Origin of the sequence: Halomonas halmophila, from assembly GCF_006540005.1 — a bacterium.
Classification (GTDB): Bacteria; Pseudomonadota; Gammaproteobacteria; order Pseudomonadales; family Halomonadaceae; genus Halomonas; species Halomonas halmophila.
This window is the reverse complement of the sequence record NZ_BJOC01000016.1, coordinates 1-57,671: the sequence shown is the minus strand read 5'-3', so window position 1 is coordinate 57,671 and position 57,671 is coordinate 1. Positions and strand designations below refer to the sequence as shown.

Here is a 57,671-nt window from a genome sequence, read left to right as displayed (position 1 = left end):
CCAGCGCCCGCCGGCTGTTCAAGCTGATCCGCGAGACAGCAGGGCTCTAGCGGCTACGCCGCTGCAAGAGGGAAGAGCGCGGCTAAGCCGCTTGAAGTGCGGCGCTACGCGCCTTGAAGAAGGAAGAAATTCGCGGCCGGCGCCAACCCCATACCAGACCTGTGCCGCGGACCAGACCTCTATTTTTCTCTTCCCTCTTCCCTCTTCCCTCTTCTGCTAGGACTCCGTCCCGCCGACGGTCAGTTCGTCGAGCTTGAGGGTCGGCTGTCCCACCCCGACCGGGACGCCCTGCCCCTCCTTGCCGCAGACGCCGACGCCGCTGTCGAGTTCCATGTCATGGCCGATCATCGAGACACGGCCCATGGCTTCGGGGCCGTTGCCGATCAGGGTAGCGCCCTTGACCGGGGCCGTGATGCGGCCGTTCTCGATCAGGTAGGCCTCATTGGCCGAGAACACGAACTTGCCCGAGGTGATATCCACCTGCCCGCCCCCGAAGCTGACGGCATAGATACCGCGATCGACACTGCGGATGATGTCTTCCGGGTCATCCTCGCCGGCCTGCATGTAGGTATTGGTCATGCGCGGCATGGGCAGGTGGGCGAAGGACTCGCGGCGGGCATTGCCGGTCGGCGCCATGCCCATCAGGCGGGCATTGAGCTTGTCCTGCATATAGCCGGTCAGGATGCCGTCCTCGATCAGGGGCGTGTACTGTCCCGGGGTACCCTCGTCATCGACACTCATCGAGCCGCGCCGATCGGCCAGGGTCGCATCATCGACCACGGTGACACCGGGCGCCGCCACGCGCTCGCCCATGCGGCCGGCAAAGGCCGAGCTGCCCTTGCGGTTGAAGTCGCCCTCCAGACCATGGCCCACGGCTTCGTGCAACAGAATGCCGGGCCAGCCGGCCCCGAGCACGACGGGCAGCTGGCCGGCCGGCGCATCCACCGCCTCGAGATTGACCAGCGCCTGACGCACGGCTTCCCTGGCGAAGCGCTCGGCGACATTGTCATCGCGCAGACGCGACATCGTATAGCGGCCGCCGCCTCCGGCACTGCCGCGCTCACGACGACCGTTGCGCACCACGATGACACTGACGTTGAAGCGCACCAGGGGGCGAATGTCCACCGCCTGGGTGCCATCACTGGCACGCACGAGCACCACTTCATGCACGCCGGACAGCGAGGCGCTCACCTGCTCGACCGCCGGATCGGCAGCACGCGCCACGCGATCGGCGAGCTTGAGCATGGCGATCTTGTCGTCGGCGGACAGCCCCGTCAGCGGGTCGATACCCGCATAGAACGGCGCGGCGCTCACCTGAATGCCCGCCCCGGTGTGCTGGCGCTGGCCACTGCGCACGATACGTGAGGCCGTCTGCCCCGTTTCGGCCAGCGCATCGGCGGTGATCTGATTGGAGTAGGCGAAGCCGGTCTTCTCGCCGGCCATGGCGCGCACGCCGACACCGCCATCGATGTTGTAGCTGGCCTCCTTGACCTCGCCGTCCTCGAGCGACCAGCCCTCATGCCAGCTGCGCTGGAAATACAGGTCGGCATAATCGATGCCGGGCCCCATGGCATGCCCCACCCCGGCATCGAGCGAGCCGAGATCGAGACCACCGGGCGCAAGCAATACCTCACGCGCCTGATCGAGCATGGAAGACGTCTGTGCTGTCATTCGGTACTTTCCAGAGAAAGACGCGGCGACGTCCAGGGACCTCGCACGCGGTAATGAATTTGTGTCACACGGTCGATGGCATCGCCGAACAGCTTGTCGGCAACAAACAGCGCTCCCCCCACGATCGGGGCACCGACGACCACCGCCGCCAGAGGCAGATTATTGCTGACAGGCAGGGTGACGCCCAGTCTAAGAGCGAGTTCACGACGCATCAGATCGACACTGCCGTCCAGGGTAAAGTTCGTGGCAGCGCCGTCGATGCTTACCGGCCCCCGTGTTTCCAGGACCCCACCATACAGGGTTGCGTCACCGCTGACACTGTCGAAGGCCGTACCGCTTGCGGTCACGTCCGAGAAATCGAGACGCAGCCGCCGCAGCAGGTTATCGACATTGAGCAGCCCGACCACTTTGGCCGACGGTGACTCCAGATTGGCGAAGACGCCATCGCGAAGCTCGACACTCAGGTCGCCGCGCGAACGGGCCAGGGCGAACTGCCAGGGCGCGCCGGGCCAGGCCAGCTGACTGTCGACGCGCGTTTCGCTGCTGGTCACCGCCACGGGCTGGCCGAGGACTTCGAGGGCAGATCCCAGATCCCCGCCGCTCAGGGTCAGTCGCGAGCGAGTCAGACTGGCCTCCGGCCCCGAGGCTTCCCAGGTCAGGTTACCCCGGGCCTCGATCTCGCCCAGTGTCAGTTCGACCGGATCGAGGGTCAATTGGTTCGGGGTGCTACGCCAGCTGGCCTGCAAGGGCCCGAAGGTCCGCGACTGCCAGTGCAGGGATGCCACCTTCAACTGCCCCGCCGGCCACTGCCCGACGCCTTCCAGCATGGGGGCCGGTGGTGCCGGTACAGCGATCTCCTGGAGCAACTGGCCACTCCCCTGCCCGGAGGCCACCGCCGCCTGATTATCCGGCACCACCTCATCGAGACGCAGGCGCTGCAGGTCGATCTTCAGCGGCTGATGCTGCCGGGGGCGATAAGCGAGCCGTCCGGCCATCAGGCTGCCATCCAGGGCGAAGCGCCAGCCCTGGCCATCGGGCCCTCCGTCAAGGCTCATATCACCCAGACAGCGCTCTTCGATGCGCAGGCAATCGGTTTGCACCCTGACTTGTGACACCGTGCTGGCACCGCTCGTAGCCGAATCGGAGCCGGCACTCACCAGCGGCGACAGGGCCTTGCCCCAGGTCGCCGGGGCGAAGTGTGGCAGCTCGGCCGTCACCGACCAGCCCGGTTCGGATGGCCAGCCGGCGGGGGGATTGCGGCCGACCCAAAGTTGGCCGCGTGGTGTCTCGCCGCCCTGCCAGCGCAACCCGAGACGCTCTCCCAGGTTTCCGCTCAGTTGCATGGGCTCGCCAAGCCGCATGTTCAGACGCAACGGCCGCGCTTCACCGGGCGCCTTGCCGAGGGGCGCCGGCAGGTCGATCCCCAACCCCTGCAGGTCACTGCTCAGAGACAGGCTCGGTATCGCTTCCCCGAGCGCGATCTGCCCCTGCCAGGCGGCATCCCCCTGCATCAAGGACGCCGCTGCGGAGGGCGCCCCCAGGGCGAGGAGGGCCTCGGCCGAGGCCCTGCCCGACAGGCCGATACCCGAGGAACCGGTATCCATCGTGGCCTTGAAGGGGCCGCCCAGCAGCCGCCCGTTCAACTCGCCGCTCAGGGTCCCGTCCTCTCCTTGCTGGTGCCAGGCAAGCGGGCCCTGCAGTGACTCGAAGGTCAGCCCAGTCGGCACATGGCTCAGGCGGGGCACCGAGACCCGACCTTCGAAGGCCGCCGACAGGGATTGCGGGCGCGACAGCGGCAGACTGACATCCAACTGCCCCGTGATCTCGCCTTCCCCTTCCCAGTCGGCAACGACTTCCTTGCCTGCTGCCGGCAGGGCAGCCAGATAGCGCGACAGCGCGGCCACCGAGGCATCCAGGGGAGCTGAGACCTTCAGCACCTCGTCTTCACCCAGGCTGACGCTGGCATCGCGGGTCTCGATCCCCAGGCTCTCTGCACGTGCCAGGTGGGCACTCAGGCTTCCGCCCTCCACGCTCAGTTGCCCCTGGACGTTGTCCAGAGCCGGCCAGGCCGGGTCGAAGGGCAGGTGCCCCTGCTCGACCGTCAGCTCCAGCTGCAGCGGGGACGCGTCGGGCGCATCATCGGGCTGGCCATCGAAGGGTACATGCAGGCTCAGGGCACCCTGCGGCACGCGGCCGGCCACTCCGCCGGCAAGCCATTCGGCCAGCTCGGCGTCGACCTCATTGCGCAATAGCGGCATCGGCAGCCAGTCGGTCAGTGGCCGGTTCAGAGCGTCGACATTCTCGAAGGCCAGCTGCAGCCCGAAGCCGCCCCGCTCCTGCTCGTCCATCGCCAGGCCGAAGCCGCCCTCGACACGGGCGCCATTCCACACGGCCTGCAGGTTCCGGCCGCTGACCGAGCGGCGAGGACCGACAAAGGACCAGACCACCTCGCCGCTGGCACTGGTGAGCTGCATGGGCGCGGCGAAGATGCCGGGAAAGGACAGCCGGGCATTGCCGCTATCGACAAAGCGCACGCGTCCCTTGCTGCCATCGGCCTCGAGCCAGAGATCCACCGGGCCGCCGCCGGGGGCGTCCTCCCAGGGTGAAACGGCTACATCCGTAGCACTCACCCGCGCCCGCCACTGGCCATCCCGGTGACCGAACGCCAGTCCCGCCACCTGGCCACTGGGCGACAGCGCCTCGACGCTGCGCGTCAAGCTCTCGGGCAGGGGAAAGCGATCATGCCAGGCCGTCAAGGCGTCCAGCTCGAAGTGGCTCCCCCTGACCCACCAGTCCTGACCCTCGCCGCTGGCATGCCAGTAACGCGGCAGCGGAGGGCCGCTCTGCGGCGGCGCCCCCACGCTGCGGGCATGACTGGCGAACCAGGCTTCCCAGCCCTGCCCGCTGTCGTCACGCAACCACTTGCCCTGAAGCGATACATCTTCCAGCGCGATCCCGGTACTGTCACCATCCGGCGCCGGGGCACCGTCACGACTCAAGCGCAGGCGCGGCGCGTCGAGATCGACACGCACGTCGGCCAGGCGCCCCGCCTGCCAGCGCCCCCAGAGCCGTGCCTGGCCCTCGGCATCATCGAGGCGCAGGATGTCATCGATGCCCATCACCTCGGCCACCCCGATGAGGCTGTCGAGCTCCATGTCGGCCTGCAGCGAAGCATCGAACCCGCCGCCTGCGCCTTGCCAGTTGACATCCATCACTGCCTTGAAGGCCGTGCCGGGACGATCACGCAGACGCACTTCAACTTCCAGGTGCGTCTGCCCACTGTCGCCGGTCACCAGCAGCCGGGGCGCCTCCAGCACCATCCGGCGCTGGCGGCCATGCAGGACGACACGTAGGTCATCCGCCCAGGCGCGCTGGCGTAACAGCACGCCGACCCAGAAATCCAGGCGCGATAGATCGAAGGAACCACTGGGCATCAGTTCCGGCGGTACATCGGCGGGTGCCGGCCATTGCCAGCCCAGGTCTTCATTCTGATACAGATGCAGGGTGATACCGGCCAGGTGCGACTGGGCGAGGACCGGCATGCCCTGCCCGAGGCTGGCCGCCGTGTCCAGCCGCAGCCGGGCTTTCTCGACCTCCAGCAGGGGCACATTGCCGAGTCCCTGACGCGAGCGGAAATCCAGATCGCTGACGGCCAGCCAGGGGTCGAGCCCGGCCACCCCGCCCTGCGCCCGGGCCAGCGACACCTCGCTGGAAAACCGCGACGCGAGCTGCGACTCGATCTCCGGTGCCCAGTGATCAACCTGCCCCAGCAGCAGACGCAGCACCAGCAGCAGCACGGCCACCAGCGACAACGCCAGGGCCAGCAGCGTCAAGGACCAACGGAGGACAAGGCGACTCGGCGACATGGTTCACATCAGTACGATGTCGTACTGCTCCTGGGAATAATGCGACTCCACCTGAAAGCGGATGGTCTTGCCGATGAACTCCTCGAGATCCGCCACCGCGGCCGACTCTTCGTCGAGCAGGCGGTCAACCACCGACTGTGCCGCCAGCACGGTATAGGTCTCGGCGCTGTAGGCGCGCTCCTCGCGCAGAATCTCGCGGAATATCTCGTAGCACACCGACTCCGGTGTCTTGAGGGTACCGCGCCCCTCACAGACCGGACACGGCTCGCACAGGGTCTGCTCCAGGCTCTCGCGGGTGCGCTTGCGGGTCAGCTGCACCAGGCCCAGCTCGGTCACGCCGGTGCACTTGGTCTTGGCGTGATCGCGCTCCAGCGCCTTTTCCAGCACGCGCAGCACCTGGCGCTGATGCTCGGTATCATCCATGTCGATGAAGTCGATGATGATGATGCCACCGAGATTGCGCAGGCGTAGCTGCCGGGCGATGGTCGTCGCCGCCTCGAGATTGGTCTTGAAGATGGTTTCTTCGAGGTTGCGATGGCCCACGAAACCGCCGGTGTTGACGTCGATGGTGGTCATCGCCTCGGTCGGGTCGATGACCAGGTAGCCCCCCGACTTGAGCTGGACCTTGCGCGCCAGCGCCTTCTGGATCTCGTCCTCGACGCTGAACAGGTCGAAGATGGGGCGTTCCCCGGCATAGTGCTCGATGCGATTCAGTGCGTCCGGCATGAACTCTTCGGCGAACTCGAGCAGCTTGACATGATTCTCGCGGGAGTCGATGCGCACCTTCTCGATGTCATCGCGCATCACATCACGCAGGGTCCGCATGAACAGCGGCAGGTCATCATAGATGACACTGGGCGCCGGCGCGCTGACGCGCCGCTCGCTGACCTTGCGCCACAGCCGCAGCAGGAAGTGCATGTCGCCGGCGAGTTCCTCGTCGGTCACGCCTTCCGCGGCAGTGCGCACGATGAAGCCGCCCTGGACCTCCAGGATCTGCTCGCCGAGCGCCGCCTCCACCTGGGAACGCAGTCGCTCGCGTTCGCCTTCGTCCTCGATGCGCTGCGAGACGCCGTTGTGGGGTGAGTCCGGCATGTAGACCAGGTAGCGCGACGGCACCGAGAGGTGTGTGGTCAGGCGTGCTCCCTTGGAGCCGATGGGATCCTTGGTGACCTGCACCACCAGCGACTGCCCCTCCTGGAGCAGCTGGGAAATCGAGACCTGCTCGTCGGCCGGCGTGCCCGCCGGCATGACCTCATGTGCATGGATGAAGGCGGCCCGATCAAGCCCGATATCGATGAAGGCTGCCTGCATGCCGGGCAGTACCCGGACCACACGCCCCTGGTAGATGTTGCCGACAATACCCCGTCGTCGCGCCCGCTCGATGAAGGCTTCCTGGAGCACGCCGTTTTCCACCACGGCCACGCGGGTTTCCATCGGCGTCAGATTGATGAGTACTTCACCGCTCATGCGAAGTCCTTATCTTGAGAAGAGTCCTGAAGACGCATCCGTGCCACGGCCACCCTCGAAGCGCGTCCCGTTCCGCGGCTCTTGCCCGCGGGACACAGCATCTGGCAAACCGGCCGGCCAGCGGCCCCGAAGTTGTTCAAGTCATTATGACACAGGAAGATTCCACAGCGGCACGCCCTGGCGACGCAGGATTTCCGCGGTTTCGCACAGAGGCAGTCCCACCACCGCCGAGTAGCTCCCTTCGAGGTGCGTAACGAAGACGCTACCGAGCCCCTGAATGGCATAGCCCCCGGCCTTGTCGTGCGGCTCGCCGGTACGCCAGTAGTCCGCCATCTCCGCCGCCGGAATATCCCGCAGCGTCACTCGACTCACCACACAGCGGGTGAGCAGACCGGCGGGGCCCTGCACCGCCACGCCGGTCATCACCTCATGGCTGCGCCCAGCCAGGTCCTGCAGCATGGATCGGGCGTGCCCGGCATCGCGTGGCTTGCCGAGAACCCGGCCCTCCACGACCACCACGGTATCGGCGCCCAGGGTCACCGGCCCGCCTGCCGCATGGCCGGCAAGGGCCTTGTCGCGGGCCAGGCGCAGGACATGGTCGCGCGGCGCTTCTCCCGGTAGCGGCGTTTCATCCAGGTCGACCGGGCTGACCTCGACACTCACGCCAATACTGGCGAGCAATTCCCGGCGGCGCGGCGATGCCGACGCCAGTCGCAGATAAGGCCGGGGGTCCAGGGTCATGTCACGCTCCCGTCATGAATGGGTGAAGCGGCGACGCATCGCCCGGAACAGAGTCGTCAGCCAAGGCCACAGCACGGCTCCGATCAAGGAGGGCAGCAGGAAGGACAGGTGGATGGAGAAGGGCCCCAACAGGGTTCGCAGCCATTGCTCCACAAGCTGCACCGAGCCCAGCAACACCAGGATCAGCACGGCCTGCTGCAACAGCGAATAGGCCCGGAAACGCGGATAGACCAGTGCACACAGAAAGGCCAGCAAGGAAAGCAGCAACGCATTCTGGCCCAGCGGCACGCCCTCGATGAGGTCCAGCAGAATGCCCAGCACGAAGCCATGCACGACCCCGACCCGTTGCGGCGTCTTCATGCACCAGTAGATGAGCATCAGCCCCAGCCAGTCCGGCCGCCAGATCTGCCATCCGTCGGCCAGGGGCATCACCTGCAGGCACAACGCCAGCAGCATCGATAGCCATACCCAGATCATGGGCGTCGGAGTCGCGCGGGCCATCAGGGTGCTTCCTCCGGCTCGACATCACCGGCCACCTGACGTGCCATCTCGACGGCGACCGGGTCCAGCGTTGCCTCCCAGCCACCGCGCCCATCGGCGTTGCGCGGCTCGGGCGGGAACAGCAGCAGGAAGTGGCGTGAGCGCTGCAGCTTGGCCAGAGGGTTGGCCTTGACCCTGGCAAAGGGCTCCCCCGGGTCATGCACCACCTGTTCGACACGGGCCACCGGGAATCCCGGCGGGAAGCGGCCAGCCAGACCGGAGGTGACCAGCAGATCATTCTCGCGGATATCGGCCGTGTCCGGCACATGCCTCACATTGAGGCGCTGGTCGCGCCCGGCGCCCTGCGCCACGAAACGCAGGCCATTGCGATTCACCTGGACCGGCAGCGCATGGCTGGCATCAGTGACCAGCAGCACGCGACTCGAGTAGGCCGATACCGCTGTCACCTGACCGACCAGGCCCGAGGCATCCATGACCGGCTGGCCGACGAAGACGCCATTGCGCCGGCCACGATCGAGCACCATACGATGCGTGAAGGGATCGGGGTCCAGGGAGAGCAGCTCACCGGTAATGAAGGGAATATCGTGTTGCTGGCTGGCCGACAGGAGTTCGCGCAGGCGCACATTCTCCGCCGTCAGGCTGGCCATGCGCTGTACCCGGTGCGACAGGCTGAGCACCTGCTCGCGCAGGCGGCGATTTTCCGCCACCAGCTCGCGTTGATCGGAGAGCACCAGCGCGCCCCAGTTGAGAACATCGCTGGGCAGACTGACCGCCCACTGTACCGGCGCTACCAGGGTGGAGAGTTGTGCACGCACCGAATCCATGCGCGAGAAGCGCAGGTCGGCGAACATCAGGGCGATGGCGAGGATCGCACACACCAGCATGCGACCCCAGGGCACCGCTCCGTGCGAGAACAGCGGCTTGATAGGGAACCTCCCCGGTCAGTCGCTGGAGAGCAGCTCGAACGTACGCTGGTCGATCATCTCCAGGGCCTTGCCGCCGCCACGCGCCACGCAGGTCAGCGGGTCTTCCGCCACGACCACCGGCAGGCCGGTTTCCTCGGCAATCAGCTTGTCCAGGTCGCGCAGCAGCGCACCGCCACCGGTAAGCACCAGGCCGCGCTCGGCAATGTCGGAGGCGAGTTCGGGGGGCGACTGTTCCAGGGCCGACTTCACGGCCGCCACGATGGCCCCCAGGGTTTCCTGCAGGGCATCGAGGATCTCGTGGGAATTGAGCGTGAAGCTGCGCGGAATGCCCTCGGCCAGATTGCGTCCGCGAACGTCGATCTCGCGCAGCTCGCCGCCGGGATAGGCACACCCGATCTCTTCCTTGATGCGCTCGGCCGTGGACTCGCCGATCAGGCTGCCGTAATGGCGGCGCACATAGGCGGTGATGGCTTCGTCGAAGCGATCGCCCCCCATGCGGATGGATTCCGAGTAGACCACGCCATTGAGCGAAATGATGGCGATCTCGCTGGTGCCGCCGCCGACATCAACCACCATGGAGCCCTGCGCTTCCTCGACGGGCAGCCCGGCGCCAATGGCCGCGGCCATGGGTTCCTCGATCAGGAAGACCTCGCGGGCGCCCGCTCCCTCGGCGGACTCCTTGATGGCACGGCGTTCCACCTGGGTCGACATGCAGGGCACGCAGACCAGCACCCGCGGACTGGGTGTCAGGAAGGTGCTCTGGTGAACCTTGCGGATGAAATACTGAAGCATCTGCTCGGTGACGGTGAAATCCGCGATGACGCCGTCCTTGAGCGGCCGGATGGCCGTGATATTGCCCGGGGTGCGCCCCAGCATCCGTTTGGCGTCGGCGCCAACCGCGGCGACACTGCGCATGCTGCCGGACTGGCGAATTGCCACGACCGAGGGCTCGTCAAGGACGATGCCGCGACCGCGAACATAAATCAGTGTGTTGGCCGTACCCAGGTCGATCGACAGATCGCTGGAAAACAGCCCCCTCAAACGTTTGAACATGAACTCGTTACCTAGTGCAGTCCGGAAGCCCTGTGCGGGAGCAAACGGTATCACTGCACCCCGCAAGCGGCAAGCGCTTCGCGCGTCAACGCCTCGCCGGGCCCCTGCCAGCATCAGCCTGGATGTGGTAACTTGACGCTCTTTCTCCGACACATTGTTCCACCCTCGCGAGGACACCCGATCATGGCGATCGAACACGCAGACGTTCTCAGGGCCGCTCATCTGGCCCGTCTCGGCCTGGACGAAGGTGATGCCACGCACTACCTGGACGACCTGGGGCGCATCCTGGAAATGGTCGACCAGCTGCAGTCACTGGACACCGAGGGCGTCACCCCCATGGCGCACCCCCTGGATGCCACTCAGCGCCTGCGCGCCGACGAGGTGACCGAAAGCGACCAGCGCGATCACTTCCAGCAATGCGCGCCGGCCGTGGAAAACGGCCTCTACCTGGTGCCCAGGGTCGTCGAATGATCCCCGGCCGCCGTCAACGCCATGTCATCACGGAGCCCAGGCCCCATGCACGATAAGACATTGACCGAACTCGCCGCCGGGTTGCGTGCCGGCGAGTTTTCCAGCCGCGAGCTGACCCAGGATCTGCTCGGGCGCATCGACCGCCTCGATGGTCGACTCAACAGCTTCATCAGCGTCACCGCGGAGCAGGCCCTGAGCGCCGCGGACCGGGCCGACACCGCGCGCGCCGGCGGCGAAGCCGGCCCGCTCAACGGCCTGCCACTGGCCCTCAAGGACATCTTCTGCACGCGTGGTGTCAAGACCAGTTGCGGCTCGCGCATGCTCGACAACTTCGTCGCCCCCTATGACGCCAGCATCGTCGAGAAGCTCACCGAGGCCGGCACGGTCAGCCTCGGCAAGACCAACATGGACGAGTTCGCCATGGGCTCGTCCAACGAGAACAGCTACTACGGCCCGGTGAAGAACCCCTGGGACCCGAGCGCCGTGCCCGGCGGTTCCTCGGGCGGCAGCGCCGCGGCCGTGGCGGCCGGCCTGGTACCGGCCGCCATGGGCACCGACACCGGTGGCTCGATTCGCCAGCCGGCGGCCTTCTGCGGCATCACCGGCCTCAAACCGACCTACGGCCGCGTCTCGCGCTACGGCATGATCGCCTATGCCTCGAGCCTCGACCAGGCCGGCCCGATGGCCCGCTCGGCGTCCGACTGCGCCCTGCTGCTGGGTGCCATGGCCGGCCACGACGGTCGCGACTCGACCAGCGTGGCCCGCGGCGTGCCCGACTACCAAAGCGAGCTTGACGCGCCCTTGAGCGGGCTGAAGATCGGCCTGCCGGTGGAATACTTCGGCGACGGCCTCGACCCGGCCGTGGAAACCGCCGTGCGCGAGGCCATCCGGGTCTATGAATCCCTGGGCGCCACGGTGCGCGAGGTCAGCCTGCCGCATACGCATTACGCCATTCCGGCCTATTACGTCATCGCGCCGGCCGAAGCCTCGTCCAACCTGTCACGCTTCGACGGCGTGCGCTTCGGCCACCGCTGCGAGGCGCCAACGGACCTGGTCGACCTCTACAAGCGCAGCCGTGCCGAGGGCTTCGGCGACGAAGTCAAGCGCCGCATCCTGATCGGCACCCACACCCTGTCCGAAGGCTTCTTCGATGCCTACTACAAGAAGGCACAGCAGGTACGCCGCCTGATCCGCCAGGACTTCCTGGATGCCTTCGACGAAGTCGACGTGCTGATGGGGCCGGCCTCCCCCACCCCGGCCTTCGATCTGGGCGCCAACAAGGACCCGGTGTCGATGTACCTGCAGGATATCTACACCATCGCCGTGAACCTGGCCGGCATTCCCGGCATCAGCGTACCGGCCGGCTTCGCCGGGAACCGCCCCGTGGGGCTGCAGGTTCTCGGCACGCACTTCGCCGAGGCCCAGCTGCTCAACGTCGCCCATCAATTCCAGCAAGCCACCGACTGGCACCTGCGCCGTCCCGCCTTCGCCGAGGAGTCCGCCTGATGCAATGGGAAACCGTGATCGGTCTGGAGGTCCACGTCCAGCTCGCCACCCGTTCCAAGATCTTTTCCGGCGCCTCCACCGCCTTCGGCGCCGAGCCCAACAGCCAGGCCTGCGCGGTGGACCTGGGCCTGCCCGGCGTGCTGCCGGTGCTCAACGAGTCCGCGGTGGCCATGGCGGTCCAGTTCGGCCTCGGCGTCAACGCCGAGATCCCCGAAGTCTCGGTCTTCGACCGCAAGAACTACTTCTATGCCGACCTGCCCAAGGGCTACCAGACCAGCCAGATGTACCACCCCATCGTCGGGCCCGGGGAAGTCGAGATCAGTCTGGAGGACGGCACGACCAAACGGGTTCGCGTGCACCACGCGCACCTCGAAGAGGACGCCGGCAAGTCGCTGCACGAAGACCTCCACGGCATGACCGGCATCGACCTCAACCGCGCCGGCACGCCGCTTTTGGAGATCGTCTCGGAACCCGACATGCGCTCGGCGAAGGAAGCCGCGGCCTACCTCAAGGCCATCCATTCCATCGTCACCTACCTGGGCATCTCGGATGGCAACATGGCCGAGGGCTCGATGCGCTGTGACGTCAACGTCTCGGTCAGGCCCAAGGGCCAGGACGCCTTCGGCACCCGGGCCGAGATCAAGAATGTCAACTCCTTCCGCTTCGTCGAGCGCGCCATCGAGTTCGAGGTCGAGCGCCAGATCGAGCTCATCGAGGACGGCGGCAAGGTGGTACAGGAAACCCGTCTCTTCGACCCCGAGGCCGATGAAACCCGCAGCATGCGCACCAAGGAGGAAGCCAACGACTATCGCTACTTCCCCTGCCCGGACCTGCTGCCGGTGGTGCTCGATCAGGCCTATGTCGACCACCTGCGCGCGAACCTGCCGGAGCTGCCGGCGGACAAGCGCTCACGCTTCGAGCATGAGCTGGGGCTGTCCGCCTATGATGCCGGGGTGCTGTCCGCCAGCCGCGCCATGGCCGAGTACTTCGAGCGCGTCAAGGAAGTCTGCGGCGACGCCAAGCAGGCCGCCAACTGGGTGCAGGGCGAGCTATCCGGGGCGCTCAACCGCGAAAGCCTGGCTATCGCTGACAGCCCGGTGTCCGCCGAACAGCTCGGCCTGCTGATCAACCGGGTGCTCGACGACACCATCAACGGCAAGGCCGCCAAGGAAGTCTTCCAGGCCATGTGGCAGGGGGAAGGCGGCAACGCCGACAACAGCGCCGATACCATCATCGAGGCCAAGGGGCTCAAGCAGGTCACCGACACCGGCGCCATCGAGGCCATGATCGACCAGGTCATCGCCGACAGCCCGGCACAGGTGGCGCAGTACCGCGATGCCGAGCCGGAAAAACGCGGCAAGATGATCGGCTATTTCGTCGGCCAGGTCATGAAGGCCTCGCGCGGCACGGCCAATCCACAGCAGGTCAACGGCCTGCTCAAGGAGAAACTCGACGCCCTCTGCTGAGGGCTGCCCGAGTTACCAGGGCGAGCATGGAGGAAGGTCTCATGGCAGGCGAGCTGCCCTCGGCAATGATTGAAATGCTGCAGACCATGGGCACGACGCTGGCCATGTACCTGCTTATCCTGGTGCTGGCCAAGCTGTGCGGCGTGCGCAGCTTTGCCCAGCTGTCGTCCTTCGATATCGCCGCCACCATCGCCATCGGCTCGATCATGGCCTCGACGGTGGTGACGGGCCCCGGCGCCCTCCCATCCGGCCTGGTGGGATTGATCACCCTCTACGCCCTTCAACTCCTGGTCTCCGGGTGGCGCCGCCGCCGGGATGCCGTGCGGCGCACCATCGATTCGCCGCCCATCCTGCTGATGCAGGCGGGCGGCGAGATCCTGTGGGACAACATGGACTGCGCCCGGGTCACCGAGGACGACCTGCGCACCGCCATGCGCGCGGCCAACGTCATCGACCCGCAGAGCGTGCAGGCGATCATCATGGAAGGCACCGGCGGGCTGCGCGTGCTCCACGGCCACGGCACCCCGATCCCGCGCGATGCCTGGATATTACAGGGTGTGCGCCACTGACACCCGCCACTCATCCCACTCAAGCGACTCATTGCCAACGACATGACCGAGACGACCACCGAGGAAGACACCATGGCCGACGATGTCGGTGCGCGCCTGCGGGCCCTGCGCAACCTGCGCAACATATCCCAGCGGGAACTCGCCAAGCGCTGTGGCGTGACCCACTCCAGCCTGTCGTTGATCGAGCAAGGCAAGGTCAGCCCATCGGTGAGCTCACTGAAGAAGATCCTCGACGCCATTCCCATGAGCGTCGGCGATTTCTTCACCATGAACCTGGAAAGCCGTGACCAGGTGTTCTACTCGGCGGAAGAACTTGCCGACGTGGGCAGTGGCGATGTGATTTACAAGCTGGTGGGCGCCAATCGCACAAACCGGGCGCTCGGCTTCATGGTCGAGACCTACCCGCCCGGCGCCGATACCGGCCGTGAAATGATCGCCCACCAGGGCGAGGAGGCCGGCATCGTGCTGGAAGGCGAAATCGAGATTACCATTGGCGGCAGCACGCGTGTGCTGGGCACCGGCGAAGCCTACTACTTCAACACCAATGTCCCCCACCGCTTCCGCAACATCGGCGAAGTTGCCTGCCGCCTGGTCAGTTGCGCCACTCCGGCGCGCAGCTTCTGACGCCGACGCCGGCCCAGGGCGCAACACACAAAGCAACCGGCCCTCAGAGGGAGGAGGTGGGGGTCAACGTCATCCAAACCGTCTTCAGGTCGGAATACTCTTCCAGCGAATGGTGGGACTTGTCGCGGCCATTGCCGGACTGCTTGACACCCCCGAAGGGCACCGTCTGATCCATGTCGGCCCAGTTGTTGACGAAGACCTGGCCGGATTGCAGGCGCCGGGAAACCCGCATGATGCGATCGATATCCTGACTCCAGACGCCTGCGGCGAGGCCATAGTCGCTGTCGTTGGCCAGCCGCAGCGCCTCTTCCTCGGTATCGAAGCCGAACACCGCCAGCACAGGCCCGAAAATTTCCTCGCGACCCACGGCCATGCCACCGGTGACGCCATCGAAGACCGTCGGCCGGATGAAGAGCCCTTGACCGTTGAGCCCGTCGCCGGCCTCGACCTGGCCACCGGCACGCAGCGCGGCGCCCTCTTCCACGCCCCGGTGAATATAGTCGAGCACACGCTGATACTGTGCCCGGTCGACCATGGCGCCCATGAAGCTGGCCGGATCCAGCGGATCACCGGGCTGCATGCGTTCGGCCGCCGCCAGCACCTTGTCGACGAAGGCCTCGCGAATGCTGTTCTCGACCAGCAGTCGCGAACCGGCGATGCACACCTCGCCCTGGTTGTGAAAGATGGCGGCGGCGGCATGCTCGGCTACCCGCTCCAGATCCTTGCAGTCGGCAAACACCAGATTGGGGCTCTTGCCGCCACACTCCAGGTAGACCTTCTTGAGGTTGGATTGCCCGGCATACTGCATGAGTTGCTTGCCCACGCCGGTGGAGCCGGTGAAGGACAGGCAGTCGACTTCCATCGACAAGGCCAGCGCCTTGCCCACCGTATGGCCGAAGCCTGGCAGCACCTGGAAGACGCCATGCGGCAACCCGGCTTCACGGGTCAGCTGGGCCAGGCGCAACGCCGACAGCGGCGACTTTTCCGAGGGCTTGAGGATGACGCTATTGCCGGCGGCCAACGCCGGGCCGATCTTCCAGGCGGTCATCATCATCGGGAAGTTCCAGGGTACGATGGAGGCCACCACTCCCAGCGGCTCGCGCAGCACCAGGCCGAGACTGTCCTCGCCGGTCGGGGCCACTTCGCCATACAGCTTGTCGATGGACTCGGCATGATGACGAATGCACCCGATGGCACCGGCCATGTCACCCAGGGCACTGGAAACCGGCTTGCCCATGTCCAGACTGTCGAGCAGGGCCAGCTCGTGGCGATGCGTCTCGAGCAGGTCGGCCAGGCGCAGCAGCACGGCCTTGCGTTCGCCCGGTGCCAGGCGTGACCAGGCGCCGCCGTCGAAGGCGCGACGCGCCACCGTCACCGCCGCCTCGGCATCCGCCACGTCACAACTGGCGACCTCGGCCAGCGGCTCGCCGGTCGCCGGATTGATGGTCGTGAGCGTCTCCCCGCTGACGGCAGCGACGAAGTCATTGTCCAGATAGGCCCGCGTCTCGAAGCCCCTTTCGGTTTGCAGCCGCTCGGCCAGCGCCTGCCAGTCGGCATGGGTCTCGGGCACCGATGCGGCGAGCGGCGAAGATTGAACGTTCATGCGGATGGCTCCTCTTGTGTTTGCGCGGTGCGCGTCAGCCGGCGGGCGGTCTCGTCCAGAGCGTGGCGCGCCAGCTCCACCAGTTCATCGATTTCTTCCCGACGGATGACCAGCGGTGGCGCAATGATCATGGTATCGCCCACCGAACGCATCACCAGGCCGCTGGTGAAGCACAGGTCACGGCACAGATTACCGGCCGCCAGCGATTTGTCGAAGCGCTGCCCGGTTGCCTTGTCGGCCACCAGTTCCAGGGCGCCCATCAGCCCCAGGGAACGGGCCTCGCCGACGATGGGGTGATCGGCCAGGCTGGCCCAGCGTTCGGCCAGATAAGGGCCGAGGTCGTCACGCACCCGGTCGACGATCCCCTCGGCTTCGAGCAGTTCCAGGTTCCTGAGTGCCACGGCGGCACAGGCCGGGTGTCCCGAGTAGGTAAAACCATGGAAGAACTCACCCCCCTCTTCAATCAATGTCTCGGCGACGCGCTCTCCCACCAGCACACCGCCGATCGGCAGGTAACCGGAAGACAGCCCCTTGGCGATGGGCATCAGGTCGGGTTCCAGGCCATAGTGCTGGCTGCCGAACCACTCACCGAGCCGCCCGAAGCCACAGATCACTTCATCGGCGACCAGCAGGATATCGTATTTCGCCAGTACCGCCTTGACCGCCGGCCAGTAGCTCTCGGGTGGCATGATGGCCCCACCGGCGCCCTGCACGGGCTCGGCGATGAAAGCCGCCACATTCTCGGCGCCCAGTTCACGAATCTTGTCGTCCAGCGCCGCGGCACAGGCCTGCCCGAACGCCTCCGGCGACATGCCATGCGCCTCGTCGAGGCGCCCCTCGCCAAACCAGTAAGGCTGGCGGATATGGGCGATGCCCGGCACGCAGGGGCCACCCTGACCATGCATTGGCGCCATGCCGCCCAGGCTCATGCCGGCCAGGGTGGAGCCGTGATAGCCATTCTCTCGCCCGATGACCCAGTGTTTTTCGGGTCGCCCCTTCAGGGCCCAGTAGCGACGCACCATGCGCAGCACGGTATCGTTCGCCTCGGAACCCGAGCCCGTGAAAAAGACATGCTGGATATGTGGCGGTGCGAGAGCGCACAGCTTCTCGGCCAGGCGTACGGCCGGCGGGTGCGTGGTCTTGAAGAAGGTATTGTAGTAAGGGAGCTGTTCGAGCTGCGCGGTTGCCGCCTCGACCAGCTCACGGCGGCCATAGCCGAGGTTCATGCACCACAGGCCGGCCATGCCGTCGAGGATGCGATAGCCCTCGCTGTCGTGGATGTAGACTCCCTCACCATGAGTGATGACGCGACTGCCCTGGTCAGCCAGCGCCTTGAAATCGGTGAAGGGGTGCAGGTGATGGGCACCATCCCGAGCCTGATATTCGTGGGTCAGCATGCTGATACCCTCCATTCGCCATACGGTGATGTCAGATTGACGCCTCGGTCAGCTGACCTTGATGCGCTTCACAGGCCCTGGCGTAGCCGCGGAAGATGGCGTCGTAGAGGGCATGCGTCCCGGGCTGCCACTCGGGGTGCCACTGAACCGCCAGTGCGAAGCTCCTGGCCCCGGTCACCGATGCGGCTTCGACCAGGCCATCGGGTGCCACGGCTTCGATCCTGAGACCCTCGGCCAGGCGATCGATCCCCTGCTGATGCAGCGAATTGACGCGCGCCTGCTCACCGTCGAAGAGCCGTGCCAGGACGCCCCCCGGCCGAATAGCCAGATCGTGCGCCGGCGCATAGCGGCTTGCCTTGTCGCCTTCCGGTTCGCGGTGATCGAGCTTGCCCGGCTGGTTCTGCACGGCCTGGTAAAGGCTGCCACCGAGCGCCACATTGATCTCCTGGAAGCCTCGACAGATGCCCAGCAAGGGCAGGTCGCGCTCCAGCGCCACCGACACCAGCGCCATGGCAAGGCTGTCGCGATCATGATCCGCCCGGGTGTTTTCGGGTATCCGCTCGGCCGCGTAACGCTGAGGCGCCACATTGGTGTGGCTGCCGGTCAGCACCAGGCCATCGAGACGGCCGGTCAGGGCCGCCACCTCTGCCGGCGAGATATCCTCCCAGACCGGCAGCATGACCGGTGCCAGCCCGTAGTCGCGCAGGGCGCTCAAATACTTGTCGGTGACCATGTGGGATGGATGCCCCTCCACCTCACGGCGACAGGCGATGACGCCCACCAGAGGACGCGTCGGCATGATAGCCTCCTTGATCGAATCGAGAGCACGCTTGTTATGCTTTAATCAACATACACGGCTTGAACGGTCTTGCCAAATCGTGATCACCCGGCCTACCAACCATCTACATAACTCACTGATACTAAACGATCAAAGCACATACTCTGGCTGCGACCCATGAGCGCTGGTATAAAATATTTGACAACAGCGATTGTTGATCCAAGAATGACACCATCATCAACAACCCGATTCCAGCAGGTGCCACATGTCACCCGATTCCGTCGATGAAGCCACAGCCTTTCTCGAGCAGCATCCCGAGATCGCCACGATCGATCTGTTGATCAGCGACTTGAACGGCGTGCTGCGCGGCAAACGCATTCCCCGGGAGAATCTCGAAAAGGTCTACCGTGACGGGGTCAACCTGCCTGCCTCCGTCTTTGCACTGGATATTCATGGCAATACCATCGAGGAAACCGGCCTGGGACTCGAGACCGGCGATGGCGACCGTGTCTGCCACCCGGTACCCGGCAGTCTGATGCCGAGCCCCTGGCTGCGCGACGGTCGGCAGGCGCAACTGCTGATGAGCATGTCGGAAGCCGACGGCCGGCCCTTCTTCGCCGATCCCCGTCAGGTCCTGGATGGTGTGCTCGAACGCTTCCGGCGGGCCGGGCTGACACCGGTCGTGGCCCTGGAGCTGGAGTTTTACCTGGTCGACCGACAGCGCAACGAACTGGGCGTGATCCAGCCGCCACTATCGCCATGCAGCCAGGAACGGGCCACGCAAAGCCAGCTCTACTCGATCAACGAACTGGATGAATACGCCGACTTCCTCGAAGCCATCCAAGCGGCCGCCGACACCCAGGGGCTGCCGCTGGACACCGCCCTGAAGGAATGCGCCCCGGGGCAGTTCGAGATCAACCTGCTGCACTGCGACAGCGCGCTGACGGCCTGTGACAGCGCCGTGCTGCTCAAGCGTCTGATCAAGGGCGTGGCCCTCAAGCACGGTTTCGAGGCCACCTTCATGGCCAAGCCTTACGGCAGCGAGGCCGGCAGCGGCACTCATGTGCATATCAGCCTGCTCGACGAGGCCGGCCGCAACATCTTTGCCGATGAGGACGGGGCGCCGCTCGGCACGCCGGAACTCGGCCGCGCCGTGGCCGGCCTGCTGGACACCATGCCCGCCTCGATGGGCCTGCTCGCCCCCAATCTGAACTCCTTCAAGCGTTTCCAGCCGGGCCTCTACGTGCCCATGGCGCCGACCTGGGGCTACGACAACCGCTCCGTCGCGGTGCGCATCCCCTCCGGCGACAACCGGGCAAGGCGCATCGAACATCGAGTGGCCGGCGCTGACGTCAATCCCTACCTGTTGGTGGCCACCCTGCTCGCCGCCATCGACCACGGCCTTCACCAGCACCTGACACCGCCGCCGGCAATCATCGGCAATGCCTACGACCAGGTTGCGCCGTCACTGACCAACAGCTGGCGCCAGGCACTGGACCTTCTGGAACACAGCGAACCACTGGCCGAGGCACTGGGACCAGACTTCCTGCGCGTCTTCATCGCCAATCGCCGTGCCGAGCGCGACCAGAGCCTGCAATCGGTCAGCAAGCTGGAATACGACTGGTACTTGCGGCACGTCTGACCGTTTTCTCCCCGGCAATTCCCTGACTCCCGGCCGCGCAGGCGGCCGGGCCGGGGCCCCTGTGTCATGAAACCGCTGCCCCGACCTTCTTTTCACTCACCCACCCCAGAGGACAGGCAAGATGACAATGACAAACTGCAACGCCTCGACCATGGCACAACGGCTTTCCCTGCATGCCGAAGGAGGCCTCCAATGAGCCAGTCACCCCATCCTTTCGCCCCCAGCCTGCCGCTGAAACGCGGCACGGGGCGCACCCTGCTGCTGATCGTCGGCATACTGGCCACCGTCACCAGCCTGACGCTGACCCATCAGGATGCCAGCGATTATGGCTGGGCCAGCCTCGTGCCCTCCCTGATCGTGTTGATCGTCGCCATCACCACCCATCGAACCCTAGAGGCCCTGGCGATCGGCGCGATCTGCGGCCTGATCATGCTTCAGCCCGATGACTTCGTGGGCGAGCTGGCCAGTATTTCCCTGTCGGTGATGTCGAATGAAACCATCGCCTGGCTGATTCTGGTCTGCGGCCTGATGGGCGGCTTCATTGCCATGCTGGAAATCTCCGGCTGTACGCTGAGCTTCAGTCATTGCCTGACACGCCTGGTCAAGACCCGCCGTCAGTCGCTGCTGAGTACGGCCGCACTGGGCGTGGTGATCTTCATCGACGACTACCTCAATGCCCTGGCGACCTCGGCGGCCATGAAACGCCTGACCGACCGCTTCGGCGTGTCACGCGAAAAGCTGGCCTACATCGTCGACTCCACGGCGGCGCCGATCTGCATTCTGGTGCCGCTGTCGACCTGGGCGGTCTACTTCGCCGAGTTGCTGGAAACCAACTCCGCCACCGAGGGCTCGGGGATGTGGCTATACATCCAGTCGATCCCCTTCATGCTCTATGGCTGGGTCGCCATGGGACTGGTGGTCCTGGTCGCCCTGGGGCTGCTGCCCGACATGGGGCCCATGAAGGCCGCCGAGGCACGGGCGAAGCAGGGGCAGCCGATCCCCGATGGCGCACCGGACAAGACGCTCTCCGATGATGACGCCCCGCGTGGACGTCCCTGGGTCGGCGTATTCAACTTCCTGGCGCCCATGGCGGTGCTGATCGGCGCCAGCGCCTATTTCGAGATCGACCTGCTCAAGGGCGTGATCGTGGCCACGCTGTTCACCCTGGGCCTGTATCTCATCCAGCGCCTGGCGACCTTCAACACCCTGATGGACGCCATCATGGACGGCTTCCGCACCATGATGCTGCCACTCGCCATCGTCGCCGTGGGCTTCGTGCTGCGCGAGATCAACGACCAGCTGGGCATGACGCAGTTCATGATCGACGCGCTTGCCCCCTACTTGACCAAGGCCTTGCTGCCGGCCCTGGTGTTCCTGTCCATGGCGGTCGTGGTCTTCGCCACCGGCTCCTCCTGGGGCGTATTCGTGATCTCGATCCCCATCGTGGTGCCCATGGCGCAACACCTGGATGCCTCGATGCCGCTGGTGGTGGGCGCCCTGCTGTCAGCCTCCAGCTTCGGCAGCCATGCCTGCTTCTTCTCGGACTCGTCGGTCCTCTCCGCCCAGGGCAGCGGCTGCCTGCCCATGCAACACGGCCTGACGCAGTTTCCCTATGCCCTGCTGGGCGCACTGGTGACCGCCGCCGGCTTTCTGGCCCTCGGCTTCGTCCTTGGCTGAGCCTCCCATGGCCACGCTCGCACTGAGCGTGGCCAGGCTCACCCCGCCATCAGCGCCTCGACGCCTTCGACCTCGCCGCAGCGATTCAGGCTGTAGCCCGGCAATGCCGACACCGCCTGTTGAAAGGCGTCACTCGCCAGGACCTCCCGAAAGCTCTCGAGCCTCGGCTCGCTCAGACTGCGATGGTGACAGACCAGCAGATAGTCCTCGCTGGCCAGCGGCACGAAATCCAGCCCGAAGCGCCGCGCCGCCGCCTCCACACCGAAGCCGACATCGGCCATGCCGGCGGCGATATAGGCGGCCACCGCCGAGTGGGTATATTCCTCGAGCTCGTAGCCCCGAATGTGGCGGAATGACAGCCCGGCATCACGCAGCAGCCCATCCAGCAGGGCGCGGGTGCCGGAGTCGGGCTGGCGGTTGATGAAGCGCGCCTGCCCTTCGACCAGCGCCTCCAGCCCCTGAACCCCGCAGGGGTTACCCGGTCGCAGCATCAGCCCCTGACGCCGCGTGATGAAGCGCAGCACCCGATGGCTGCGCGGCTTGAGCAGATGTCGATAGCCCCGCGCCAGGCGCGTCCCGACCGCGCCCTGGGGCAGATGGAAACCGGCCAGGTCACAGGCACCCCGGTTCAGGGCGACCAGCGCCTCGCGGGGGCTGCAATATTGCAGGTCCAGGCGCAGCTCATCGAGGTATTCCGGCAGCAGCTCCACGGCATAGCCGTGGCTGGCATAGAGGCGCAGTACCGGCTTCACGCCTTCCAGGGTCTGCTGGATGGCCAGGTTGAGCTCAGAGCCGAGGCTTTCCAGCTGCGGACCCAGGCGCGCGATGACTCGCTGCTCGGCCCACAGCAGTTTCTCCCCGAGCGGCGACAGATGCGCCCCCTTGCCGCGCTGCAGTTCGACCAGGCTGATACCGAAGAACTCCTGCCACTTGCCGAGCAGGTTCCAGGCATGGCGGTAAGAAACGCCGGCCATCCGCGCGGCTTCGGTGAGCTTGCCATGACGATGCACGCCTTCCAGCAGCACGAACACCTGAGGGTCCAGTTGATTGCCCGCCTCGTCGCTGAAATACCAGGCCGGCGTGATGCGTATGCGCTTCATATGATGCAAGTTTCATATTTTGAAAGTGGCCATCCAATGCTAGCTTTAATGCAACCGTGACGCACGCTCAACTGCTAAAATATGAAAGAGCGTGCCTATATAGACGACAACAACCATCAGGTGATGTCCGATGAGCACATCCGCCGATTGGACGCCGCAGCTGATCCAGGACGAGATCGACGCCCTGAAGCACAAGCCCGGTGCCCTTCTGCCCATTCTTCACGCCATACAGGACAGGGTCGGCTACGTGCCGGAGGGGGCCGTGCCCCAGCTCGCCGAATCCCTGTTGATGACGCGCGCCGAGGTGCACGGTGTCATCACTTTCTACCACCATTTCCGTACCTCGCAGCCGGGCAGCCATGTGGTGCGCATCTGTCGCGCCGAGGCCTGCCAGGCTCTGGGCGCGCGCACGCTGGAAGCCCACGCCAAGACGAGCCTCGAGATCGACTATCACCAGACGACCCGTGACCGGGAAATTACCCTGGAAGCCGTCTACTGCCTGGGCAACTGTGCCTGCGGGCCATCCATCAGCGTCGATGACCAGGTCCACGGGCGTGTCACGACGGAAAGCTTCGACCGCCTGGTCGAGGACATGCGCACCGTGCCGCTGGAGGTCAAATAATGGTCCGTGTCTATGTGCCGCGTGATACCACGGCGCTGGCGATGGGTGCCGATGCCGTGGCCGAACGCCTGGAGTCCGAAGCCAGTACCCGGGGCAGCGACATCCAGCTGATTCGCAACGGCTCCCGCGGGCTGGCCTGGCTGGAGCCCATGGTCGAGGTCGAGACAGCCTCCGGGCGCGTCGCCTATGGCCCGGTCAGCGCTGGTGACGTTCCCGGCCTGCTGGATGACGGCATGCTGGAGGGAAATGACGACCATGCCCTGGCCTGCGGTCCTACCGACGCGATTCCCTATCTCGCCCGTCAGCAGCGTCTGACCTTCTCGCGCATCGGCGTCACCGACCCGCTGTCGCTGGACGATTACCGCGCCCTGGAAGGCTTCCAGGGCCTGGAAAATGCCCTGGCGATGAGTGGCCAGGCCATCGTCGACGAGGTCAAGGAATCCGGGTTGCGCGGCCGGGGCGGCGCGGCCTTCCCCACCGGCATCAAGTGGCAGACGGTGCACGACGCCGCCGGCGAGCAGAAGTACATCGTCTGCAATGCCGATGAAGGCGACTCCGGCACCTTCGCCGACCGCCTGGCGATGGAGTGCGACCCCTACATGCTGATCGAAGGCATGGCGATCGCCGGCCTGGCGGTGGGCGCCACCCAGGGCTACATCTACCTGCGTTCCGAATACCCGCTGGCCAAGCGCATCCTCGACGAGGCCATCGCCCGCGCCGAGCAGGCCGGCTACCTGGGGGCCGACATCCGGGGCAGCGGCCGGCACTTCGACCTGGAGGTCCGCCTCGGCGCCGGCGCCTATATCTGCGGCGAGGAAACCTCGCTGCTCGAAAGCCTCGAGGGCAAGCGCGGCATGGTGCGTTACAAGCCGCCGCTGCCGGCCATCGTCGGCCTCTTCGGCTGCCCCACCGTGGTCAACAACGTGCTCTCGCTGGCCGCCGTGCCCTACATCCTCGCGCGGGGCAGTCAGGCCTACGCCGACTTCGGCATGGGCCGTTCCCGCGGCACCCTGGCGATTCAGCTGGCCGGCAACGTCAAGTACGGCGGCCTGATCGAGCTGGCCTTCGGCACCACCCTGCGCGAGGTCATGGAGTCCTTCGGCGGCGGCACCTTCACCGAGCGACCGCTGCGGGCGGTACAGGTCGGCGGTCCGCTGTGTGCCTACCTGCCCGACAGCCAGTGGGACATGCCGCTGGACTACGAGACCTTCGCCGAAGTCGGTGCGGGCGTGGGCCACGGCGGCGTGGTGATGTTCGATGACAGCGTCGACATGGCGGAGCAGGCGCGCTTCTCGATGGAGTTCTGCAAGGTGGAGTCGTGCGGCAAGTGCACGCCCTGCCGCATCGGCTCGACCCGCGGCGTGGAAGTCATCGACCGCATCGTCGCCAACCAGGATCGCGCCGCCAACCTGGAACTGCTCGAAGAACTCTGCGAAACCATGGAAGACGGCTCCTTGTGCGCCATGGGCGGAATGACGCCCTTCCCGGTGAAGAGTGTGATCAACCATTTTCCTGACGACCTGCAGCGTTGAGCGCTGAGGGAGAGAACGCCATGCTCGGCTATTACGACCCCAACAAGGATTACGGCACGCCCGCCCGGCTGTCGGAGAACCACGTCAGTCTGGAAATCGATGGCGTGGAGATCACCGTACCCGAGGGCACCTCGGTGATGCGCGCCGCGGCGCTTGCCGATATCAACATCCCCAAGCTGTGTGCCAGTGACAACCTCGAAGCCTACGGCTCCTGCCGCCTGTGTGCCGTTCAGGTCGAGGGCAAGCGTGGTTATCCGGCCTCCTGCACCACGCCGGTGGAAGCCGGCATGCAGGTCACGACCCAGAACACCAAGCTGGCTCGTTTGCGCCGCAATGTCATGGAGCTGTACATCTCCGACCACCCGCTGGACTGCCTGACCTGTGCCGCCAACGGCGACTGCGAGCTGCAGGACATGGCCGGCGCCGTGGGCCTGCGCGAAGTCCGTTACGGCTACGCCGGCGAGAACCACCTCGACGCCGAAAAGGACGAGTCGAACCCCTACTTCAGCTTCGATCCCAGCAAGTGCATCGTCTGCTCGCGCTGCGTGCGCGCCTGTGAGGAGGTCCAGGGTACCTTCGCGCTGACCATCGACGGCCGCGGCTTCGACTCCAAGGTCTCGCCGAGCCAGATGGAAGACTTCATGGACTCCGAGTGCGTGTCCTGCGGCGCCTGTGTCCAGGCCTGCCCGACCGCCACCCTGATGGAAAAGAGCGTCGTCGAGCAGGGCGTGCCGGATCACAGCGTCATCACCACCTGCGCCTACTGCGGCGTCGGCTGCTCCTTCAAGGCCGAAATGAAGGGCAGCGAGGTCGTGCGCATGGTGCCCTACAAGGGCGGTGACGCCAATCACGGCCACTCCTGCGTCAAGGGCCGTTTCGCCTTCGGCTATGCGACCCACCAGGATCGCCTGACCACCCCGATGATTCGCGACTCCATCGAGGAAGCCTGGCGCGAGGTCAGCTGGGAAGAAGCCATCGGCTTCGCCGCCGAACGCCTCACGGCCACCCAGGAGAAGTACGGCCGCGAAAGCATCGGTGGCATCACCTCCTCGCGCTGCACCAACGAGGAAACCTACCTGGTGCAGAAGCTGATCCGCGCCGCCTTCCGCAACAACAACACCGATACCTGTGCCCGGGTCTGTCACTCGCCCACCGGCTATGGCCTGAAGACCACCCTCGGCGAGTCCGCCGGTACCCAGACCTTCGACTCGGTGATGAAGTCGGATGCCATCATCGTCATCGGCGCCAACCCCACCGACGCCCACCCGGTGTTCGCCTCCCAGATGCGCCGCCGGATGCGCGAAGGGGCCAGCCTGATCGTCGCCGACCCGCGGCACATCGACCTGCTGGACACACCGCATCGCGGCGACGCTCAGCACCTGCCGCTGCGTCCGGGCACCAATGTGGCGCTGGTCAATGCCCTGGGCCACGTGGTGGTGACCGAAGGGCTCGAGGATCATGACTTCATCGCCGAGCGTTGCGACACCGAGGCCTACCGGACCTGGCGCGACTTCATCAGCGAGGAGCGCCATTCGCCGGAGGCCGTCGAGAACGTCACCGGCGTATCGCCGGAAGCCGTCCGTCAGGCGGCGCGCACCTATGCCAGCGTTCCCAATGGCGCCATCTACTATGGTCTGGGCGTCACCGAGCACAGCCAGGGATCGACCATGGTCATGGGCATCGCCAACCTGGCCATGGCCACCGGCAACATCGGCCGCGAAGGCGTCGGCGTGAACCCGCTGCGCGGCCAGAACAATGTCCAGGGTTCCTGCGACATGGGCTCCTTCCCCCATGAGCTGCCGGGCTACCAGCATGTCGCCGACAACGAAGCCCGCAACCGCTTCGAGAACGTCTGGGGCGTGCCCATCGACGACGAGCCCGGCCTGCGCATTCCCAACATGTTCGATGCGGCCATCGAGGGTACCTTCAAGGCGATGTACGTGCAGGGCGAGGACATTGCGCAGTCCGACCCCAATACTCAGCACGTCGAAGCGGCCCTGACCTCGCTGGACTGCCTGATCGTGCAGGATATCTTCCTCAACGAGACCGCCAAGTACGCCCATGTGCTGCTGCCCGGCTCGAGCTTCCTGGAGAAGAACGGCACCTTCACCAATGCCGAGCGGCGCATCAACCGGGTGCGCAAGGTGATGCCGCCCCGCGCCGGCAAGGAAGACTGGGAGATCACCGTCGACCTGGCGCGTGCCCTGGGCTATCCGATGGACTATCAACATCCCTCGGAGATCATGGACGAGATCGCGCAGTTGGCGCCGACCTTCACCGGCGTCAGCTACGACAAGCTCGAGGAACTCGGCAGCCTGCAGTGGCCCTGCAATGACGAGCATCCGCAGGGCACGCCGACCATGCACGAATTCGACTTCCCGATCGGCCTGGGACGCTTCGCCATCACCGAGTACGTGGCCACCGAGGAACGCACCAACCGGCGCTTCCCGCTGTTGCTGACCACCGGGCGCATTCTCTCCCAGTACAACGTCGGCGCTCAGACGCGACGCACCGACAACCAGAACTGGCACGACGAGGACGTCCTGGATATCCATCCCTCGGATGCGGAAATGCGCGGCATCAGCGATGGCGACTGGCTGGGCATTACCAGCCGCTCCGGCCAGACGGTGCTGCGCGCCCGGCTCAGCGAGCGCATGCAGCCGGGGGTGGTCTATACCACCTTCCACCACCCGGGCAGTGGTGCCAACGTAATCACCACCAACAGCTCCGACTGGGCCACCAACTGCCCCGAGTACAAGGTCACGGCGGTACAGGTAGAGAAGGTCAGCCAGCCCTCGGCCTGGCAGAAGCGCTACGACGACTTCGATCGCGCACAGCGCGAATACCTCGATTCCGCCCGTGAACCGGTGGCGCATGGGGTCACGCAGTGACGGAGGAGGCGGCGTGGTCGGGCCGGTTTGTGGTGGAGGAGCACCGCGAGCCGGCCTGGGAGGCCGATGTTCATGATGACGACCTGGTGCTGGAGACACCGGTGGCACTGGTCTACAACGGCATTTCGCATGCCGTGATGATGGCCAGTCCCGTCGACCTGGAGGACTTCGCCCTCGGCTTCAGCCTGACCGAGGGCATCCTCGGGCATCCCGACGAGCTGTATGACCTGACGCTTCACCAGGAAGCAGACGGCATTGCCCTGCACCTGGACATCGCCAGCCAGCGCATGGCCGAGCTGCGGCAACGTCGCCGCAGCCTGTCGGGCAAGACCGGTTGCGGCCTGTGCGGCGCCGAGTCGCTGGAGCAGGCCATCCGGCCGATCCCGAGGGTCAGCCCCCCGCAGCTCGATGACGCTACCGTCCAGCATGCCCTGTCACGCCTGCGCGATCACCAGCCGGCGCAGTCCGCCACCGGTGCCAGCCATGGTGCCGCCTGGTGCGATGAGGATGGCGAGGTACAGATCGCCCGCGAGGATGTCGGCCGTCACAATGCCCTGGACAAGATGATCGGCGCCCTCGCCCGCCAGCGCACGAACCGACAGGAAGGCTTTGCCCTGGTGTCCAGTCGCGCCAGCTACGAGATGGTGCACAAGTGCGCCAGCGCCGGCATCGGCGCCCTGGTCTCCGTCTCGGCGGCCACCAGCCTGGCGGTCGAGCAGGCGCGGGCCGCCGACCTGCTGTTGATCGGCTTCGCACGACCGGGGCGTCACCTGGTCTATCACCGTCCCGTCAGCCAGCCATCACCTGCCCTGCAGCACGCTTGAGGAGCTCTCCATGTCCGACCAACGCGATACCCTGATTCACATGGCCAATCAGATCGCCCACAACCTCCAGAGTTCCAGCGACCCGGCCACCGGCGTCAAGAATCACCTGGAAAAATTCTGGGCGCGCAGCATGAAGGAACGCATCATCAGCTACCTGGATGATGCCGACGGCGACTTCACCCCCATCGCCCGCCAGGCCGTCGAACAGCTGGCGGAGCAACGACGCCAGGCGTCGTGAATAAGTCACTCGTTCTGCCGATAGCCATCCCGGTTTGCCATCGGCTGTCGCCATGACACATGACGGCGTCGTGATGGGACAGCCCGCTTCATCGACGTGCATTAGCGTGACAGGATAGCGCTCGATCCCAAGGTAACGGAGGAACAACCATGGCAACCTTCCCCACTCAGGCAGACGTCGTCATCATTGGTCAGGGGGGCATCGTCGGTGCCTCCGTGGCCCATCACCTGATCGAGCGTGGCTGGGAGAACATCGTGGGTATCGACAAGTCGGCGATCCCCACCGATATCGGCTCGACCTCGCACGCCTCCGACTTCTGCTTCGCCACCGCGCACGATGAGATGACGTGCTACACCACCACCTACTCCATCGAGTTCTTCGACAAGATGGGGCACTACGATCGTGTCGGTGGCCTCGAGGTCGCGCGGGTCGGCGATGATGAGCGGATGGAGGAACTCAAGCGCAAGGTCGACTCTGGACGCGCCTTCGGCACCAACGTGCGCATGATTGGTCCGAAGGAAGCCAAGGAGCTCATGCCGCTCATCGAGGAAGACCAGATCCAGGGCGCCATGTACGACCCGGACGCCGGCCTGGTCATCCCGCGCTCGCAGATCTTCAGTGGCGAACTGGTGAAGAAAGCGGAAGAGACGGGCAAGCTCCAGGCCTTCGCCAACACCCCGGCGACCGGCCTCGAGATCGAGAATGGCCGCATCAAGGGCGTGTATACCCATCGCGGCTACATCGAAGCGCCGTACGTCGTCTGCTGCGCCGGCCTGTGGGGCCGCATGATCGCCGAGATGGCCGGCGAGGACCTGCCAATCATGCCGGTCGACCACCCGCTGCTGTGGTTCGGACCGTACGAGGAATTCGCCGGCACCGGCAAGGAGATCGGCTACCCGCTGCTGCGCGACCAGGGCAACTCGGCCTACCTGCGCGACACCGGCGACCCGAATACCACCGAGGGCGGCCAGATCGAATGGGGCTACTACGAGGAGAAGGCTCCGCGCATGGTCCATCCGCGCGACATCCTCGAGAAGGAAGAAGCGCGCCTGTCGCCCTCGCAGCGCGACCTGGAGATGGAGCAGATCATGGAGCCGCTCGAGCGGGCCATGGAACTGACCCCCATCCTGGGTGAGCTCGGCTACGACGAAAAGCACTCGTTCAACGGCCTGCTGCAGGTCACCGCCGACGGCGGCCCGTCCATCGGCGAGTCCGCCAAGGTACGTGGCCTGTGGTACGTCGAGTCCGTCTGGGTGAAGGACGGCCCCGGCACGGGCAAGGTCGTCGCCGACTGGATGACCGACGGGCGCGTCGAGATCGATCCGCACGGCATCGACTTCACCCGCTACTACCCCTTCCAGAAGGAAGCGGACTACATCGAGTCCCGCTCCTACGAGACCGCCTTCAAGATCTACAACCCGCCGGTCCACAACCGCGAGCCGTACACGGCGGCGCGCAACCTGCGTCAGAGCCCCTTCTACGAGCGCGAAGTCGAGCTCGGTGGCTACTTCATGGAAGCGGCCGGCTGGGAGCGGGCGCACGGCTACGCCAGCAACGAACACCTGCTCGCGAAGTGGGGCGACAAGGTGCCGGAACGCAACGCCGAGTGGGACAACCGCCACTTCTGGCGTGTCTCCAACGCCGAGCATCTCGAACTGTCCGAGAACGTCGGCATGATCAACCTGTCGCACTTCGCCATCTACGACGTCACGGGCCGCGATGCCGAGGCGCTGATGGAGTACACCAGCGTGGCCAAGGTCGGTGGCGATATGCCGGTCGGCAAGGGTGTCTACACCCATTTCCTCGACCATCTGGGCGGCGTGCGCGCCGATCTGACGGTCCTGCGCATGGGCGAGAGCCACTACCGCGTCATCGACGGCGGCGACGCGGGCAATCGCGACTACATCTGGATGAAGCGCATGGCCGAGGACAAGGGCTTCAGCGTCGACATCCAGGAACGCACCACCGACTTCGGCTGCATCGGCCTGTGGGGCCCGAACGCCCGCACGACGCTGCAGTCCGTCGTCGACGACCCGGATGCCCTCACGGTGGACAACTTCCCGTTCGCCGCCGTCAGGGACATCACGGTCAACGGCACCCCGGTCACCGCCTTCCGCATCTCCTACGTCGGCGAGCAGGGCTGGGAGCTGCACTTCCAGTACGACGATGGCCTGGCGCTGTGGGATACCCTGTACGACCAGGGCGTCACCCCGGTCGGCATCGAGACCTACGCCAACAGCCGCCGTCTGGAGAAGTGCCTGCGCCTGCAGAATGCCGACCTGAAGACCGACTACAACCTGTTGGAAGCGGGCCTGGCCCGGCCGAAGGTCAAGCCGGCCGACTTCCATGGCAAGGAGGCCTACGTCGCCCAGCGCGAGCGTGCGCATCAGCCAGCCTATCTGTGCACCATGACGATGATCGACAACACCGATGCCAACGGCGTCGCGCGTTACCCGGTCGGGCATCTGCCGATCATGGATCCGCAGACCGGCAAGACCCTGGTCGATGAGCTCGGTCGGAATTCCTACGTCACCAGCGTTGCCTACGGCCCGTCGGTGGGCAAGAACATCTGCCTCGGCTATCTGCCCTACGCCTACTGCGAAGAGGGGCGCACCCTCAACGTCCAGTACTTCGACGAGATCTACTCGGTACAGGTCGAGTCGGTCGGCTACAAGCCGCTGTACGATCCGGAGAACCTGCGCCCCAAGAGCTGAGCCTTGGAAGCGAGGGGTGAGGAGTGAGAAGTAAGAGGTAAGAGGTAAGAGGTAAGAATTGAAAAGTGAACAGTAAGAAGTGAAAAGTTAGCGCCAGGAGGGTCAGGCCTTCCTGGCGCTTTTGTTTGCTGACACCTTGCCTGGCGTTCGCCCCGGTCTGCCCGGGCCAGTGTCAAAAGCCCAGGCGGTCGCGGGTCGAATAGTACCAGGCACCGAGGGCCGATAACGGCACGCGCAACATTCGCCCCCCGGGAAACGGCAAGTGCGGCAGGCCGGCGAAGGCATCGAAGCGTTCCTCGCGACCGGTCATCACCTCGGCGATCAGGCGACCGGCCAGGTGCGTGCAGGTCACACCATGGCCCGAGTAGCCCTGAGCGTAGTAGACGTTGTCGTTGATGACGCCGAACTGCGGCAGCCGGTTGAGCGTCATCAGGAAGTTGCCGCTCCAGGCGTAATCGATGGACACCCCCTTCAGGCCGGGGAAGGTTTTTTCCATCTTGGGCCGGATGACCGCCTCGATGTCCGCCGGGTCCTGGCCGCCATAATTGACACCACCGCCGTAAAGCAGTCGGTTATCGGCCGTCAGCCGATAGTAATCCAGCAGATAGTTGCAGTCCTCCACGGCCAGACCATTGGGCAGCAGCGCGCGCCCCCGATCCTCGCCCAGCGGCTCGGTGACGATGATCTGGGTGCCACAGGGCATCGACTTGCTCTCGAGTTCGGGCAGCACACCGTTCAGGTAGGCGTTGCCGGCCATGACCACGCGCGCCGCGCTCACCACTCCACCCGGGGTCTCGAGTCGCACCCGTTCGCCATGCGTCAGGCGGTCGACCGGCGTTTGCTCATGGATCACGCCCCCCAGTGACTCGAAGGCGGCCGCCTGACCGAGGACCAGATTCAGCGGATGCATATGGCCCCCGGAATGGTCGACCAGGGCACCGCTATAACGGTCCGAGCCGACTTCACGCTTGACCGCCTCGCCTTCCAGCAGCTCCAGCTGCTGGTGGCCATAGCGCTCCCACAACGCCTTGTGCTCGCGCAGGCCGGCCATCTGCTTGCCGTTGCAGGCGGCAAAGAGGTTGCCGTCACGCAGGTCGCAGTCGATGCCGTAATCCGCCACGCGCTCACGAATGATGCGGTTGCCCTCGAAGGCCATGTCGCCCAGGACGCGGGCCGTCTCGCTGCCGTAGCGGGACTCGATCATGTCCATGTCGCGGCTGTAGCTGTTGACGATCTGGCCACCGTTGCGCCCCGAGGCACCAAAACCGACGCGGGAGGCTTCGAGCAACACGACCTGAAAACCCTGCTCGGCGAGATGCAGCGCAGCGGAGATGCCGGTGAAGCCGGCCCCCACCACACAGACGTCACACTGGATATCCCCGGTCAGCGCCGGGCGTCGCGGGGCGGAATTGGCCGATGCCGCATACCAGGATGCGACATGCTCCATGGGCGAGGTAACAGTCATACGGGCCTCCGAATGGCGATTTTATTTTACAATATAGCGCAGATTCTAGGGACCAATTGATGAATTGGCAAATTCTGCGTAAATTATAATCACCACATTATGGCGCCGTCTGACCATGCCTCGCTTCGGCCCGCTACCCCGGGCCTCGTCAGCGGCTACGCACCTCGGTCCAGATCTGCTGCAACATCTGTAGCTGTTCGCCCTCGATGAGCGGCGTGGTGACCAGCTGGTCACGCCGCTCGTCTTCCAGCCGCGAACTCTCGGCCAGGTCCTCGGGCAGATACTCCAGGGCCGCCTTGTTGGGTGTTCGGTAATAGGCAAAATCCGCCGAGCGGGCGGCATTCTCCGGCTGCATCAGAAAGCTGATGAACTTGTGGGCCAGTTCCGGATGCGGCGCACGCGCCGGAATCACCAGGGTATCCACGCCGAGCTGCGAGCCCTCTTCCGGCACGAAGAATTCCAGATCCTCATAGGTCTCCGGCGAGGCCGCCTTGCGATAGTCCACATCTCCGCTGTAGGTCACGGCAACCTGCGAGACGCCCCGCGCGACCTGTTCGACGGCGGCCGTGCTGTCGACGAAGCCCGTAAAGTTGGGACGATCCAGCGTCTTGCCGGCCAGACGTGCCGCTTCGACCCAGGGCTCCTGGCCGACACAGTCGAAACCGGCGCCCTGATAGGCGCAGGCCATGCCCAGCGCCACCTGGGGATCGCCGCCCAGCAGGGCGAAGGGTTGGTCGGGGTTGAGCTCGGGGTCGAACAACAGCCCCCAGGACTCCGGGGGATCGGGGAAGGTTTGGGTGTTGTAGACGATACCCGTGGCTCCCCACAGATAGGGTACGCTGTACTCCTCCTGCGGATCATAGGATGGCTCGCGAAACGCCTCCATGAGGTTGTCGCGGCCCTCGATCAGCGACGGGTCGAGCGGCTGGATCAGGCCGGCATTGATGAGCCGGGGCACGAAATAGTCGGTGGGTACCACCACATCGAACTGGGCATCGCCGCCCGCCGACAGCTTGGAGAACATCTCGGCATTGGAGGTGAAGTAACTCTCGACCACTTCCACGTCATACTTCGCCTCGAAGTCCTCGACGACGTCCGGGTCCATGTACTCGGTCCAATTGAAGACGTAGAGCTTGTCTGCCTCGGCGGCCATCGCGCTCGTACCGGCGCCGAGCAGGCAAGCGCCCAGCAGGCCTGTCAGTCGATATCGCATGTCGATCTCCAGAGTTCTGGTGTTTGTTATTGATTCCAGATCGGGCCCATCGGGCCCCGACCCTCAGACTCTCAGCAGCAGATGCTCGCGTTCCCAGGAGCTGATGACCTGGAAATACTCGCGATGCTCGGCGCGCTTGACGGCCAGATAACTATTGGTGAAACGCTCGCCGAGGATATCGGCCAACGGCTTGCAGTCACGCAGCATGTCCAGGGCCGGACCGATATCGTCGGGCAGCTTGCCGCCGCTGGACCAGGCCGACCCGACCATCGGCGGCCGCGACTCGAGCTGACTCAGCATGCCCAGGTAGCCACAGGCCAGCGAGGCGGCCATGACCAGATAGGGGTTGGCATCGGCACCCGCCAGACGGTTCTCGATACGCGTGGCCTCGGGTGGCGCCATGGGCACCCGCAAGCCCACGGTGCGGTTGTCCATGCCCCACTCGACATTGACCGGGGCCGAACCGCTGTTCTCGGTGCGCAGCAGGCGCCGGTAGGAATTGACGTTGGGCGCCAACAACGGCAGCGACGCCGGTAGATAGCGCTGCATGCCGCCGATGAAATGGTGAAACAGACGGCTGTGCTGCCCCTCCTCGCCGGCAAAGAGGTTACGCCCGGTCTTGATATCGACCAGACTCTGATGCAGATGCATCGAACTGCCGGGCTCCCTGGCCATGGGTTTGGCCATGAAGGTGCCGTACATGCCATGCCGCAGGGCGGTCTCGCGCAGGGTGCGTTTGAAGATCACCACCTGGTCGGCCAGGGTCAGCGGATCCCCGTGCTCGAAGTTGACCTCCATCTGCCCGGCCCCCTCCTCGTGGATCAGGGTGTCCAGGTTGAGGTCCATGGCCTCGCAGTAGTCATACATTTCCTCGAACAGCGGATCGAACTCGTTGACCGCATCGATGGAAAACGACTGGCGACTACTCTCCTGGCGACCACAACGACCGATCGGCGGCTCCAACGGATAATCCGAGTCGGTATTGGTCTTGACCAGGAAGAACTCCACTTCGGGCGCGACCACCGGTTTCCAGCCGCGTGCTTCATACAACGACAACACGCGTTTCAGTACATGGCGCGGCGACAGCTCGACGGCTTCACCGGTCAGATAATGACAGTCATGAATGATCTGTGCCGTGGCATCCTCGGCCCAGGGCACCAGGTAGACGGCATTGGGGTCCGGCAGCAGCTCCATGTCGCGCTCAGCGGGATTCCAGAACTGGGTATCCTCGTCATCCGGATACCCCCCGGTCACGGTCTGGATGAAAAGCGAGTCCGGCAGTCGCGGCCGCCCACCGTTCAGATACTTCCCGGCCGGCATGATCTTGCCCTTGAGAATACCTGTCAGGTCGGTGACCAGGCACTCGACCTCGGTGATGCCGTGCTGTTCGAACCACTCGTTAAGGAACGGGAGTTCCTGACGATTACTCATGGAAAAATCCTTGCTGATGACAACGGGCGCCGGATCTCGTCACTCGAGGCAGGCGAGCGGCGAGCCCCGGGACATCCCCTGCCCCTGGAGCTCGCATCTCGTGGCTCGTGGCTCGTGGCTCGTGGCTCGTGGCTCACGATTTAGCGCGACTTCACCTCGGACCACAGTTGCTGGAACATCTGCAACTGCTCGCCTTTCAGGGTCGGCGTGAAGTGCAGTCGCTCCATGTCGGCTTCGCTGGGCTGCACGGGCGGTTTCGCCAGTACCTCGTCGAGGTAGGGGCGAGCGGCCTTGTTGGGGCTGGCATAGTAATTGTAATTCGACAGCTGGGCGCCGACTTCGGCATCCAGGATGAAATCGATGAACTCGTGGGCCATGTCGGGATTCGGCGCATCCGCGGGAATCATCATGGCGTCGACCCACATCTCCGCCCCTTCATCGGGAATCATGAAGGCCATGTCGGCGAAGCTCTCGGGGTTTTCTTCCTTGTAGAACAGGAAGTCACCATTGAAGGACATGCCGGCGTGTATCACGCCGCGCGCCAGCTGCTGCAGCGTCGGTGTACCGTCGGTAAAGCCGCTGAAGGTCGAGCGCTCCTTGGTGTCAAGCAGCAACTGCGCCGCCTCACGCCAGGCGTCCATGGAGGTACAGTCGTAACCATGACCAAGATAGGCACAGGCACTGCCGACCGTGACCTGGCCGTCGCCCATCAGGCCGAAAGGATACTTCGCATTGGTCTCGGCATCGAACAGCAGCGACCAGCTCTTGGGCGCATCGGGGAAGGTCGCGGTATTGTAGACCAGGCCGGTCACCCCCCACTGATAGGGCACGGAGTAACGCGCCCCCGGGTCATAGGAAGGGTCGGCGAACTGCTGCATGACATTATCGAGGTTGTCGAGCTTCGACTTGTCGAGCTCCTGGACCAGCCCGGTCTCGATCAGTCGCGGAATATAGTAATTGGACGGCACGATGATGTCATACTGCGAGGCACCGCCGGCCTGCAGCTTGGCGAACATCTCGGGGTTGGAGTTGAAGTAGCTCTGGACCACGTCCACATCGTGCTCTGCCTCGAAGGCCTCGATGATCGCGGGGTCCATGTACTCCGTCCAGTTGAACAGATAGAGCTTGTTGTCCTGCGCCTGGGCATGCCCTGCCAGCATCAGGCTGGCCAGTGACAGCGCCAGGGGGGTCTTGTGGATCTGCATGTTCGACTCCTCGTTTCACCGCGACGGGATACCGGCCTAAGCGGGCCGGCGACGATTGAAGATGAGACTCAGGACAGCCGCCAGCGCGACGGCCCCGATCATCAAGGATGCAATGGCATTGATCTCCGGCGAGACACCCTTCTTGATCGCCCCCCAGATATAGATCGGCAGCGTGGCGCTTTCCGGTCCGGACGTGAAGAAACTGATGACAAAGTCATCGATGGACAGCGTAAAGGACAGGAAGAAGGCCGATATCAACGCTGGCTTGATGGTCGGCAGCATGAAGTGCCGGACGCGCTTGAGAGGCGAGGCATACAGGTCCTTGGCCGCCTCGAACAGCGTCGGATCCAGGCCCACGAAGCGTGAATAGATAATCAGCGCCACGAAGGGAATCTGAAAGGTCACATGGGCGATGATCATGGTCGCCAGACCGGGCTGAAGCCAGCCGGTGGCCTCGTGGACCTGGACGAAGAAGGCCATTTCGGAAATGCCGAAGACGATGTCCGGCAGCACGATGGGCAGATAGATCAGCACGATCAGCCACCCCAACTTGCGGTGACGATGGCGATACATGCCGTAGCCGATCAAACAGCCTATCCCCAGGGCAATGACCGACGACACGATGGCCAGCACCATGCTGTTGGCAAAGGCCGAGAGGATCTGCTCGTTGCTCAGCAGGCGCTGATACCAGCGTAATGAGACACCGGCAAAGTTGGCCGAGCTGTTGACTGAGTTGAACGAGAATAGTACCACGACGGCTAGTGGCAAATAGAGAAAGAACAGCGTCAGCCACCAGAAACCGGTCAGGCCGCGCTTCAATGAACGTTTGGTCATATTACCACCTCTTCACCGCCCCCCAGGCGCTTGCCGATGCGACGCATGGCGAACAACCCGATGAAGGTCGCGATCAGCATCAGGATCGCCCCGGCGGCCCCCAGCGGCCAATTGGAACCGCCCGAGAACTGCATCGCCACCAGGTTGCCCAGCATCATGCCCTTGCCTCCTCCCAACAGCTCGGGAATCACGTACATCCCGAAGGCCGGGATGGCGACCAGCACGATGCCCGCCAGCAGACCCGGCAGGGTCTGCGGAAAGACCGCATGGCGAAAGGCCCGCACGGGTGACGCATAGAGGTCCTGGGCCGCCTCGACCTGGGCGCCATCCAGCTTCTCGAAGGCCGCATACAGCGGTAATACCATGAACGGCAGGAAGTTGTAGACTAGCCCCAGGGTGACCGCGAAATTGGACGGATAGAGCCCCATGTTGGGGGGGATCAGGCCCAGGCCCTCGGCCAGCTCGGACAGCGGCGTGCCCGGGGCCAGCAGATTCATCCAGCCAAAGGTACGGATCACCTGGTTGGTCCAGGACGGCACCACCACGGCCAGCAGCATGATCGGCCGCCAGCGTTCGCGGCAGGTGGTGATGTAGTAGGCAATCGGGTAGGCGACGATCACGACCAGTGTCGTGGAGAGCAGGGTCTGCCACAGCGAACGCAACAGGGTATACAGGTTGCCCGGGCTCCAGCCGAGAAAACCGAAGCCCGCCAGGCGCTCGAAGGCGTCCAGCGTCAAGGGCATCTGTGGCAGTCCATAGGGGCCATTGGTCATGAAGGCCACGCCCATCAGGTAGGCACTGGGCAGCACCAGAAAGAGCGTGATCCACAGCGCCCCCGGCCCCACGCTGAACAGCAGGTGGCGCGTCTCGGCGACCACGGCCCGCCGACGCATCAGGTGTTGCGATGTTCCGGGCATGACACTCTCCTCACGCGACAACGGTGACCAGGTCCTCGGGGCACACACTGATGGTCACCGCATCCCCCGCCTGGTGCACCCGCTGCCCCAGGTTGCTGGCCACCACCATCAGCGCATGGCCATTGACCTCCAACACGTACTCGATACGGCTACCACGATACAGCCGTTCCCGAACGACGCCCGCCAGGTGATTATAGCCCTCGGGCACCGTGTCGTTGATCTCGAGCGTTTCAGGCCGGACCAGCAGCCAGTCACCGGGTGTACTGTCCTGCTCGCCGGGCACGAGCCGCAGCCAGCCGATGTCGGTCTGCACCCGGTCATCCTCCCGGGCATGTATGGCAAAGAGGTTCTCGTGGCCCATGAAGCGAGCCACGAAGGCATTGGCAGGCCGTTCGTAGACCTCGCTCGGCGTCCCCACCTGCTGAATGTTGCCGCTGTCGAGCACCGCGATGCGGTCCGACATGACCATGGCTTCATCCTGGTCGTGGGTGACGAACACGAAGGTCATGCCCAGGCGCTTCTGCAGGCGCTGCAGCTCGACCTGCAACTGGGCACGCAGGCCAGCGTCGAGGGCCGAGAGCGGTTCATCCAGCAACAGCACGTCCGGCTCGCAGACCAAGGCCCGGGCCAGGGCGATGCGCTGACGCTGACCGCCGGACAGTTGATCCACACGCCGTTCGACCAGATCCCCCAGCTTGATGAAGGCGGCAATCTCGTCGACCCTGGCGTCACGCTTCCCGGCCGGCAGGCCGCGCATCTTGAGGCCGAAGGCCAGGTTGTCACGCACCGAGAGATGCGGAAAGAGCGCATAGGACTGAAAGACGGTGTTAACGCTGCGCCGATGCGGCGGCACCTCGGTCAGTTCCTTGCCCCCGACGACCAGGGTTCCCTGATCGGGCTCCTCCAGTCCGGCCAGGATTCGCAGCAGGGTCGTCTTGCCGCAACCGGAAGGCCCCAGCAGAGTGAAGAACTCCCCGGCCCGGATCGACAGGTCGACCCCGTCCAGGGCGATCGTATCGGCCCCGAAACGCTTGTGCAGGCCGTGTAGCTCGATGCTCGAGGCCTTGCGGGTCGCTGCCTCCTGATCTGCCGCCGTCGCCAGCGTCGCGGCATTGGCCATGGCCGCCGGAGTCCTGTTGCTCATGGAGGAACCCTCCTGGTGGGTCAGTGGCGTCTCACATACGATCACGAAGTTTATAGAATTGCGTGGCCAGTACCAGCAGCGGCTTGCGCAACCAGGGGCCGCCCGGGAAGGGGCGATGCGGCATGGCGGCAAAGGTATCGAAGCCCCGGGCGTGGCCGGCGATGGCATCGCTCATCAACTTGCCGGCCAGTCCGGCCAGCGCCATGCCATGGCCGGAGTAACCCTGGGCATAGAAGATATTGTCGCCCAGCCTGCCGAAGTCCGGGGCGCGATTGAGCGTGATCGCCACATCGCCACCCCAGCGATACTCGATGGGTACGCCCTCCAGCACCGGGAAGAGTCCGGCGATCTTGGCATCCATGCGTGCCTCGAGATTGGGGGGCTCACGCCCATCATAGCTGACCTCACCACCATAGATGAGGCGCCGGTCGGCCGACAGCCGGTAATAATCGAGCACGAAGTTGGCATCCGACAAGGCGTCGCCCCGGGGCAGCACCCGTGCCGCCTGATCGTCACTCAACGGTGCGGTCGCCACCATGTAGTTGGCGGCCCGCATGATGCGTCCGGACAGCTCGGGGACCAGGCCGAGTTGATAGGCATTGGTGCCGAGCACCAGCACATCGGCCGTGACGCTGCCCTGATCGGTCTCGACGCACGCCGGCTCGCCCCGCCGGATGCGGCGCACGGCGCTGTGCGAGCAGAGCCGGGCACCGGCACGTTGCGCGGCGCGTGCCAGCCCCAGGGTATAATTGAGCGGATGCAGATGGCCGCCTTCATGATCAAAGAGAGCCGCCGGGTAGGCATCGGTCACGACATGCTCGCGCAGGGCCTGACCCTCCAGCCACTCCAGTGCCGGGTAGCCATACTGCTCGGCAAGGGTACGTCGGAACGCCTCGAGTTCCTTGACGTGGCGCGGCTTGACCGCGGCGTGCAGGTAGCCCCAGGACAGCTCGCAGGGTATCGCGTGTCGCTCGACCAGCGCCGCCGTCAGGCGCACCGCCTCACGGCTCATGTCCCAGATCTGCTGCGCGCTTTCCCGGCCCAGCGCCTTTTCGACGGTGGCGATGTCGGTGCCCAGGCCGGGAAGAATCTGCCCGCCACTGCGTCCGGAGGCCCCATGGCCGATCTCTTCGGCCTCCAACAGGATCACCGAATAGCCGCGTTCGGCGAGGTGCAGGGCCGCCGAGCACCCGGTGACACCACCCCCGATCACGCACACATCGGCATGCTGCGCGCCCTGCAGGGCGTCATGGGGCGCCAGCTCGACACTGATCGAATCCCGATACCAGGAAGCAGGACGCCCTTGTGAAGCACAACTCTGCATGCCTATCGTCTCCGTCATGCATTGCCGGCGTTCGAGCGGCATGTCGTGCCGCCCACGGTTCCGCTAGGCGCCATCACCACAGACCGCACAGCCCGGATCGCGCGGCAGCGCAAAGTGCCGCCACTGGCCGGTCAGCCCATCGAAGGTGGCAAGCCCCTGGTGCACCCGGCCGGCACCGCTCACCAGCTTGAGCGCCTCGAGTGCCTGGAAGCTGCCGATCAGCCCGACCAGCGGGGCGACCACGCCGTTCTCGGCGCAGCGCAGCTCGTCATCCGTTTCGCTGCCACTGCCCGGTGGATACAGGCAACCATAGCACGGCGACGCCGGATCCCGCGGATCGAATACCGCCAGTTGCCCGGAAAAACGAATGGCGGCGCCGGAGACCAGCGGCACCCCCGCCGCCCGGCAGGCTGCATTGACCGCGTAGCGACTGGCAAAGCGGTCCGTGCAGTCCAGCACCACATCGACACCGGCCACCGCTGCCCGCAACGCCTCGCCATCGAGGCGGTCGGCATGCGCCACGATCTCGACCTCCGGGTTGAGCGCCAGGCCGGCAGCGCGCCCCGATTCGGCCTTGGAACGGCCGATGTCGTCCATGCCATGGGCAATCTGTCGCTGCAGATTGGACAGCTCCACGCTGTCATCATCGGCCAGTGTCAGATGGCCCATGCCGGCCGCGGCCAGATACATGGCCACCGGCGACCCCAACCCGCCGACCCCGACCACCAGCGCGCGACCCTCCAGCAGGCGCTGCTGTCCTTCGATATCGATGGACTCGAGCATGATCTGGCGGCTGTAGCGCAACAGGGCCTGGTCATTCATGGTGCTCACTTGTCGTCGAACTCCTCGATATCGGGGACATGCAGTGACACATCTTCCTTGACCTCTTCCATCACCACATAGCTCTTGGACTCCTTGACCCCGGGCAGGGTCAGCACCACGTCGCCGAGCAACTGGCGGTAGGCCGACATCTCGGGAATCCGGCACTTGAGGATGTAGTCGAACTGCCCCGAGACCAGGTGACACTCCTGGATCTGTGGCAGGCTGGAAACGGCGCGCCGAAACTCGTCGAACACCGAGGGCGACTGGGTTTCCAGGCTGATCTCGACGAAGACCAGCAGGTTGGCCTTGAGCGCCCCGGGGTCGAGCAATGCCTTGTAACCACGGATCACGCCGGCCCGTTCCAGACGCTTGACGCGCTCCAGGCAGGGCGTGGTCGAGAGCCCGACCTGAGAAGCCAGGTCGACATAGGAAATACGGGCGTTGTCCTGCAGGCAACGCAGGATATTGAGATCGATGCGATCCAGCGAGCGGGCCTTGGTTTTCATTATCGTCCTGACACGCGATGGGCAAGGGTGTGGCGCCGGATGACAGAAAATCTGCCTGAACCCGCCGGGGGAAAAGCCGGGTTCATGGTCTTCCGTCATGCCAGACCGGCGACAAGAAGTAGAATTTGCTGGCAACAGATGTAACACAGGCGACCCTGCGGGCTCCAGTCCGCCCGGCTCAGGCGGAGCGACGCCCCAGGCTGACCCGCTCGTGCCCCGCCAGGTCCGGCTCGCTCATGACGGCCTCATAGCCACAGGTCTGCAGGGCCTCGCGGACCTCGGCACCCTGCTCGGCGCCATGTTCCAGCAGCAGCCAGCCGCCCGGCAGCAGCAGCCGGAACGAGGCCTCGACGAGGTGACGCAGGTCGGCCAGGCCAGCCTCGCCGGCCACCAGGGCCCCGCGCGGCTCGAAGCGCACGTCACCGCGTTCGAGGTGGGGATCGTCCGCGGCCAGATATGGCGGGTTGGCCACGATCATCGCCCAGCCGCTGTCCTCCAGCGCCGCGAACCAGTCGCCGACCACGAAGCGGGCGTTGGAGAGCGACAGCCGCCGGGCATTACGCTGCGCCAGCCGCACGGCGTCGGGATTGAGGTCGATGCCCAGCACCCGCCAGCCGGGGCGTTCACTGGCCACTGCCAGGGCCACGGCCCCGGTGCCGGTACCCAGATCCAGCAGGTGCCCCTCGTGCGCCGGCATGCGTGCCAGTGCCGCCGCCACCAGGGTTTCGGTGTCGGGGCGCGGAATCAGGGTACTCGGCGCCGTCAACAGCGGCAGTCCCCAGAACTCCCGCTCGCCGATCAGGTAGGCCACCGGCTGGCCGCCCGCCCGCGCGGCCACCAGGGCATCGAAGCGCGCCCGGGTAAAGGTGTCGGCCGAACGATCCCCCCAGGTATAGAGCCAGGTGCGGCCCACCCCCAGCACATGGCACAGCAGCACCTCGGCATCGCGTCGGGCACTCGGCGAACCGGCGTGCAACAAGCGGGCCGTGGCGCTTGTCAGCAAGGTGTCCAGGCGCATCAGGGCTCCTGTTGCAGGGCGGCCAGCTGTTCGGCCTGATATTCGTTGATCAGCGGTTCGATGACCTCGTCGAGCCCCTCGCCACTGACCACATCGTTGAGCTTGTACAGCGTCAGGTTGATGCGATGATCGGTCAGGCGTCCCTGAGGGAAGTTGTAGGTACGGATGCGCTCGCTGCGATCGCCGGAGCCCACCAGCGAACGCCGCTCGTCGGCCTGCTGCTGACGCTGACTGTCCTGTGCCGCCTGCTTGAGGCGAGCGGCGAGAAACGACATGGCCTTGGCGCGGTTCTTGTGCTGACTGCGCTCTTCCTGGCACTCGACCACCATGCCACTCGGCAGGTGGGTGATGCGGATCGCCGAGTCCGTGGTATTGACGTGCTGACCGCCGGCCCCGCTGGCGCGAAAGGTGTCGACCCTGAGGTCATTGCTGTCAAGCTCGACATCGCCGACCTCGGCAGCCTCGGGCATGACCGCCACCGTGCAGGCCGAGGTATGGATACGGCCCTGTGACTCGGTGGCCGGCACACGCTGCACCCGGTGCGCCCCGGACTCGAACTTCAGGCGCGCATAGACCCCTTCCCCACGCACGCGGGAAATCATTTCCTTGTAGCCGCCCTGGTCACCATGGCTGACACTGATGACCTCGACCTTCCAACCCTGCTGCTCGGCATAGCGCGAGTACATGCGGAAGAGGTCGCCGGCGAACAGCGCCGCCTCGTCTCCGCCGGTGCCGGCACGGATCTCCAGGAAGACATTGCTGTCGTCATCCGGGTCACGCGGCACCAGCAACTGCTTGAGACGCGCCTCCAGTGTCTCGAGTCTGTCCTGTGCGGCCGCGCGTTCCAGCTCGGCCAGCTCGCGCATCTCGGCGTCGGCATCGTCGGCCATGGCCTCGGCGGTCGCCATGTCTCCCTCGGCGGCCCGGTAGTCATGCCAGGTCGCCACCAGCTCCTCCAGCTCGGCATACTCACGCGAGTAACCACGGAAGCTGGCCTGGTCGGCGATCACGTCCGGGTCCGCCATCAGGGCGGCGAGCTCCTCGAAACGCTCGGCAAAGGAATCGAGGCGCTGGCGCAGGGAAGCTTTCATCTACAGGTCCTATCGAGATGGGTCAGAAGGTTCGTCCAGCAGCAGGTGCGCGGCGGCGTCCATCAGGTCACGGCGATCATCCGCGGCCGCATCGCGCAGCGCCAGGGTGGGCCGGTGAAGCAGCCGGTTGGTCAACTGATGCGCCAGACGGCGTACCACCTCTTCCGGGTCCTCGCCCCGGGCCAGGCGGGCCAGTGCCTGATCACGGGCTGCGTCGCGCAGCGACTCGCCGTGGGCACGCACATCCCGGATCAGCTCGCCGCCGCTGCGCAGGCGACGCTCATGTTGCCAGCGGTCGACGCCACTCTCGATCAGGGATTCGGCCTGATCGGCCTCGAGCTGGCGGTGGCGGCGATTTTCCGCAATGACTTCCTGGAGATCGTCCACCGTGTACAGGAAGACGTCTCCCAGCTCGCCGACCTCCGGCTCGATATCGCGTGGCACGGCAATATCGACCATGAACACCGGCCGGTGACGGCGCTTCTTCAGGGCACGTTCGACCATGCCCTTGCCCAGCACCGGCAGTGCCGAGGCCGTGGATGCGATGACGATGTCGGCACTGCTCAGCGCATCGGGCATCTCGTCCAGGGAAATCGCCTGCCCTCCCAGGGGCGCGGCCAGCTGGCTCGCGCGTTCCTGGGTTCGGTTGGCCACCGTCAGGCGGCGCACACCGGCCTCATGTAGATGGCGCGCCACCAGTTCGATGGTTTCCCCAGCCCCGACCAGCAGGGCCCGCGACTTGCCCAGATCATCGAAGATCCGACTCGCCAGACTCACCGCCGCATAGGCCACCGAGACCGGATTGCGGCCGATGCCGGTTTCGGTGCGCACCTGCTTGGCAACGGCAAAGGTCTGCTGAAAGAGCCCTTCGAGCTCACCACCCAGGCCCCGGGCATCGCGGGCCGCCTGATAGGCCTCCTTGAGCTGGCCCAGAATCTGCGGCTCGCCCAGCACCATGGAATCCAGGCCGACCGCCACGCGCATCAGGTGACGCGCCGCATCGGCCTCGAGAAAGTGATAGGCGCAGTGAGCCAGTGACTCGACGGGCATGTCATGAAATCGCCCCAGCCACTCATGCAGGGCCTGCTCGCCACCCTCGCCCGTCACGCAATACAGTTCGGTTCGGTTGCAGGTCGAAAGCACGGCTGCCTCATGCACCTGAGGCAGCTCGCGCAGCTCGCTCAACGCCTGTTCGAGCTGCGCCGGCGTGAAGGCGACCCGCTCGCGTACATCCAGCGTTGCGGTTCGATGATTGATTCCCAGAGCAACAAGCGTCATGCGTCGGAGTCTTAGCGGAAAGTGAGCCGGCAGCGTGCGGATGATGGAGTGGCGCCGCAGCCTACCCATTGTGTCGCCACGATGCCAGATTCTATCACAGCGCAGGGGCCAACGGCGCCTAGCTTGCGCCTCCTCCTTTGCCCAGCGCAGACAAGCCGTTATGCTGACGGCTCGACCTGTATACCGAGACTCGCATGTCCCGAGGACTTTTCAAGATTCGCGCCTGCTGCCGCTCCAGTGCCCCGTTCGGCCTGGTCATGATGCTGGCCAGCTGCCAGACCCTGCCCCCGGACCCGCCGCGCGAGGACCCGATGGCCAAGGCGCCCCCTGTCCAGCAGGGCCTGGATGCCGAGGGACTGTCTTCGCTGCTGCTCGCCGAGCTGGCCGGTCAGCGCGGCGATTACGGGCGTGCCAGTCGCGGCTACCTGGCCGGCGCCGAACGTTACGGCGCGGCCAGCCTGGCCAAGCGGGCCGCTCTGGCCGCGCGTTTCAGCGATGACCCGAGCCTCGTCGAAAAAGCCGCGCAACGCTGGCAACGCCTGGCCCCCGATGACACCGACCCCACCCGGCTGCTGGCCGACATCGCCATGCTGCAGGGTGACTGGGACACGGCGCTGGCTCACCAGCTGGCGATCATCGAGCAGGCACAAGCCGGCGAGGAAGGCGCACGGTCCCTGGTACCCTTCATCGAGTCGGCCGTGGAGGCCGGCGCGCCACCGGCGCCGCTGCTCGAGCGTCTGCGCAATCATGCTGCCGGCCCCGCGACACGCCATGACGTCGCGCTGGCCACCGCCCTGCTGGAATCCGCGAATGGCCTGCACGAAGTGGCGCGCCAGCGTCTGACACGCCTCGCCGAGGCGGCACCGCGTCTGCCCGGCCTGTGGCGCATTCGGGCCGCCGTGGCCCTCGAGGCCGGTCAGCCGCAACATGCCGAGGCCATGGCACGCCGCGGGCTCGACTACCTGCCGGGCGATCCGCGTCTGGTCCTGCTGCAGGCCCAGGCCGAAATTCGTCAAGGCAACATCCAGGCCGCCGAAGCCAGCACCGATGCCCTGCTGGAAGACCATGGCGACAACCCGGACCTGCGTCAGGCCCTGGCCCAGCTGTACCTGGAAGAGGGGCACACTGCCCCCGCTCGGCGCCTGCTGCTGCCACTGGCCGGCCGTGGCACGACGCCCGCGAGTGTCTTTCTGATGCTCGGCAGCATTGCCGAACAGCAAGGCGAGATCGATAACGCCCTCCTGTATTACCGGCAGGTTCCCGAAGGCGAGGACTTCCTGACGGCCAGGGCCAACGCCGCCCGCATGCTGTTCGATAACGACAGGCCCCAGGATGCCCGCACTTTCCTGCGCATCGAGCGACTACGCCATCCCCGGGAGGCACCCGGCCTCTTCTCCCTGGAGGTGGAATTATTGGCCAGCCAGGGCAGTACCGCCCAGGCCGATGCCCTCCTCGACCAGGCGATCGAGGCCCACCCGGACAGCACTCAGTTGCGTTATCAGCGGGCCATGCGGGCAGCACGCCGGGGGAACCTGAAGGTCATGGAAAGCGATCTGCGCAAGCTTCTCGATCAGCAGCCGGACAACGCCAATGCGCTGAACGCCCTGGGCTATACCCTGGCCGACCACGACCTCAAGAAGCGCCTGGACGAAGCCAGGCAGCTGATCGAGCGCGCACACCAGCTGGCGCCGAACGACCCGGCCATCCTCGACAGCATGGGCTGGGTACGCTATCGCCAGGGAGACCCCAAGGCCGCCCTGCCCTGGCTGGAACGCGCCTGGCAGGGCATGAAGGATCAGGAGGTCGCGGCCCATCTGATTGAAGTCCTGTGGCGGCTCGATCGCCGCGAGCGCGCCCGTGCCCTGCTCGAACAGGCCCGGCGGCGCTTCGCCTCACACCCCAGGATCGATGAGCTGCTGCAGCGGCTGCCCGAACTGGCACCATGATCGCTGACCCGCGCACCGGATGAATGCCGATGCAGTCATTGAAGACGAGGCTCCACGACGTCGAGCCTGACTGGAAAAAGGAAGCCACCATGCCATATCGCATTCTGCGCCTGGGCGCCTTGAGCCTGGGGCTGCTGCTTGTCGCGGGCTGCGCCAGCAAGGCGCCCACCTCCGGCGAGGTGGGACGCAGCCAGGGACAATGGGCAGCGCAACAGCAACGCCTCGACGAACTGCAAGGCTGGGAATTGCAGGGCAAGGTCGGCCTGCGCACACCGCAGGACTCCATCAGCGCCAACCTCGACTGGCTGCAGACGCCCTACTATTTCCGCATCCTGCTCAGCGGCCCCTTCGGCAGCGGGCGCAGCGTACTGAAAGGCCGCGAAGGCCGAGTCTCGCTGACCACCGGCGAAGGTCGCGCCGAAGCCGAGAGCCCCCAGGCCCTGATGCAGCAGGAACTGGGCTGGTCGCTGCCGATCTCCGCCCTGACCCAGTGGATGCGCGGCCTGCCTGCCGACCGCCCGCACGAGGTGCAAAAGGACGCGCTGGGCTTCCCGACGCTGCTCAAGCAGGATGGCTGGCGCATCGACTACCGTGCCTGGACACGCGTCGGCGAACTCTGGCTGCCGCGACGCCTGAAAATGACCTATGACGACCTGGACGTCACCCTGGTGGTAACACGCTGGCAGCCGGAATTCGCTGACGATGACTGAGACTTCCCGGCTGACCCTCCCGGCCCCGGCCAAGCTCAATCGCATGCTGCACATCATCGGCCGCCGGGACGACGGTTACCACCTGCTGCAGACGCTGTTCCAGTTCCTGGACCGGGGCGACACGCTCGACTTCGCGTGGCGCGACGATGGCCAGATTGTCCTCGACACCGAATTGCCCGAGGTGGCCAGCGACGACAACCTGGTGCGGCGCGCCGCCCGACGGCTGCAGCAACGGACGGGGACGTCTTGCGGCGCCCGGATCCGGCTGCACAAGACATTGCCCATGGGCGGCGGGCTCGGCGGCGGAAGCAGTGATGCCGCCACCACCCTGCATGGCCTCAACCGACTCTGGCGACTCGGCCTGACGACACCGGAACTGGCCGAGATCGGCCTCGGACTGGGGGCCGATGTCCCCGTCTTCGTTCACGGGCATGCCGCCTGGGGCGAAGGCATCGGCGAGCGGCTGACCCATGTGAAGCTCGACTGCCCCTGGTTCGTGGTCGTTCACCCCGGCGTCGGCGTCTCGACCCCGGCAGTCTTCAAGGCCCCGGAATTGACACGGAACACCCCCCCCATTACCATTACGCGCGCACTCCAAGGGGGAGCGGCGAGCTGGCGAAACGACTGCGAAGCCACGGTCAGACGACTTTATCCAGACGTCGCCAGGGCACTGGACTGGCTTGGCTCGAAAGCGCCATCAATGCTGACCGGCACGGGCGCCTGCGTATTTGCCCGACTGGACAGCCGGGAAGCCGCCGAGTCACTGGCTGGCGAGCTTCCCGCGTCATGGCAGGCGTTCGTGGCCCGCGGCCTCAACCGCTCCCCCTTGCAGGATGCCCTGGATCCATGAGCGTTCGCCGAGGCGACGCCAGCCCGATCCGGAGCGGCGAGTTGCTGGGGTATCGCCAAGTGGTAAGGCACTGGTTTTTGGTATCAGCATGCGCAGGTTCGAATCCTGCTACCCCAGCCATTTTCCGCCGGGAAAGGCCAGATCCGACATACTGAAGACCCAACACTGCAAAGGTGGCTGCGCGTGTCAAAATTGATGGTTTTCGCCGGGAACGCCAACCCCGAACTCGCCCAAAAGGTCGCCGAGAGCCTGGATAACCGATTAGGTCATGCCACCGTCGGACAGTTCAGCGACGGCGAAGTCGCGGTCGAGATCAACGAGAACGTGCGCGGCAAGGATGTCTTCATCCTGCAGCCAACCTGCGAACCGACCAATGACAACCTGATGGAATTGATCCTGATGGTTGATGCCCTGCGCCGCGCCTCCGCCGCCAGGGTTACCGCCGTTGTCCCCTACTTCGGCTATGCCCGCCAGGATCGCCGCGTGCGCTCCGCCCGTGTGCCCATCTCGGCCAAGATCGTGGCCGACATGATGGTCAAGGCCGGCGTCGACCGGGTGATGACCATGGACCTGCACGCCGATCAGATACAGGGCTTTTTCGACGTTCCGGTGGACAACGTCTACGGCTCGCCGATCCTGCTCGATGACATCGAGCGCCAGAACTACGACGACCTGGTCGTCGTGTCGCCGGACGTCGGCGGTGTGGTGCGCGCACGCGCCATTGCCAAGCAGCTCAATGCCGACCTGGCGATCATCGACAAGCGCCGGCCCCAGGCCAACCAGGCACAGGTCATGCACATCATCGGCGAAATCCAGGACCGCACCTGCGTGGTCGTCGATGACATGATCGATACCGCCGGCACCCTGTGCAAAGCCGGCGAGGCGCTCAAGGATCACGGCGCCTGCCGCGTGGTGGCCTACGCCACCCACCCGATCCTGTCGGGGCCGGCGGTCGACAACATCAGTGGCTCGGTACTCGACGAAGTCGTGGTATCCGATACCATCCCGCTGTCCGAACACGCGCGCCGCAGCGGCAAGATCCGGCAGCTCAGCGTCGCCGGCCTGATCGCCGAAGCGATCCGCCGCGTCAGCAACGAAGAATCCGTCAGCGCCATGTTCCACTGAGGCGATCCTCAGCCAGCATGACGCCGGAAAGCGCCCTCCGGGGCACCTGAGAGCGTCAGAGATTGGTCGCGATCTCTGGCGCTCTTGTTATCTTTCAGCAAGAGGCAACATCATGTCCGACTATACCCTCACCGCCAGCGTTCGCAACGACCTGGGGAAAGGTGCGAGCCGCCGCCTGCGTCGTGCGAACGAACAAGTGCCTGCCATCATCTATGGTGGCGACAAGGCACCGCAGGCCATCGCCGTCGACAAGACCGTCTTCTACAAGTCGATCGAGGAAGAGGCCTTCTTCTCTTCACTGATCAACCTCGAAGTCGACGGCAAGCCGCAGCAGGTCGTGGTCCGTGACCTCCAGCGCCATCCCTACAAGCCGCTGGTCACGCACGCCGACTTCATGCGCGTCGATGCCACCCACGAGATCACCATGCGTGTCCCGCTGCACGTTGTTGGCCAGGAAGATTCCAAGGCCATCAAGGAGCAGGATGGTGAGCTTCACCAGCTGGCCAACGACGTCGAGATCAGCTGCCTGCCGAAGGACCTGCCCGACTATCTCGAAGTCAACATCGCCGACCTCGAGATCGGTGCGACGCTGCATCTCTCCGACATCCAGGTGCCGGCCGGCGTGACCGTCGTCGAGCTGTCCCACGGCGAAGACCATGACCAGGCCATCGTCAACGTGACCAAGGCCAAGGTCATGCAGACCGAGGAAGAAGAAGCCGAAGACACCGACGCCTCTGCCGAGGAAGGCCAGGCCGACGGCGGTGCCAAGGGCGACGACGAGGAAGAAGACAGCAAGGAGTAAGCGCCTGTCGACTTCCTGGGGCCACTTCGGTGGCCCCTTTCGTTTGTCCTCCCGCTCGCTCGACGCCTGCTTTGCCCGCCGCCTGCCCGCGGGTAGCGCGCAAAGCATGCGTTTCATTCGCCCTCGAGGATCTCGCCGGAGACACGCCATGGCACGCATCAAGGCCCTGATCGGACTCGCCAACCCCGGCGACCAGTACGCCGCCACGCGCCACAATGCCGGCGCCTGGCTGGTCGAGAGTGTCGCCCGGGAGGCCGGCACCAGCCTGCGCCCGGAGAAGAAGTTCCTGGGGCTCTATGCCAAGGCCATGGTCGACGGTCAGGAGCTCCACCTGCTGGTCCCGACCACCTACATGAATCGCTCCGGTGGCGCCGTGGCCGCCCTCGCCAACTTCTTCAAGCTGTCGCCCGAGGAACTCCTCGTCGCGCACGATGAACTCGACCTGGCACCGGGCTGTGCCCGCTACAAGCAGGGCGGCGGCCATGGTGGACACAACGGCCTGCGCGACATCGCCCGCGCCCTGGGCAACGCTAACACCTTTCAACGCGCCCGCATCGGCATCGGCCACCCCGGCCACGCCAGCCAGGTGACCCAGTACGTGCTGAACCGCCCCGGCAAGCAGGAACGCCACGCCATCGACGACGCCATCAGCGAATGCCGCGCCACCCTGCCCGACGCCATCAGCGGGGAATGGCACCGCGCCATGCAGCGGTTGCACAGCTTTTCAGCCAACAGCTGAAAAGGGTGAGGCGTGAGGGGTAAGCCGTAAGCCGTAAGCCAGAAAACTTTCTGCCCCCGGTGAGCCAAGATTTTCCTTACCGCTTAAAGCTTACAGCTTATAGCTCCCGGTGCAGCCGGGCGGTTTTTTCTTACCGCTTAAAGCTTAAGGCTTACAGCTCGGTCGCGTAGAATACCGGCCATCACATTTCCGAACACCTTTCCAGGATGCTCTCATGGGTTTCAACTGCGGTATCGTCGGCCTGCCCAATGTCGGCAAATCGACCCTTTTCAATGCCCTGACCAAATCAGGCATCGACGCTGAAAACTTCCCGTTCTGCACCATCGAGCCCAACGTGGGTATCGTGCCGATGCCGGATCCGCGCCTGGACAAGCTGGCGAGCATGGTCAAGCCCCACAAGGTGATTCCCACCACCATGGAGTTCGTCGATATCGCCGGCCTGGTCGCGGGGGCATCCAAGGGTGAGGGCCTCGGCAACCAGTTCCTGGCCAATATCCGCGAGACCCAGGCGATCGCCCATGTGGTGCGCTGCTTCGAGAACGACAATGTCATCCACGTCGCCAACGAAGTGGATCCCAAGGCCGATATCGAGACCATCAATCTCGAGCTGGCGCTGGCCGATCTGGACACCGTCGAGCGCGCCAGCCAGCGCCTGGCACGCGTGGTCAAGGGCGGCGACAAGGAGGCCATTACCACCAAGGCCCTGCTCGACCGCATTCATCCGCACCTGGCCGAAGGCCAGCCACTGCGCAGCTTCGGCCTGGACGATGACGAAAAGCATCAGCTCAAGAGTTACGGCCTGCTGACGCTCAAGCCGACGATGTACATTGCCAACGTCAACGAGGACGGCTTCGACGACAACCCTTACCTGGATACCGTCAGGGCCATCGCCGAGGAAGAAGGAGCCGTGGTGGTACCGGTCTGCAACCAGATCGAGGCGGAGATCGCCGAACTCGATGACGAAGAACGCGCCATGTTCCTCGACGAGATGGGCATGGCGGAACCCGGCCTGGATCGCGTGATCCGTGCCGGCTATGCCCTGCTCGGGCTGCAGACCTACTTCACCGCCGGCGTCCAGGAAGTCCGCGCCTGGACGGTCAAGATCGGGGCCACGGCGCCGGAAGCCGCCGGTGCCATCCACACCGACTTCCAGAAGGGCTTCATCCGCGCCGAGGTTATCGCCTACGACGACTATGTCAGCCTGGGCGGCGAACAGGGCGCCAAGGATGCCGGCAAGTGGCGGCTCGAGGGCAAGGAGTATGTACTCTCGGACGGTGACGTCATCCACTTCCGCTTCAATGTCTAGGGATCCGCTTGACGAGCCCCGGCATCATGCGTATCATTCGCCTCCGTTGTCGGCTACGTAGCTCAGCTGGTTAGAGCACATCACTCATAATGATGGGGTCCCCTGTTCGAATCAGGGCGTAGCCACCAGAACACCGAAAAGCCCGCCTGGTTCGCCCGGCGGGCTTTTTGCGTTTCTCGCCACGAGTTTCGAGATGCGAGCAACAAGTGCCGAACATGAGCCACACACCCCGAGCTGGCTGCCAACAGCTCGTTACTCGTTTCTCGCTATTCGCCACTCGCGCGCTTACAGCTCCTCCCGCTCGACGAAGGCGGTCAGCACCCGGGTCAGGTAATCGACGTCCCGTACGCCGGCCGTCTCGCGGATCGAGTGCATGGCCCACTGTGGCACGCCCACATCCAGAGTCGGTACGCCGAGCTCGGTGGACGTGATCGGCCCGATGGTGCTGCCACAGCCCATATCGGCGCGCGTGACGAAGGTCTGCACCGGCACGTCGGCCTGGCGGCACAGGTCGCGGAACATGGCCGAGGTGTCACTGTTGGTGGCATAACGCTGGTTGGCATTGACCTTGATCACCGGGCCGCCGTTGATGGCCGGGCCGTGGGCCGCGTCATGCTTGTCCCGGAAGTTCGGGTGCAGGGCATGGGCATTGTCACAGGAAATCAGCCGCGAGGACTGGATCAGACGAATGAAGCCTTCCTCCCCGGGCTCGCCGAGGGCGGCATTGACCCGCTTGAGCACATCGCCGAGGAAGGGGCCCTGGGCGCCACAGGCACTGGCACTGCCAACCTCTTCGTGATCATTGGCGACCAGCACGGCGCCCTGGCGCCCATCGCTGTCCAGCAACGCTTCCAGCCCGATGAAGCACGACAGCAGGTTGTCGAGTCGCGCACTGGCGATCAGCTCGCCATCGACACCGACGCGAGACGGTGGCTGGACGTCATACAGGGCCAGCTCGAAATCGATGATCTCCACCCCCTCCAGGCCGTGCTGGTCGGCAATCCAGCTGCGCAGCAGACGGTCCAGATCGGCATCCTCGCCCCCCTGCAGGAGCACTGGCGGCATCTCGGTCTGCGGGTTGATGGAGCGGCCATTGTTGGCGTCGCGATCCAGGTGGATCGCCAGGCTGGGCACAATGGCCAGGGGTTGCTCGACGTTGAGCTTCACCCCTTCCAGCCGACCATCGTCATGCCGCACGTGAACCCGCCCGGCAAGCCCCAGATCACGATCGTACCAGGGGGCCAGCAAGGCCCCGCCATAGACCTCGATCCCCAGCTGCAACCAGCCCGCCGCGACCTGGGGCGCCTGCGGCTTTAGCCTTAGCCCGGGGCTATCGGTGTGCGCGCCGATCATCCGCAGGGCCTCCAGGGGGCCGTGGGGCAGCTGCAAGGCGATCAGCGAGGAGTCGTTGCGGGTGATGTAGACACGTTCGCCCGGCTCGAGCTGCCAGGCGGCCGTTTCATCGAGGCGGCGGAAGCCGGCGGCTTCCAGACGCTCGACCATGTTGGCCGTGGCGTGCCAGGGCGTCGGCGAGCGACGCAGGAAATCGAGCAAACGCTCCAGTCGAGCATTCTGGGTCATGGGATCCTCTTCACGAAACATCGGGCGACTGGCAAAAAATCGGTGAATTCAAGGGACATTCTACAGGGGGTCTTGGCATCTCGCAGGAACTGCTACAATGCTCGTTCGGTCGACTGACCCGGGAGCTGGGTCGCCATCCAGTTAGACAGAGTGTACATGATTCAGGGAGTGCTTCATTGATGAGCCTGTTTGCCACCCTGGGGCGCGTATCGGCCCTGGTCCTGCTGCTGGTCGCCGGTCCGGCACTGGCCGACCTCTCGCCCAGCGATGCTCAACGCCAGACCGCCGAGGAAGTTGCCGACTCCCTGCTCGATGGCCACTATGCGGATATCGAACTCGATGATGAGTGGTCCCGACGCGCCTTCCAGCGCTACCTGGACGTTCTGGATGGCCAACGCGCCTACCTGCTGCGCCGAGACATCAAGGACTTCCGTCGCTGCGTACCGGCCTGGACGAGACCGTGCTCGAGGGCGAGCTGGGCACAGCCTTCGACCTCCACGAACGCTACCAGCAACGCGTCGAGGAGCGTCTCGAGTGGCTACTGGCCCGACTCGACAAGGGCCTGGATTTCACGTTCGAGGGACATCAGCGGCTCGCGCTGGATCGCTCAGACACGCCTTGGGCCAGCAGCGAGGCCGAGCTGGATAAACTCTGGACCAAACGCCTCAAGAATGCCGCGTTACAACTGACGATCAATCGTCAGGATGCCCAGGAACGTGAGGCTGACAATGCCTCGGACAGCGCAGATTCCGCAGACAGCACTTCTGGCGAGGCTGTCGAGCAGCAGAAGACCATCGAGGAAACCCTGCGTGAACGTTACGAGGCGCAGCTCAACCGCGTGCGCCAGACCAAGACCGAAGATGTCTTCAACCTATTGATGACGGCGGTCACCGATACCATTGACCCGCACACCAGCTACATGTCACCTCGCGAAAGCGAGGATTTCGACATCCAGATGAAGCTTTCCCTGGAAGGAATCGGGGCCTTGCTCCAGGCGGACGGGGAATACGTCAAGGTCTCGAGCCTGGTACCCGGCGGGCCGGCGGAAAAAGCCGGCGTGCTCAAGCCTGCCGACCGCATCATCGGCGTCGGTCAGGAAGGCGAGGAAGTCGTCAACGTGGTTGGCATGCGGCTGGACGAAGTGGTCGACATGATACGCGGGCCCAAGGGCTCCGTCGTCAAGCTGGAAATCGTCCCCGGCCAGGCCATGGACATGACCCGTTCCAAGGTCATCGAGATCACACGGGATACCGTCAAGCTGGAGGATCAGGCCGCCCAGAGCGAGGTAGTGGAAGTTGAGCGCGACGACGGCACGCACCGTGTCGGTGTGATCGAGGTACCGGCCTTCTACGTGGATTTCGAAGCCTGGCAGGCCGGCAAGGAAGATTATCGCAGCACCACCCGCGATGTTGCCAAGGAGGTCAAGAAGCTGCGTGACCAGAATGTCGAGGGCATCGTGCTCGACCTGCGCAACAATGGCGGTGGCGCCCTCCAGGAGGCCAACTCCATGCTCGGTCTGTTCATCGATCGCGGCCCCACGGTTCAGGTGCGCGATGCTCAGGGGCGCATCAACCTCTACGGCGATACCAACAGCGGCACCCTCTATGACGGCCCGCTGGTGGTGCTCGTCAACCGTCTCTCGGCATCCGCATCGGAAATCTTCGCCGGCGCCATCCAGGATTACGGACGCGGCCTGGTCGTCGGCAGCAACACCTTCGGCAAAGGCACGGTTCAGACACTCAACGAACTCAACCAGGGGCAGATCAAGCTGACCCGGGCCAAGTTCTACCGCATCTCGGGTGACAGCACCCAGAACCGGGGCGTCGCACCGGATATCGAGTTCCCTTCCCTGGTCGACCCGGAGACCATCGGCGAAAGCAGCCTGGACAACGCCCTGGCCTGGGATAGCGTACGCAAGGTGCAGTATCGCCAATATGGTGAGCCGCGCCGCTTTCTGGGGACCCTGCGGCAGCGCCACGAGCAACGTGCCGAGGAACGCCCCAACTTTCATTACCTGGAAGAACGTGCAGAGCTGGCCGAGCGGCTGCGTGAGCAGCACACCAGCGTCAGCCTCAATCTGGAGCAGCGGCGTCAGGAGACCCAGGCACGCGAGGCCGCACAGCTCGCCCTGGAGAACGAAAGGCGCGACGCCCTGGGCCTGGAGCCGCTGGACGACTGGATCGACAGTCGCAAACAGGATGACAAGGACGATGTCCAGCCACTCGAGCGCGCCCCACTCATCGAGTCGGCCCAGATTCTGCTCGACTATTCACGACTGAAAAGCGGCATCCAGTTTGCCGAACACGACGACTGATTGCCCTGCAGCTATTCTCGGGACAACTCAATGAATCGTGACATCACGCCGGCCTCAGGGTCGGCGTTTTACTGCACAGGTAGAAAAGGCGCTCGCGGCTCGACGCGGTGAGCTACCAGCATGCTGGACGGTTCAGACGAATGGCATCGAGGCAACGACGCACAGCAGCAT

The 57,671-nt window shown here is 65.1% G+C and carries 46 protein-coding genes, 2 tRNA genes and 1 pseudogene (1 of these 49 running past the window's edge); 24 read left to right on the top strand and 25 right to left on the bottom strand.

The genetic code is table 11. The features are described 5' to 3' along the window. Nucleotides 1-50: the final stretch of a ribosome biogenesis factor YjgA gene (yjgA, locus tag HHA01_RS05715; RefSeq protein WP_141318627.1), read on the top strand. 454 nt of this gene lie to the left of the window's left edge; 50 of the gene's 504 nt are visible here — the last part of the coding sequence; the start codon falls outside the window, past its left edge; its stop codon occupies nucleotides 48-50. 166 nt (nucleotides 51-216) lie between these two features. Here the strand turns inward: yjgA and tldD are convergent, their stop codons facing one another. From tldD to HHA01_RS05680, 7 genes are all read right to left on the bottom strand, one after another. Next, nucleotides 217-1,671, bottom strand: coding sequence for a metalloprotease TldD (gene tldD / locus HHA01_RS05710; RefSeq protein WP_141318625.1), 1,455 nt, complete (start codon nucleotides 1,669-1,671; stop codon nucleotides 217-219). After that, nucleotides 1,668-5,504 (bottom strand): YhdP family phospholipid transporter, encoded by a 3,837-nt coding sequence (locus HHA01_RS05705; protein ID WP_246053823.1) that lies wholly within the window; start codon nucleotides 5,502-5,504, stop codon nucleotides 1,668-1,670. Before HHA01_RS05705 ends, tldD begins: the two co-directional genes overlap by 4 nt. A 36-nt stretch (nucleotides 5,505-5,540) precedes the next feature. Then, the gene (rng, locus tag HHA01_RS05700) at nucleotides 5,541-7,004 is read right to left on the bottom strand and encodes a ribonuclease G (protein ID WP_141318621.1); all 1,464 of its coding nucleotides are present in this window, start codon (nucleotides 7,002-7,004) and stop codon (nucleotides 5,541-5,543) included. A gap of 144 nt (nucleotides 7,005-7,148) precedes the next feature. Beyond that, nucleotides 7,149-7,745: a Maf family protein gene (locus HHA01_RS05695; protein ID WP_141318619.1), complete on the bottom strand. Its 597-nt coding sequence runs from the start codon at nucleotides 7,743-7,745 to the stop codon at nucleotides 7,149-7,151. 12 nt (nucleotides 7,746-7,757) lie between these two features. Next, nucleotides 7,758-8,246 carry a rod shape-determining protein MreD gene (mreD, locus tag HHA01_RS05690; protein ID WP_141318617.1) on the bottom strand — a complete coding sequence of 163 codons (489 nt, stop codon included), beginning with the start codon at nucleotides 8,244-8,246 and terminating at the stop codon, nucleotides 7,758-7,760. Next, on the bottom strand, nucleotides 8,246-9,130 hold the full coding sequence (mreC, locus tag HHA01_RS05685) for a rod shape-determining protein MreC (RefSeq protein ID WP_141318615.1): 885 nt from the start codon (nucleotides 9,128-9,130) through the stop codon (nucleotides 8,246-8,248). The genes mreD and mreC overlap by 1 nt, the downstream gene beginning before the upstream one ends. A gap of 57 nt (nucleotides 9,131-9,187) precedes the next feature. Then, a complete protein-coding gene (locus HHA01_RS05680) occupies nucleotides 9,188-10,225 on the bottom strand; it encodes a rod shape-determining protein (RefSeq protein ID WP_141318613.1) in 1,038 nt (345 codons plus the stop codon). 183 nt (nucleotides 10,226-10,408) lie between these two features. Between HHA01_RS05680 and gatC the strand changes: the two genes are divergently transcribed. From gatC to HHA01_RS05655, 5 genes are all read left to right on the top strand, one after another. Then, nucleotides 10,409-10,696, top strand: coding sequence for an Asp-tRNA(Asn)/Glu-tRNA(Gln) amidotransferase subunit GatC (gene gatC / locus HHA01_RS05675; RefSeq protein WP_141318611.1), 288 nt, complete (start codon nucleotides 10,409-10,411; stop codon nucleotides 10,694-10,696). Nucleotides 10,697-10,741: 45 nt separating this feature from the next. Then, complete coding sequence (gatA, locus tag HHA01_RS05670; RefSeq protein ID WP_141318609.1) at nucleotides 10,742-12,202, top strand: Asp-tRNA(Asn)/Glu-tRNA(Gln) amidotransferase subunit GatA; 1,461 nt, start codon at nucleotides 10,742-10,744, stop codon at nucleotides 12,200-12,202. Beyond that, nucleotides 12,202-13,668, top strand: a complete 1,467-nt coding sequence (gatB, locus tag HHA01_RS05665; RefSeq protein WP_141318607.1) for an Asp-tRNA(Asn)/Glu-tRNA(Gln) amidotransferase subunit GatB — start codon at nucleotides 12,202-12,204, stop codon at nucleotides 13,666-13,668. The genes gatA and gatB overlap by 1 nt, the downstream gene beginning before the upstream one ends. A 41-nt stretch (nucleotides 13,669-13,709) precedes the next feature. Further along, a complete protein-coding gene (locus tag HHA01_RS05660) occupies nucleotides 13,710-14,237 on the top strand; it encodes a DUF421 domain-containing protein (RefSeq protein ID WP_170214839.1) in 528 nt (175 codons plus the stop codon). Between the two features lie 72 nt (nucleotides 14,238-14,309). After that, nucleotides 14,310-14,861, top strand: a complete 552-nt coding sequence (locus HHA01_RS05655) for a cupin domain-containing protein (RefSeq protein WP_141318637.1) — start codon at nucleotides 14,310-14,312, stop codon at nucleotides 14,859-14,861. A 43-nt stretch (nucleotides 14,862-14,904) separates the two neighbouring features. On the opposite strand, the gene HHA01_RS05650 is transcribed toward HHA01_RS05655, so the two are convergent. Genes HHA01_RS05650 through HHA01_RS05640 form a run of 3 tightly spaced genes read right to left on the bottom strand, consistent with a single transcriptional unit; the run spans nucleotide 14,905 to nucleotide 18,660 of the window. Beyond that, entirely contained in the window at nucleotides 14,905-16,464 is a 1,560-nt protein-coding gene (locus tag HHA01_RS05650; protein WP_141318603.1) for an aldehyde dehydrogenase, read from the bottom strand. Continuing rightward, nucleotides 16,461-17,861: an aspartate aminotransferase family protein gene (locus HHA01_RS05645; RefSeq protein ID WP_141318601.1), complete on the bottom strand. Its 1,401-nt coding sequence runs from the start codon at nucleotides 17,859-17,861 to the stop codon at nucleotides 16,461-16,463. The genes HHA01_RS05650 and HHA01_RS05645 overlap by 4 nt, the downstream gene beginning before the upstream one ends. A 31-nt stretch (nucleotides 17,862-17,892) precedes the next feature. Continuing rightward, entirely contained in the window at nucleotides 17,893-18,660 is a 768-nt protein-coding gene (locus HHA01_RS05640; RefSeq protein ID WP_141318599.1) for a gamma-glutamyl-gamma-aminobutyrate hydrolase family protein, read from the bottom strand. A gap of 244 nt (nucleotides 18,661-18,904) precedes the next feature. Here HHA01_RS05640 and HHA01_RS05635 point away from each other — a divergent pair, with 244 nt between their 5' ends. Both HHA01_RS05635 and HHA01_RS05630 read left to right on the top strand, forming a co-directional pair. Continuing rightward, entirely contained in the window at nucleotides 18,905-20,281 is a 1,377-nt protein-coding gene (locus HHA01_RS05635) for a glutamine synthetase family protein (RefSeq protein ID WP_141318597.1), read from the top strand. A 192-nt stretch (nucleotides 20,282-20,473) separates the two neighbouring features. Further along, nucleotides 20,474-21,958 carry a Na+/H+ antiporter NhaC family protein gene (locus HHA01_RS05630; RefSeq protein WP_141318594.1) on the top strand — a complete coding sequence of 495 codons (1,485 nt, stop codon included), beginning with the start codon at nucleotides 20,474-20,476 and terminating at the stop codon, nucleotides 21,956-21,958. 38 nt (nucleotides 21,959-21,996) lie between these two features. Here HHA01_RS05630 and HHA01_RS05625 read toward each other — a convergent pair whose 3' ends face one another. Beyond that, complete coding sequence (locus HHA01_RS05625; protein ID WP_141318591.1) at nucleotides 21,997-23,058, bottom strand: substrate-binding domain-containing protein; 1,062 nt, start codon at nucleotides 23,056-23,058, stop codon at nucleotides 21,997-21,999. A 130-nt stretch (nucleotides 23,059-23,188) separates the two neighbouring features. Here HHA01_RS05625 and HHA01_RS05620 point away from each other — a divergent pair, with 130 nt between their 5' ends. From HHA01_RS05620 to HHA01_RS05595, 6 genes are all read left to right on the top strand, one after another. Beyond that, nucleotides 23,189-23,680 carry a formate dehydrogenase subunit gamma gene (locus tag HHA01_RS05620; RefSeq protein WP_141318589.1) on the top strand — a complete coding sequence of 164 codons (492 nt, stop codon included), beginning with the start codon at nucleotides 23,189-23,191 and terminating at the stop codon, nucleotides 23,678-23,680. Next, nucleotides 23,680-25,212 carry a formate dehydrogenase beta subunit gene (locus HHA01_RS05615; RefSeq protein ID WP_373862937.1) on the top strand — a complete coding sequence of 511 codons (1,533 nt, stop codon included), beginning with the start codon at nucleotides 23,680-23,682 and terminating at the stop codon, nucleotides 25,210-25,212. The genes HHA01_RS05620 and HHA01_RS05615 overlap by 1 nt, the downstream gene beginning before the upstream one ends. A 20-nt stretch (nucleotides 25,213-25,232) precedes the next feature. Then, on the top strand, nucleotides 25,233-28,103 hold the full coding sequence (gene fdhF, locus HHA01_RS05610; RefSeq protein WP_141318585.1) for a formate dehydrogenase subunit alpha: 2,871 nt from the start codon (nucleotides 25,233-25,235) through the stop codon (nucleotides 28,101-28,103). Continuing rightward, complete coding sequence (gene fdhD, locus HHA01_RS05605; RefSeq protein ID WP_141318583.1) at nucleotides 28,100-28,927, top strand: formate dehydrogenase accessory sulfurtransferase FdhD; 828 nt, start codon at nucleotides 28,100-28,102, stop codon at nucleotides 28,925-28,927. The genes fdhF and fdhD overlap by 4 nt, the downstream gene beginning before the upstream one ends. 10 nt (nucleotides 28,928-28,937) lie before the next feature. Further along, a complete protein-coding gene (locus tag HHA01_RS05600) occupies nucleotides 28,938-29,165 on the top strand; it encodes a formate dehydrogenase subunit delta (protein WP_141318581.1) in 228 nt (75 codons plus the stop codon). Nucleotides 29,166-29,314: 149 nt separating this feature from the next. After that, complete coding sequence (locus HHA01_RS05595) at nucleotides 29,315-31,879, top strand: FAD-dependent oxidoreductase (RefSeq protein ID WP_141318579.1); 2,565 nt, start codon at nucleotides 29,315-29,317, stop codon at nucleotides 31,877-31,879. A 172-nt stretch (nucleotides 31,880-32,051) separates the two neighbouring features. Here the strand turns inward: HHA01_RS05595 and HHA01_RS05590 are convergent, their stop codons facing one another. From HHA01_RS05590 to hemA, 13 genes are all read right to left on the bottom strand, one after another. Continuing rightward, nucleotides 32,052-33,344 (bottom strand): NAD(P)/FAD-dependent oxidoreductase, encoded by a 1,293-nt coding sequence (locus HHA01_RS05590; protein WP_141318577.1) that lies wholly within the window; start codon nucleotides 33,342-33,344, stop codon nucleotides 32,052-32,054. Between the two features lie 148 nt (nucleotides 33,345-33,492). Then, nucleotides 33,493-34,557: an ABC transporter substrate-binding protein gene (locus HHA01_RS05585; protein WP_141318575.1), complete on the bottom strand. Its 1,065-nt coding sequence runs from the start codon at nucleotides 34,555-34,557 to the stop codon at nucleotides 33,493-33,495. A 63-nt stretch (nucleotides 34,558-34,620) separates the two neighbouring features. Then, nucleotides 34,621-35,988, bottom strand: coding sequence for a glutamine synthetase family protein (locus HHA01_RS05580; protein ID WP_141318573.1), 1,368 nt, complete (start codon nucleotides 35,986-35,988; stop codon nucleotides 34,621-34,623). A 140-nt stretch (nucleotides 35,989-36,128) separates the two neighbouring features. After that, nucleotides 36,129-37,193: an ABC transporter substrate-binding protein gene (locus HHA01_RS05575; protein ID WP_141318571.1), complete on the bottom strand. Its 1,065-nt coding sequence runs from the start codon at nucleotides 37,191-37,193 to the stop codon at nucleotides 36,129-36,131. A 36-nt stretch (nucleotides 37,194-37,229) separates the two neighbouring features. Next, complete coding sequence (locus HHA01_RS05570; protein WP_141318569.1) at nucleotides 37,230-38,027, bottom strand: ABC transporter permease; 798 nt, start codon at nucleotides 38,025-38,027, stop codon at nucleotides 37,230-37,232. Further along, nucleotides 38,024-38,944 (bottom strand): ABC transporter permease, encoded by a 921-nt coding sequence (locus HHA01_RS05565; RefSeq protein WP_141318567.1) that lies wholly within the window; start codon nucleotides 38,942-38,944, stop codon nucleotides 38,024-38,026. The genes HHA01_RS05570 and HHA01_RS05565 overlap by 4 nt, the downstream gene beginning before the upstream one ends. Nucleotides 38,945-38,954: 10 nt before the next feature. Next, nucleotides 38,955-40,088: an ABC transporter ATP-binding protein gene (locus HHA01_RS05560; protein ID WP_141318565.1), complete on the bottom strand. Its 1,134-nt coding sequence runs from the start codon at nucleotides 40,086-40,088 to the stop codon at nucleotides 38,955-38,957. Nucleotides 40,089-40,119: 31 nt separating this feature from the next. After that, nucleotides 40,120-41,412, bottom strand: coding sequence for an NAD(P)/FAD-dependent oxidoreductase (locus HHA01_RS05555; protein ID WP_141318563.1), 1,293 nt, complete (start codon nucleotides 41,410-41,412; stop codon nucleotides 40,120-40,122). A gap of 63 nt (nucleotides 41,413-41,475) precedes the next feature. Then, a complete protein-coding gene (locus HHA01_RS05550; protein ID WP_141318635.1) occupies nucleotides 41,476-42,234 on the bottom strand; it encodes a HesA/MoeB/ThiF family protein in 759 nt (252 codons plus the stop codon). Nucleotides 42,235-42,239: 5 nt separating this feature from the next. Then, a complete protein-coding gene (locus HHA01_RS05545; RefSeq protein WP_141318561.1) occupies nucleotides 42,240-42,740 on the bottom strand; it encodes an Lrp/AsnC ligand binding domain-containing protein in 501 nt (166 codons plus the stop codon). 178 nt (nucleotides 42,741-42,918) lie between these two features. After that, nucleotides 42,919-43,758, bottom strand: a complete 840-nt coding sequence (prmC, locus tag HHA01_RS05540) for a peptide chain release factor N(5)-glutamine methyltransferase (protein ID WP_141318559.1) — start codon at nucleotides 43,756-43,758, stop codon at nucleotides 42,919-42,921. After that, entirely contained in the window at nucleotides 43,758-44,849 is a 1,092-nt protein-coding gene (gene prfA, locus HHA01_RS05535; RefSeq protein WP_141318557.1) for a peptide chain release factor 1, read from the bottom strand. Before prfA ends, prmC begins: the two co-directional genes overlap by 1 nt. A 9-nt stretch (nucleotides 44,850-44,858) precedes the next feature. After that, on the bottom strand, nucleotides 44,859-46,127 hold the full coding sequence (hemA, locus tag HHA01_RS05530) for a glutamyl-tRNA reductase (protein WP_141318555.1): 1,269 nt from the start codon (nucleotides 46,125-46,127) through the stop codon (nucleotides 44,859-44,861). A gap of 194 nt (nucleotides 46,128-46,321) precedes the next feature. Here hemA and HHA01_RS05525 point away from each other — a divergent pair, with 194 nt between their 5' ends. The 9 genes from HHA01_RS05525 to HHA01_RS05485 all read left to right on the top strand — a co-directional run bounded on the left by HHA01_RS05525 (nucleotide 46,322) and on the right by HHA01_RS05485 (nucleotide 53,733). Then, nucleotides 46,322-48,073, top strand: a complete 1,752-nt coding sequence (locus HHA01_RS05525; protein WP_246053822.1) for a tetratricopeptide repeat protein — start codon at nucleotides 46,322-46,324, stop codon at nucleotides 48,071-48,073. Between the two features lie 89 nt (nucleotides 48,074-48,162). After that, complete coding sequence (gene lolB / locus HHA01_RS05520) at nucleotides 48,163-48,783, top strand: lipoprotein insertase outer membrane protein LolB (protein WP_141318553.1); 621 nt, start codon at nucleotides 48,163-48,165, stop codon at nucleotides 48,781-48,783. Continuing rightward, on the top strand, nucleotides 48,776-49,633 hold the full coding sequence (gene ispE / locus HHA01_RS05515) for a 4-(cytidine 5'-diphospho)-2-C-methyl-D-erythritol kinase (RefSeq protein WP_141318551.1): 858 nt from the start codon (nucleotides 48,776-48,778) through the stop codon (nucleotides 49,631-49,633). The genes lolB and ispE overlap by 8 nt, the downstream gene beginning before the upstream one ends. A 45-nt stretch (nucleotides 49,634-49,678) precedes the next feature. Continuing rightward, nucleotides 49,679-49,753: transfer RNA gene (locus tag HHA01_RS05510), tRNA-Gln, on the top strand. Between the two features lie 63 nt (nucleotides 49,754-49,816). Next, the gene (locus tag HHA01_RS05505; protein ID WP_170214838.1) at nucleotides 49,817-50,758 is read left to right on the top strand and encodes a ribose-phosphate pyrophosphokinase; all 942 of its coding nucleotides are present in this window, start codon (nucleotides 49,817-49,819) and stop codon (nucleotides 50,756-50,758) included. Between the two features lie 112 nt (nucleotides 50,759-50,870). Beyond that, nucleotides 50,871-51,560: a 50S ribosomal protein L25/general stress protein Ctc gene (locus HHA01_RS05500; RefSeq protein WP_141318549.1), complete on the top strand. Its 690-nt coding sequence runs from the start codon at nucleotides 50,871-50,873 to the stop codon at nucleotides 51,558-51,560. A 148-nt stretch (nucleotides 51,561-51,708) separates the two neighbouring features. Next, on the top strand, nucleotides 51,709-52,299 hold the full coding sequence (pth, locus tag HHA01_RS05495) for an aminoacyl-tRNA hydrolase (protein ID WP_141318546.1): 591 nt from the start codon (nucleotides 51,709-51,711) through the stop codon (nucleotides 52,297-52,299). Between the two features lie 214 nt (nucleotides 52,300-52,513). Next, on the top strand, nucleotides 52,514-53,605 hold the full coding sequence (ychF, locus tag HHA01_RS05490; RefSeq protein WP_141318544.1) for a redox-regulated ATPase YchF: 1,092 nt from the start codon (nucleotides 52,514-52,516) through the stop codon (nucleotides 53,603-53,605). A gap of 51 nt (nucleotides 53,606-53,656) precedes the next feature. Further along, nucleotides 53,657-53,733: transfer RNA gene (locus tag HHA01_RS05485), tRNA-Met, on the top strand. A 157-nt stretch (nucleotides 53,734-53,890) separates the two neighbouring features. Here the strand turns inward: HHA01_RS05485 and HHA01_RS05480 are convergent. Then, complete coding sequence (locus HHA01_RS05480; RefSeq protein ID WP_141318542.1) at nucleotides 53,891-55,186, bottom strand: M18 family aminopeptidase; 1,296 nt, start codon at nucleotides 55,184-55,186, stop codon at nucleotides 53,891-53,893. Between the two features lie 179 nt (nucleotides 55,187-55,365). Between HHA01_RS05480 and HHA01_RS05475 the strand changes: the two are divergent. Continuing rightward, a pseudogene (locus HHA01_RS05475) lies at nucleotides 55,366-57,500 on the top strand (carboxy terminal-processing peptidase). Nucleotides 57,501-57,671 lie beyond the last annotated feature (171 nt).

What these genes read in the sequence shown, in the direction of transcription:
- HHA01_RS05575 (WP_141318571.1), bottom strand. Translation starts at nt 37,193, where the DNA reads ATGCAGATCCACAAGACCCCCCTGGCGCTGTCACTGGCCAGCCTGATG.
- HHA01_RS05655 (WP_141318637.1), top strand. Translation starts at nt 14,310, where the DNA reads ATGGCCGACGATGTCGGTGCGCGCCTGCGGGCCCTGCGCAACCTGCGC.
- HHA01_RS05615 (WP_373862937.1), top strand. Translation starts at nt 23,680, where the DNA reads ATGGTCCGTGTCTATGTGCCGCGTGATACCACGGCGCTGGCGATGGGT.
- HHA01_RS05570 (WP_141318569.1), bottom strand. Translation starts at nt 38,027, where the DNA reads ATGACCAAACGTTCATTGAAGCGCGGCCTGACCGGTTTCTGGTGGCTG.
- HHA01_RS05660 (WP_170214839.1), top strand. Translation starts at nt 13,710, where the DNA reads ATGGCAGGCGAGCTGCCCTCGGCAATGATTGAAATGCTGCAGACCATG.
- HHA01_RS05560 (WP_141318565.1), bottom strand. Translation starts at nt 40,088, where the DNA reads ATGAGCAACAGGACTCCGGCGGCCATGGCCAATGCCGCGACGCTGGCG.
- HHA01_RS05620 (WP_141318589.1), top strand. Translation starts at nt 23,189, where the DNA reads ATGAGCACATCCGCCGATTGGACGCCGCAGCTGATCCAGGACGAGATC.
- HHA01_RS05565 (WP_141318567.1), bottom strand. Translation starts at nt 38,944, where the DNA reads ATGCCCGGAACATCGCAACACCTGATGCGTCGGCGGGCCGTGGTCGCC.
- pth (WP_141318546.1), top strand. Translation starts at nt 51,709, where the DNA reads ATGGCACGCATCAAGGCCCTGATCGGACTCGCCAACCCCGGCGACCAG.
- gatA (WP_141318609.1), top strand. Translation starts at nt 10,742, where the DNA reads ATGCACGATAAGACATTGACCGAACTCGCCGCCGGGTTGCGTGCCGGC.
- ispE (WP_141318551.1), top strand. Translation starts at nt 48,776, where the DNA reads ATGACTGAGACTTCCCGGCTGACCCTCCCGGCCCCGGCCAAGCTCAAT.
- HHA01_RS05555 (WP_141318563.1), bottom strand. Translation starts at nt 41,412, where the DNA reads ATGCAGAGTTGTGCTTCACAAGGGCGTCCTGCTTCCTGGTATCGGGAT.
- lolB (WP_141318553.1), top strand. Translation starts at nt 48,163, where the DNA reads ATGCCATATCGCATTCTGCGCCTGGGCGCCTTGAGCCTGGGGCTGCTG.
- HHA01_RS05500 (WP_141318549.1), top strand. Translation starts at nt 50,871, where the DNA reads ATGTCCGACTATACCCTCACCGCCAGCGTTCGCAACGACCTGGGGAAA.
- HHA01_RS05645 (WP_141318601.1), bottom strand. Translation starts at nt 17,861, where the DNA reads ATGCTGACCCACGAATATCAGGCTCGGGATGGTGCCCATCACCTGCAC.
- HHA01_RS05545 (WP_141318561.1), bottom strand. Translation starts at nt 42,740, where the DNA reads ATGAAAACCAAGGCCCGCTCGCTGGATCGCATCGATCTCAATATCCTG.
- HHA01_RS05680 (WP_141318613.1), bottom strand. Translation starts at nt 10,225, where the DNA reads ATGTTCAAACGTTTGAGGGGGCTGTTTTCCAGCGATCTGTCGATCGAC.
- tldD (WP_141318625.1), bottom strand. Translation starts at nt 1,671, where the DNA reads ATGACAGCACAGACGTCTTCCATGCTCGATCAGGCGCGTGAGGTATTG.
- HHA01_RS05640 (WP_141318599.1), bottom strand. Translation starts at nt 18,660, where the DNA reads ATGCCGACGCGTCCTCTGGTGGGCGTCATCGCCTGTCGCCGTGAGGTG.
- mreC (WP_141318615.1), bottom strand. Translation starts at nt 9,130, where the DNA reads ATGCTGGTGTGTGCGATCCTCGCCATCGCCCTGATGTTCGCCGACCTG.
- HHA01_RS05585 (WP_141318575.1), bottom strand. Translation starts at nt 34,557, where the DNA reads ATGCGATATCGACTGACAGGCCTGCTGGGCGCTTGCCTGCTCGGCGCC.
- rng (WP_141318621.1), bottom strand. Translation starts at nt 7,004, where the DNA reads ATGAGCGGTGAAGTACTCATCAATCTGACGCCGATGGAAACCCGCGTG.
- HHA01_RS05630 (WP_141318594.1), top strand. Translation starts at nt 20,474, where the DNA reads ATGAGCCAGTCACCCCATCCTTTCGCCCCCAGCCTGCCGCTGAAACGC.
- HHA01_RS05600 (WP_141318581.1), top strand. Translation starts at nt 28,938, where the DNA reads ATGTCCGACCAACGCGATACCCTGATTCACATGGCCAATCAGATCGCC.
- gatB (WP_141318607.1), top strand. Translation starts at nt 12,202, where the DNA reads ATGCAATGGGAAACCGTGATCGGTCTGGAGGTCCACGTCCAGCTCGCC.
- mreD (WP_141318617.1), bottom strand. Translation starts at nt 8,246, where the DNA reads ATGGCCCGCGCGACTCCGACGCCCATGATCTGGGTATGGCTATCGATG.
- ychF (WP_141318544.1), top strand. Translation starts at nt 52,514, where the DNA reads ATGGGTTTCAACTGCGGTATCGTCGGCCTGCCCAATGTCGGCAAATCG.
- HHA01_RS05550 (WP_141318635.1), bottom strand. Translation starts at nt 42,234, where the DNA reads ATGAATGACCAGGCCCTGTTGCGCTACAGCCGCCAGATCATGCTCGAG.
- HHA01_RS05625 (WP_141318591.1), bottom strand. Translation starts at nt 23,058, where the DNA reads ATGAAGCGCATACGCATCACGCCGGCCTGGTATTTCAGCGACGAGGCG.
- HHA01_RS05695 (WP_141318619.1), bottom strand. Translation starts at nt 7,745, where the DNA reads ATGACCCTGGACCCCCGGCCTTATCTGCGACTGGCGTCGGCATCGCCG.
- HHA01_RS05480 (WP_141318542.1), bottom strand. Translation starts at nt 55,186, where the DNA reads ATGACCCAGAATGCTCGACTGGAGCGTTTGCTCGATTTCCTGCGTCGC.
- gatC (WP_141318611.1), top strand. Translation starts at nt 10,409, where the DNA reads ATGGCGATCGAACACGCAGACGTTCTCAGGGCCGCTCATCTGGCCCGT.
- prfA (WP_141318557.1), bottom strand. Translation starts at nt 44,849, where the DNA reads ATGAAAGCTTCCCTGCGCCAGCGCCTCGATTCCTTTGCCGAGCGTTTC.
- prmC (WP_141318559.1), bottom strand. Translation starts at nt 43,758, where the DNA reads ATGCGCCTGGACACCTTGCTGACAAGCGCCACGGCCCGCTTGTTGCAC.
- HHA01_RS05635 (WP_141318597.1), top strand. Translation starts at nt 18,905, where the DNA reads ATGTCACCCGATTCCGTCGATGAAGCCACAGCCTTTCTCGAGCAGCAT.
- HHA01_RS05590 (WP_141318577.1), bottom strand. Translation starts at nt 33,344, where the DNA reads ATGACTGTTACCTCGCCCATGGAGCATGTCGCATCCTGGTATGCGGCA.
- HHA01_RS05650 (WP_141318603.1), bottom strand. Translation starts at nt 16,464, where the DNA reads ATGAACGTTCAATCTTCGCCGCTCGCCGCATCGGTGCCCGAGACCCAT.
- HHA01_RS05525 (WP_246053822.1), top strand. Translation starts at nt 46,322, where the DNA reads ATGTCCCGAGGACTTTTCAAGATTCGCGCCTGCTGCCGCTCCAGTGCC.
- HHA01_RS05580 (WP_141318573.1), bottom strand. Translation starts at nt 35,988, where the DNA reads ATGAGTAATCGTCAGGAACTCCCGTTCCTTAACGAGTGGTTCGAACAG.
- fdhF (WP_141318585.1), top strand. Translation starts at nt 25,233, where the DNA reads ATGCTCGGCTATTACGACCCCAACAAGGATTACGGCACGCCCGCCCGG.
- hemA (WP_141318555.1), bottom strand. Translation starts at nt 46,127, where the DNA reads ATGACGCTTGTTGCTCTGGGAATCAATCATCGAACCGCAACGCTGGAT.
- HHA01_RS05595 (WP_141318579.1), top strand. Translation starts at nt 29,315, where the DNA reads ATGGCAACCTTCCCCACTCAGGCAGACGTCGTCATCATTGGTCAGGGG.